This is a genomic window from Natronococcus roseus, assembly GCF_043677095.1.
Lineage (GTDB): Archaea > Halobacteriota > Halobacteria > Halobacteriales > Natrialbaceae > Natronococcus > Natronococcus roseus.
In genome coordinates this window covers 57,204-110,921 of sequence record NZ_JBHLJR010000007.1, presented here as the reverse complement: position 1 = coordinate 110,921, position 53,718 = coordinate 57,204, and the positions used below count along the sequence as shown (strand labels likewise).

At 64.9% G+C, this 53,718-nt stretch carries 58 protein-coding genes and 1 pseudogene (1 of these 59 cut by a window edge); 34 read left to right on the top strand and 25 right to left on the bottom strand.

Annotated elements, in window-relative coordinates; genetic code table 11:
* Positions 1-278, top strand: partial view of a nucleoside deaminase gene (locus ACFEMD_RS18985; protein ID WP_394742857.1) — the 3' portion only. It extends 193 nt beyond the left edge of the window; 278 of the gene's 471 nt are visible here — the last part of the coding sequence; the start codon falls outside the window, past its left edge; its stop codon occupies positions 276-278.
* 309 nt (positions 279-587) lie between these two features.
* Here ACFEMD_RS18985 and ACFEMD_RS18980 read toward each other — a convergent pair whose 3' ends face one another.
* Complete coding sequence (locus tag ACFEMD_RS18980) at positions 588-989, bottom strand: type II toxin-antitoxin system VapC family toxin (protein WP_394742856.1); 402 nt, start codon at positions 987-989, stop codon at positions 588-590.
* A 3-nt stretch (positions 990-992) separates the two neighbouring features.
* On the bottom strand, positions 993-1,259 hold the full coding sequence (locus ACFEMD_RS18975) for an AbrB/MazE/SpoVT family DNA-binding domain-containing protein (RefSeq protein ID WP_394742855.1): 267 nt from the start codon (positions 1,257-1,259) through the stop codon (positions 993-995).
* 242 nt (positions 1,260-1,501) lie between these two features.
* Here ACFEMD_RS18975 and ACFEMD_RS18970 point away from each other — a divergent pair, with 242 nt between their 5' ends.
* Positions 1,502-2,230, top strand: a complete 729-nt coding sequence (locus tag ACFEMD_RS18970; protein ID WP_394742967.1) for an SDR family NAD(P)-dependent oxidoreductase — start codon at positions 1,502-1,504, stop codon at positions 2,228-2,230.
* Between the two features lie 610 nt (positions 2,231-2,840).
* Here ACFEMD_RS18970 and ACFEMD_RS18965 read toward each other — a convergent pair.
* Positions 2,841-3,998 carry a pyridoxal phosphate-dependent aminotransferase gene (locus ACFEMD_RS18965; RefSeq protein WP_394742854.1) on the bottom strand — a complete coding sequence of 386 codons (1,158 nt, stop codon included), beginning with the start codon at positions 3,996-3,998 and terminating at the stop codon, positions 2,841-2,843.
* A 172-nt stretch (positions 3,999-4,170) separates the two neighbouring features.
* On the opposite strand from ACFEMD_RS18965, the gene ACFEMD_RS18960 reads away from it, so the two are divergent.
* Together ACFEMD_RS18960 and ACFEMD_RS18955 are read left to right on the top strand one after the other, a co-directional pair.
* Positions 4,171-4,761 (top strand): cupin domain-containing protein, encoded by a 591-nt coding sequence (locus ACFEMD_RS18960; RefSeq protein WP_394742853.1) that lies wholly within the window; start codon positions 4,171-4,173, stop codon positions 4,759-4,761.
* A 108-nt stretch (positions 4,762-4,869) separates the two neighbouring features.
* Entirely contained in the window at positions 4,870-5,145 is a 276-nt protein-coding gene (locus tag ACFEMD_RS18955; RefSeq protein ID WP_005557350.1) for a PadR family transcriptional regulator, read from the top strand.
* Between the two features lie 382 nt (positions 5,146-5,527).
* Here the strand turns inward: ACFEMD_RS18955 and ACFEMD_RS18950 are convergent, their stop codons facing one another.
* Complete coding sequence (locus tag ACFEMD_RS18950; protein ID WP_005557352.1) at positions 5,528-5,728, bottom strand: hypothetical protein; 201 nt, start codon at positions 5,726-5,728, stop codon at positions 5,528-5,530.
* Between the two features lie 179 nt (positions 5,729-5,907).
* Between ACFEMD_RS18950 and ACFEMD_RS18945 the strand changes: the two genes are divergently transcribed.
* From ACFEMD_RS18945 to ACFEMD_RS18925, 5 genes are all read left to right on the top strand, one after another.
* Positions 5,908-7,377: a short-chain fatty acid transporter gene (locus ACFEMD_RS18945; RefSeq protein ID WP_394742852.1), complete on the top strand. Its 1,470-nt coding sequence runs from the start codon at positions 5,908-5,910 to the stop codon at positions 7,375-7,377.
* Between the two features lie 129 nt (positions 7,378-7,506).
* Positions 7,507-7,656, top strand: a complete 150-nt coding sequence (locus tag ACFEMD_RS18940; RefSeq protein ID WP_394742851.1) for a DUF7560 family zinc ribbon protein — start codon at positions 7,507-7,509, stop codon at positions 7,654-7,656.
* Between the two features lie 212 nt (positions 7,657-7,868).
* Complete coding sequence (locus tag ACFEMD_RS18935; protein WP_394742850.1) at positions 7,869-8,201, top strand: hypothetical protein; 333 nt, start codon at positions 7,869-7,871, stop codon at positions 8,199-8,201.
* A gap of 404 nt (positions 8,202-8,605) precedes the next feature.
* Positions 8,606-8,881, top strand: a complete 276-nt coding sequence (locus tag ACFEMD_RS18930) for a helix-turn-helix transcriptional regulator (RefSeq protein WP_394742849.1) — start codon at positions 8,606-8,608, stop codon at positions 8,879-8,881.
* Between the two features lie 42 nt (positions 8,882-8,923).
* Entirely contained in the window at positions 8,924-9,172 is a 249-nt protein-coding gene (locus ACFEMD_RS18925) for a HalOD1 output domain-containing protein (RefSeq protein ID WP_394742848.1), read from the top strand.
* Positions 9,173-9,210: 38 nt separating this feature from the next.
* Here the strand turns inward: ACFEMD_RS18925 and ACFEMD_RS18920 are convergent, their stop codons facing one another.
* Together ACFEMD_RS18920 and ACFEMD_RS18915 are read right to left on the bottom strand one after the other, a co-directional pair.
* Positions 9,211-9,525, bottom strand: coding sequence for a hypothetical protein (locus ACFEMD_RS18920; protein ID WP_394742847.1), 315 nt, complete (start codon positions 9,523-9,525; stop codon positions 9,211-9,213).
* 91 nt (positions 9,526-9,616) lie between these two features.
* Positions 9,617-10,398: pseudogene (locus ACFEMD_RS18915) on the bottom strand (HpcH/HpaI aldolase family protein).
* 127 nt (positions 10,399-10,525) lie between these two features.
* Here ACFEMD_RS18915 and ACFEMD_RS18910 point away from each other — a divergent pair.
* Together ACFEMD_RS18910 and ACFEMD_RS18905 are read left to right on the top strand one after the other, a co-directional pair.
* Positions 10,526-10,726, top strand: coding sequence for a DUF7534 family protein (locus tag ACFEMD_RS18910; protein ID WP_394742846.1), 201 nt, complete (start codon positions 10,526-10,528; stop codon positions 10,724-10,726).
* 147 nt (positions 10,727-10,873) lie between these two features.
* A complete protein-coding gene (locus tag ACFEMD_RS18905) occupies positions 10,874-11,413 on the top strand; it encodes a TrmB family transcriptional regulator (RefSeq protein WP_394742845.1) in 540 nt (179 codons plus the stop codon).
* Between the two features lie 76 nt (positions 11,414-11,489).
* Here ACFEMD_RS18905 and ACFEMD_RS18900 read toward each other — a convergent pair whose 3' ends face one another.
* Positions 11,490-11,654, bottom strand: a complete 165-nt coding sequence (locus ACFEMD_RS18900; protein WP_394742844.1) for a hypothetical protein — start codon at positions 11,652-11,654, stop codon at positions 11,490-11,492.
* Positions 11,655-11,752: 98 nt separating this feature from the next.
* The gene (locus tag ACFEMD_RS18895; RefSeq protein ID WP_394742843.1) at positions 11,753-13,276 is read right to left on the bottom strand and encodes an MATE family efflux transporter; all 1,524 of its coding nucleotides are present in this window, start codon (positions 13,274-13,276) and stop codon (positions 11,753-11,755) included.
* Positions 13,277-13,497: 221 nt separating this feature from the next.
* Here ACFEMD_RS18895 and ACFEMD_RS18890 point away from each other — a divergent pair, with 221 nt between their 5' ends.
* Together ACFEMD_RS18890 and ACFEMD_RS18885 are read left to right on the top strand one after the other, a co-directional pair.
* Entirely contained in the window at positions 13,498-14,307 is an 810-nt protein-coding gene (locus tag ACFEMD_RS18890; RefSeq protein WP_394742966.1) for an ABC transporter permease, read from the top strand.
* Positions 14,308-14,360: 53 nt separating this feature from the next.
* The gene (locus ACFEMD_RS18885; protein WP_394742842.1) at positions 14,361-14,606 is read left to right on the top strand and encodes a DUF7861 family protein; all 246 of its coding nucleotides are present in this window, start codon (positions 14,361-14,363) and stop codon (positions 14,604-14,606) included.
* Between the two features lie 20 nt (positions 14,607-14,626).
* On the opposite strand, the gene ACFEMD_RS18880 is transcribed toward ACFEMD_RS18885, so the two are convergent.
* The 4 genes from ACFEMD_RS18880 to ACFEMD_RS18865 all read right to left on the bottom strand — a co-directional run bounded on the left by ACFEMD_RS18880 (position 14,627) and on the right by ACFEMD_RS18865 (position 18,109).
* The gene (locus tag ACFEMD_RS18880; protein WP_394742841.1) at positions 14,627-15,616 is read right to left on the bottom strand and encodes an asparaginase; all 990 of its coding nucleotides are present in this window, start codon (positions 15,614-15,616) and stop codon (positions 14,627-14,629) included.
* A gap of 48 nt (positions 15,617-15,664) precedes the next feature.
* Positions 15,665-16,195: an HNH endonuclease gene (locus tag ACFEMD_RS18875; protein ID WP_394742840.1), complete on the bottom strand. Its 531-nt coding sequence runs from the start codon at positions 16,193-16,195 to the stop codon at positions 15,665-15,667.
* A gap of 88 nt (positions 16,196-16,283) precedes the next feature.
* Entirely contained in the window at positions 16,284-17,534 is a 1,251-nt protein-coding gene (locus tag ACFEMD_RS18870; RefSeq protein ID WP_394742839.1) for a M24 family metallopeptidase, read from the bottom strand.
* Positions 17,531-18,109 (bottom strand): MaoC family dehydratase, encoded by a 579-nt coding sequence (locus tag ACFEMD_RS18865; RefSeq protein WP_394742838.1) that lies wholly within the window; start codon positions 18,107-18,109, stop codon positions 17,531-17,533. Before ACFEMD_RS18865 ends, ACFEMD_RS18870 begins: the two co-directional genes overlap by 4 nt.
* Positions 18,110-18,644: 535 nt before the next feature.
* Between ACFEMD_RS18865 and lrp the strand changes: the two genes are divergently transcribed.
* Positions 18,645-19,109, top strand: coding sequence for an HTH-type transcriptional regulator Lrp (lrp, locus tag ACFEMD_RS18860; protein ID WP_005557383.1), 465 nt, complete (start codon positions 18,645-18,647; stop codon positions 19,107-19,109).
* A 237-nt stretch (positions 19,110-19,346) separates the two neighbouring features.
* Here the strand turns inward: lrp and ACFEMD_RS18855 are convergent, their stop codons facing one another.
* Together ACFEMD_RS18855 and ACFEMD_RS18850 are read right to left on the bottom strand one after the other, a co-directional pair.
* On the bottom strand, positions 19,347-20,483 hold the full coding sequence (locus ACFEMD_RS18855) for a hypothetical protein (RefSeq protein WP_394742837.1): 1,137 nt from the start codon (positions 20,481-20,483) through the stop codon (positions 19,347-19,349).
* A gap of 97 nt (positions 20,484-20,580) precedes the next feature.
* On the bottom strand, positions 20,581-21,213 hold the full coding sequence (locus ACFEMD_RS18850) for a TetR/AcrR family transcriptional regulator (RefSeq protein WP_394742836.1): 633 nt from the start codon (positions 21,211-21,213) through the stop codon (positions 20,581-20,583).
* A 102-nt stretch (positions 21,214-21,315) separates the two neighbouring features.
* Here ACFEMD_RS18850 and ACFEMD_RS18845 point away from each other — a divergent pair, with 102 nt between their 5' ends.
* From ACFEMD_RS18845 to ACFEMD_RS18825, 5 genes are all read left to right on the top strand, one after another.
* Positions 21,316-22,674, top strand: a complete 1,359-nt coding sequence (locus tag ACFEMD_RS18845; protein ID WP_394742835.1) for an amidohydrolase family protein — start codon at positions 21,316-21,318, stop codon at positions 22,672-22,674.
* 23 nt (positions 22,675-22,697) lie between these two features.
* The gene (locus ACFEMD_RS18840) at positions 22,698-23,588 is read left to right on the top strand and encodes a fumarylacetoacetate hydrolase family protein (RefSeq protein WP_394742834.1); all 891 of its coding nucleotides are present in this window, start codon (positions 22,698-22,700) and stop codon (positions 23,586-23,588) included.
* Between the two features lie 463 nt (positions 23,589-24,051).
* The gene (gene gvpH / locus ACFEMD_RS18835; RefSeq protein WP_394742833.1) at positions 24,052-24,594 is read left to right on the top strand and encodes a gas vesicle protein GvpH; all 543 of its coding nucleotides are present in this window, start codon (positions 24,052-24,054) and stop codon (positions 24,592-24,594) included.
* A gap of 160 nt (positions 24,595-24,754) precedes the next feature.
* Entirely contained in the window at positions 24,755-24,994 is a 240-nt protein-coding gene (locus ACFEMD_RS18830) for a PRC-barrel domain containing protein (RefSeq protein WP_394742832.1), read from the top strand.
* A 21-nt stretch (positions 24,995-25,015) separates the two neighbouring features.
* On the top strand, positions 25,016-25,822 hold the full coding sequence (locus tag ACFEMD_RS18825) for a hypothetical protein (protein ID WP_394742831.1): 807 nt from the start codon (positions 25,016-25,018) through the stop codon (positions 25,820-25,822).
* A gap of 18 nt (positions 25,823-25,840) precedes the next feature.
* Here ACFEMD_RS18825 and ACFEMD_RS18820 read toward each other — a convergent pair whose 3' ends face one another.
* The gene (locus ACFEMD_RS18820; protein ID WP_394742830.1) at positions 25,841-26,842 is read right to left on the bottom strand and encodes a TatD family hydrolase; all 1,002 of its coding nucleotides are present in this window, start codon (positions 26,840-26,842) and stop codon (positions 25,841-25,843) included.
* 133 nt (positions 26,843-26,975) lie between these two features.
* On the opposite strand from ACFEMD_RS18820, the gene ACFEMD_RS18815 reads away from it, so the two are divergent.
* From ACFEMD_RS18815 to ACFEMD_RS18805, 3 genes are all read left to right on the top strand, one after another.
* Positions 26,976-28,022 (top strand): WD40/YVTN/BNR-like repeat-containing protein, encoded by a 1,047-nt coding sequence (locus ACFEMD_RS18815; RefSeq protein WP_394742829.1) that lies wholly within the window; start codon positions 26,976-26,978, stop codon positions 28,020-28,022.
* Between the two features lie 3 nt (positions 28,023-28,025).
* Positions 28,026-28,421 carry a DoxX family protein gene (locus ACFEMD_RS18810; protein WP_394742828.1) on the top strand — a complete coding sequence of 132 codons (396 nt, stop codon included), beginning with the start codon at positions 28,026-28,028 and terminating at the stop codon, positions 28,419-28,421.
* Positions 28,422-28,483: 62 nt separating this feature from the next.
* Complete coding sequence (locus ACFEMD_RS18805; protein ID WP_394742827.1) at positions 28,484-29,077, top strand: NADPH-dependent FMN reductase; 594 nt, start codon at positions 28,484-28,486, stop codon at positions 29,075-29,077.
* Positions 29,078-29,432: 355 nt separating this feature from the next.
* On the opposite strand, the gene ACFEMD_RS18800 is transcribed toward ACFEMD_RS18805, so the two are convergent.
* On the bottom strand, positions 29,433-29,711 hold the full coding sequence (locus ACFEMD_RS18800) for a DUF3006 family protein (protein ID WP_394742826.1): 279 nt from the start codon (positions 29,709-29,711) through the stop codon (positions 29,433-29,435).
* Positions 29,711-30,904 carry a ComEC/Rec2 family competence protein gene (locus tag ACFEMD_RS18795; RefSeq protein WP_394742965.1) on the bottom strand — a complete coding sequence of 398 codons (1,194 nt, stop codon included), beginning with the start codon at positions 30,902-30,904 and terminating at the stop codon, positions 29,711-29,713. The genes ACFEMD_RS18800 and ACFEMD_RS18795 overlap by 1 nt, the downstream gene beginning before the upstream one ends.
* A gap of 391 nt (positions 30,905-31,295) precedes the next feature.
* Between ACFEMD_RS18795 and ACFEMD_RS18790 the strand changes: the two genes are divergently transcribed.
* On the top strand, positions 31,296-31,649 hold the full coding sequence (locus tag ACFEMD_RS18790; RefSeq protein WP_394742825.1) for a hypothetical protein: 354 nt from the start codon (positions 31,296-31,298) through the stop codon (positions 31,647-31,649).
* A 32-nt stretch (positions 31,650-31,681) separates the two neighbouring features.
* On the opposite strand, the gene ACFEMD_RS18785 is transcribed toward ACFEMD_RS18790, so the two are convergent.
* Both ACFEMD_RS18785 and ACFEMD_RS18780 read right to left on the bottom strand, forming a co-directional pair.
* Entirely contained in the window at positions 31,682-32,683 is a 1,002-nt protein-coding gene (locus ACFEMD_RS18785; RefSeq protein ID WP_394742824.1) for a hypothetical protein, read from the bottom strand.
* A 9-nt stretch (positions 32,684-32,692) separates the two neighbouring features.
* Complete coding sequence (locus ACFEMD_RS18780; protein WP_394742823.1) at positions 32,693-32,887, bottom strand: DUF4177 domain-containing protein; 195 nt, start codon at positions 32,885-32,887, stop codon at positions 32,693-32,695.
* A 965-nt stretch (positions 32,888-33,852) separates the two neighbouring features.
* Here ACFEMD_RS18780 and ACFEMD_RS18775 point away from each other — a divergent pair.
* Positions 33,853-35,043, top strand: coding sequence for a thiolase family protein (locus ACFEMD_RS18775; protein ID WP_449560128.1), 1,191 nt, complete (start codon positions 33,853-33,855; stop codon positions 35,041-35,043).
* The gene (locus ACFEMD_RS18770; RefSeq protein ID WP_394742822.1) at positions 35,040-35,387 is read left to right on the top strand and encodes a Zn-ribbon domain-containing OB-fold protein; all 348 of its coding nucleotides are present in this window, start codon (positions 35,040-35,042) and stop codon (positions 35,385-35,387) included. Before ACFEMD_RS18775 ends, ACFEMD_RS18770 begins: the two co-directional genes overlap by 4 nt.
* Before the next feature lie 23 nt (positions 35,388-35,410).
* Here the strand turns inward: ACFEMD_RS18770 and ACFEMD_RS18765 are convergent, their stop codons facing one another.
* Positions 35,411-36,178: an IclR family transcriptional regulator gene (locus ACFEMD_RS18765; RefSeq protein WP_394742821.1), complete on the bottom strand. Its 768-nt coding sequence runs from the start codon at positions 36,176-36,178 to the stop codon at positions 35,411-35,413.
* A 516-nt stretch (positions 36,179-36,694) separates the two neighbouring features.
* Here ACFEMD_RS18765 and ACFEMD_RS18760 point away from each other — a divergent pair.
* The 3 genes from ACFEMD_RS18760 (at position 36,695) to ACFEMD_RS18750 (ending at position 41,041) form a co-directional block, all read left to right on the top strand.
* Positions 36,695-37,930, top strand: coding sequence for an MFS transporter (locus tag ACFEMD_RS18760; RefSeq protein WP_394742820.1), 1,236 nt, complete (start codon positions 36,695-36,697; stop codon positions 37,928-37,930).
* Positions 37,931-37,972: 42 nt separating this feature from the next.
* On the top strand, positions 37,973-39,223 hold the full coding sequence (locus ACFEMD_RS18755) for a CaiB/BaiF CoA transferase family protein (protein ID WP_394742819.1): 1,251 nt from the start codon (positions 37,973-37,975) through the stop codon (positions 39,221-39,223).
* A 207-nt stretch (positions 39,224-39,430) separates the two neighbouring features.
* Complete coding sequence (locus ACFEMD_RS18750) at positions 39,431-41,041, top strand: thiamine pyrophosphate-requiring protein (RefSeq protein WP_394742818.1); 1,611 nt, start codon at positions 39,431-39,433, stop codon at positions 41,039-41,041.
* A 72-nt stretch (positions 41,042-41,113) separates the two neighbouring features.
* Here ACFEMD_RS18750 and ACFEMD_RS18745 read toward each other — a convergent pair whose 3' ends face one another.
* From ACFEMD_RS18745 to ACFEMD_RS18735, 3 genes are read right to left on the bottom strand one after another with little or no spacing between them, the layout of a single operon-like run.
* A complete protein-coding gene (locus ACFEMD_RS18745) occupies positions 41,114-42,310 on the bottom strand; it encodes a CaiB/BaiF CoA transferase family protein (RefSeq protein WP_394742817.1) in 1,197 nt (398 codons plus the stop codon).
* Positions 42,307-43,092 carry an enoyl-CoA hydratase/isomerase family protein gene (locus ACFEMD_RS18740; protein WP_005557431.1) on the bottom strand — a complete coding sequence of 262 codons (786 nt, stop codon included), beginning with the start codon at positions 43,090-43,092 and terminating at the stop codon, positions 42,307-42,309. Before ACFEMD_RS18740 ends, ACFEMD_RS18745 begins: the two co-directional genes overlap by 4 nt.
* A gap of 59 nt (positions 43,093-43,151) precedes the next feature.
* Positions 43,152-43,580, bottom strand: a complete 429-nt coding sequence (locus tag ACFEMD_RS18735; RefSeq protein ID WP_394742816.1) for a universal stress protein — start codon at positions 43,578-43,580, stop codon at positions 43,152-43,154.
* 303 nt (positions 43,581-43,883) lie between these two features.
* Between ACFEMD_RS18735 and ACFEMD_RS18730 the strand changes: the two genes are divergently transcribed.
* The 6 genes from ACFEMD_RS18730 to ACFEMD_RS18705 all read left to right on the top strand — a co-directional run bounded on the left by ACFEMD_RS18730 (position 43,884) and on the right by ACFEMD_RS18705 (position 51,075).
* Positions 43,884-44,888, top strand: a complete 1,005-nt coding sequence (locus ACFEMD_RS18730) for a Bug family tripartite tricarboxylate transporter substrate binding protein (RefSeq protein ID WP_394742963.1) — start codon at positions 43,884-43,886, stop codon at positions 44,886-44,888.
* Between the two features lie 73 nt (positions 44,889-44,961).
* On the top strand, positions 44,962-45,567 hold the full coding sequence (locus ACFEMD_RS18725) for a hypothetical protein (protein ID WP_394742962.1): 606 nt from the start codon (positions 44,962-44,964) through the stop codon (positions 45,565-45,567).
* A complete protein-coding gene (locus ACFEMD_RS18720; RefSeq protein WP_394742815.1) occupies positions 45,568-47,067 on the top strand; it encodes a tripartite tricarboxylate transporter permease in 1,500 nt (499 codons plus the stop codon).
* 78 nt (positions 47,068-47,145) lie between these two features.
* Entirely contained in the window at positions 47,146-47,568 is a 423-nt protein-coding gene (locus tag ACFEMD_RS18715; RefSeq protein WP_394742814.1) for a cupin domain-containing protein, read from the top strand.
* Positions 47,569-47,628: 60 nt separating this feature from the next.
* A complete protein-coding gene (locus ACFEMD_RS18710) occupies positions 47,629-47,793 on the top strand; it encodes a hypothetical protein (protein WP_394742813.1) in 165 nt (54 codons plus the stop codon).
* Positions 47,794-48,108: 315 nt separating this feature from the next.
* On the top strand, positions 48,109-51,075 hold the full coding sequence (locus ACFEMD_RS18705; protein ID WP_394742812.1) for an FAD-linked oxidase C-terminal domain-containing protein: 2,967 nt from the start codon (positions 48,109-48,111) through the stop codon (positions 51,073-51,075).
* Position 51,076: 1 nt separating this feature from the next.
* On the opposite strand, the gene ACFEMD_RS18700 is transcribed toward ACFEMD_RS18705, so the two are convergent.
* Positions 51,077-51,838: an IclR family transcriptional regulator gene (locus tag ACFEMD_RS18700; RefSeq protein WP_394742811.1), complete on the bottom strand. Its 762-nt coding sequence runs from the start codon at positions 51,836-51,838 to the stop codon at positions 51,077-51,079.
* 530 nt (positions 51,839-52,368) lie between these two features.
* Entirely contained in the window at positions 52,369-53,679 is a 1,311-nt protein-coding gene (aceB, locus tag ACFEMD_RS18695) for a malate synthase AceB (protein ID WP_394742810.1), read from the bottom strand.
* Positions 53,680-53,718 lie beyond the last annotated feature (39 nt).

Sequence of the window (53,718 nt, the reverse complement as noted above, 5' to 3'; positions counted from 1 at the left end):
GCGCGTGTCGGGAACTCGAGCCCGAGGAGCGAGCCGAGACGGTCATGTACACCAGCACGGAGCCGTGTCCGATGTGCGCCGGCGGAATGATCCGTGCGGAGTTCGATCGGGTCGTCTACAGCGTCGGCGGCAACGAGATCGGCGAGTTCACCGGCCACGAGCCGCCGGTTCGCGCGGCGACGATTCTCGAGAACGGCACCGACGTCGTCGGTCCCGTGCTGAACGAGGAGGGTCGGCGGGTCCACGAGACCTTCGACTGGGGAGCGACGGGAGACTGACCGTCGACGGGGGGCGACGAGACTGACCGTCGACGGGGGGCGACGAGACTGACCGTTGATTTCGGTCGCCTTCCGATCCTATCCGGCGTCCGTTCACCCGTGATCGGTGTCTCTCTCCTTCGAAATCTGCTTAACGCTCTAATCTTGGTAAGGAATCTAAGATTCTCATATTAGGCCTTTACCTAAGTTAGTAAGATAACTTTGCCGCCAGTGCCGAAAACTCGCTACGCGACGATGCGTCCCTTCCATCTCCCCAAATATCCTCTTTCCGACGTATCGCGCGCCGGCATCCATTCCGTCTCGGGAGGCTCACCCGGAGGATTCGTGTTCCAACGGCGTACGGTCGAGGCCGACGGCGTCGTACTCCTGCTCGGTCGAAAGAACACCCCCATCGTGGGTCGTACCGAGCCCGGCGTGGAGTGCATCGAACGGGGTGAGATCGTACTCGTCGAGGAACGCCGCGGCGGCCAGAACCGCGTCCTCGTGTTCGGTCGGAACGATGGGAACCAGCTCGAGCAGGTTGGTGATCGCTCGCGGCGCATCGATCTCGTACTCGGCCGCTCCGCGGTCGTAGAACAACACCAGCACTTCGGCGTCCGCGAGCATCGAGGTGTGGACGTCCTCGCACTCTTCGAGGGCGCGGATTGCGGCCTCCTGAAACCAGTCGTCGTCGTTCACCAGCGCGGTGAGAAAGTCAGCTCCGACGGACACGGCTCATTCTTCGTCGCCCTGGGACCGATCTTCCGCTTCCGCCCGCACCTCTCGGGAGATTGCCTCGCGAGCGTCCGCTTTCAGTTCGTCGGCTTCCGTCTCCGCGAAGGCATCGCCAACAGCTGCTCGGAGACCGTCCAGCGGGTCCTCGTCGACGGGGAAGAGCGCGACGTGGCTCGGGAGTTCGACGATGCGATACTGGTCACCGAACCGCTCGCGGATATCCTTCGGGAGGTAGATCCGTCCCTGTTTGTCCGTCGATTTCGACATAGCGTACCCTTCCTCGTACGGGAAACGACAAAAAATTCCCGTAGTCATAGCAATTTCCCGTCCGTCTCGAGCCCTTTCCACCGTAACTGTCCGATCGATTCCGAACGCCCCTTTCACGAGCTCCGAACGACGAAACCGGACTCGACGAGTAGGCCGTGATGCTCGAGTTCGCCGACGTGATCACGGTTCCGCCCGCGGTGGCGGTCGGAACAGGCAAGTCGTCTCGATCGACAGTTCGAGGCGTGCCAGCCACAGTCGTCACCGGATCGTCCAGAGGTATCGGGAAGGCAACCGCGCTTCGGTTCGCCGACGACGGCTACGACGTCGCCGTCAACTACCGCTCGAGCGAGGACGCCGCCGAACGGGTCGCCGACGAGATCCGCGAGCGGGGTCAGGAAGCGATCGCCGTCGGAGCCGACGTCTCGGAGTCCGACGCTGCAGCCCGGCTGGTCGACGCCGCAGCCGACGCGTTCGGCGGGATCGACCACGTCGTCAACAACGCGGGGATCGACCAGCACGTCCGGACCGAAGATCTCGAGCCCGCGGACTTCGATCGGATCATGGACGTCAACGTCAACTCGGCGTTCAACGTCACGAAGGCAGCGCTTCCCTATCTCCGGGAGTCGGCCGACGAGCCGTCGGTGACGAACGTCTCCTCGATCCTCGCTCACACCGGCGCGGCGATCGAGTGCCATTACGCCTCCTCGAAGGGGGCGCTGCTCTCGCTGACCCGGAGCCACGCGTCGGATTTCGCGCCCGAGATTCGCGTGAACGCGGTCGCGCCTGGTCACGTCGAGACGGACATGACGAGCGACCGAACGCCCGAGGAAAAGCTCGAGGAGCTGGCGGCGATTCCCGTCGACCGGTACGGTCGGCCCGAGGACATCGCCGAGGCGGTCGCCTACCTCCGCGACGCCACGTTCGTCACGGGCGAGACCCTGAACGTCAACGGCGGCGAGCGAATGGGGTAGTACAGTAGCCGCTGCACGTCAGTGCGCACCCGAGCGCACGACGGCTGTGCGATCGGTGTGCAAACAGTTCAGCTGTTACTATAGCAGTAGTTGGTAGTACGATTCCATTATTCAGAATCTCGTGTGAAACTCGCGCTACGTATAGAGAACTACGTATCACGTCGGGCCATCCACTCGATCGACGGCGGCGCGCGCTGTCGTCCGGCCGAACGTCAGTGAGGACGGGCGACGATGCTGCGCGAGGGATGAGCGAGCGGAGCGCGGCGCTGTGCGCCGCGGCAATGCGAACGGCGGAAGCCGTGAGCAAAGCGAGCGAATCGGCTGGGGAGGGCGTGGCGATTCCCTGTGTTCGTGCGAGCAGCGTCTGCTTCTCTCAGTATTACCGCGAAAGCCCCTGCCGTTCTCGGGCGTTCTGACTCGCTGCGCGCTCCTTGCAGTCGCGTGCTTGCGTCGTCGGAACGCCCGAGAACGCCAGCCCCTTTCAGTCCCACCCCGCGGCAGTTGGTCGGTACTGGAGACTCGACGCCGGACGGTCCATACGTATTTGCACGTAACGAATCGACCAGTTCAGATTCACGGCCCATATTGAATAAAGAAATCGCACTACTATCTACTGGTAGCTCCGAAGCCCCTCCTCGAGCCGATCGAACCCCTCCTCGAGCCGATCCTCGGAGTTCGCGAAGGAGAGTCGGAGCCGCTCCGGCGCCGTCTCGCCGAACCCGGTTCCGGGGGCGAGCACGACGCCGTGTTCCCGCAGCAGGTACTTCGCGATCGAGAGGCTGTCGTCGTCGATACCGGGGTCGAGAAAGGCGTAGAACGCACCCTCCGGTCGGGGACAGGAGAGCCCGTCGATCTCGGCGACCCGATCGACGACGAGGTCCCGGCGTCGGCGAAACGCCCCGTGCATCTCCTCGAAGGGCTCCTGTGGTCCCGTGAGCGCGGCGATTGCGGCGTGCTGGGCGACACTCGAGGCGCAGGCGGTCGTCGACTCGCGGATCTTGACGACCTCGTCGATCAGGTGGTCGTCGCCCGCGAGCCAGCCCAGCCGCCAGCCGGTCATCGCGTAGGCCTTCGAGCAGGAGCCGACCGTCAGCACGTGTTCGGGGTGGTCGGTGTAGGACGCGATTCCCTCGGCCTCGCCGTCGTACGTAAGTCCGAGGTACACCTCGTCGGCGATCACGTAGGCGTCGTGGTCAGCGGCGGCCTCGACGACCGCCCGACACGCCTCGGGGTCGAACACGCGGCCGGTCGGGTTCGAGGGGGTCGTGAGCACGACCGCCCCGGTGTCGTCGCTCATCGCCTCGATCACGCGGTCGGCCTCGAGGGCGAACCCCGACGCGGCCGACAGCGGAACCTCGCGGAACGTTCCGTCGGCCAGCAGCGCCTGGGTCTCGTAGTTCGGCCAGGTCGGCCCGGGGACGAGGACCTCTTCGCCGGGCGAGACCGTCGCCAATACTGCGAGGTGAAGCGCCTCCATCCCGCCGGTGGTGACGACGATCTCGTCGGGCTCGTGCTCGACGCCGAACTCGCCGGAGAGCGTGTCGCTGATCGCCCGCCGGCACTCGGGAAGGCCCGCGTTGGACGTGTAGTGGGTCGCTCCTTCCCGGGCGGCGCGCGCCGCGGCGTCGATGACGTGTTCGGGGGTATCGAAGTCGGGTTCGCCGACCTCGAGGCGAACGAGGTCGCCGTCGTGTCGCTCCGCGAGATCGAACATGACGCGGATGCTCGAGCGCTCGGCCCGACGAACCCGCTCCGTTGGTGTCGGCATACCCCATACCACAGAGATCGACGGCAAAAGGGATCGGATGCCGGAAATCGCTGCGGGGTCCCATCTTCGCGAGCGACGACGTCGAGCGGTTGCGATCGCCGACTGCCGTCCGAGCATTTCCGGCCAAGTAATATGCGCATTGGTATCGTACCACCCATCGGGGTGTGATACGATGGAGATACCCGATCACGACGACCTGAGGACGCTCGAGACCAGCTTTGGCGAGCGGTTCACCCTTCAGGACACCGCGGCGGACACCGACGGGAAGCTGTTGCGGATCGAAACGACCCTCGTTCCCGGCGTGAAACGTCCGCTCCACAGCCACCCCGATCAACAGGAGCGGTTCGTCGTCCACGAGGGGACGCTCGGACTGGCCGTCGAGGACGAGGAGTTCGTGCTGGAACCGGGCGAGGAGACAACGGTCGCCGCCGGGACGCCGCACACGTTCTGGAACGCAGGCGACGGCGAGCTCCGCATGACGACCGAACACCGGCCGGCGCTGCGATTCGAGGAGTTCCTCCGGGCGATGGTCGCGCTCGACCGCGAGGGCGGGCTCGATGCCGAGGGGATGCCCGCCAACCCGCTCGTGGGTGCGGCGCTGCTCCACGGGTTCCGCCGCGAGATGCGGCCGGCGGACGTTCCGACCCCGGTTCGACGCGTGGCCGTTCCCGTCCTCGCGGCGGTCGCCAGCGTGTTCGGCTACGGCGTTCCCGACGACTCGCGGTCGGCCGCCGGAAGCGTCGCGTCGACGCGTTCCCCTTGACACCGCGTCGCCGGCCAAACCCGATCCGCGATCACTTTCATAGCCCGCGGACATACAACTCAAGGCGGGAAAGCTATCAAATACATATTCGTTGAATTCTCCGACGAGATGGACGACCTCACCGGGTTCCAGCGAGACCTCCTGTACGTGATCGCGGGTGCCGACCAACCCTCCGGCCAGGATATCAAATCGGAGATCGAACAGTACTACAGCGCCGAGATCAACCACGGCCGGCTGTACCCGAACCTCGACACCCTGGTCAACAAGGGGCTCGTCGAGAAGGGCGAACTCGATCGACGGACGAACTACTACGCGATCACCGACGACGGCGAGCGGACGATCCGCAACCGCCGGGAGTGGGAACAACAGTACGCCGATTCGTAGGGTCGTCGCTCCCGCGGCCCTCGGGTCCGACCTGGAGGGGCCCTCAGTCGCGGTTGCCGACGATACTTGGACGTAGCTTCCGCTGTGTCGACGCGAGGTACTCCACGGCTGTCGCTCGGTTAGTACCGAGGACGTCCGCGACCTCGACCGCGGTAGCGTCCCGCGGCCGCTGGAAGTACCATCTCGAGTTCGGTTTGCAACACCTCACCCTGTCGGTCGGCGAGGCGGTCCGATCGCCGTGACCGAACGTCGAACCGGATTCCGTCGTCTCCGGACGAACGATTCGTTCGGTGGAGCCCCCTCGCACCGGGAGCGAAGCTCCGTGAGCAGGGGTCGGATCGCCCTCGAGGGGCAACAGTACACGCCGCCACCGATCTGCCGATCACGCCGTCCACGTGTCGCTCCACTCCGACTGTGGGATCCTGACCCGGGTTTCGGCGTCGTCCTCGCCGACCGGCTTGACGACGACGGCGCTGACCTTCCCGACGGAGGACAGCTCCTTCTCGACGATTTCGTACTCGTTCCCGTCACCTCGAATGTCGCGGACGGTGTCGCCGACCTCGTACGAACTCAGGTCTTCCATGATTCCTGTTCGCACCTCTCCAAGGTAAGCGCATCGGCGGTCCGACCGTGTCGCGTCCGCATACGAATCGCCGACCGACGAACCGAGTGGCCGACGCGAATCGCCTGCGTACGTGTTAGCGGGCTAAACGGTATCCAAACCATATTATTTATCCTCGGAGTTGCGTACACGTAGCTTGTATGTCCGAAAGTAACACAGGGGGCTCCGCTATCGAGCGGTTCGGGTACGGGCTCTCGAGTATCGTCGAACGGTGGATGCCGAGTCCGTTCCTGTTCGCAATCTTGCTCACGTATCTCGTCTTCGCGGCCGGGCTCGCGTTGAATCAAACCGGGACGATCGAGCCGCCAAACGGCGGCGGAGCGGTCGGTCCGGTCGATATGATCGAGTTCTGGTTCGGCGGGTTCTGGGGCTTTCTCGACTTCTCGATGCAGATGGTCGTGATTCTGATGACCGGGTTCGTCCTCGCGTACCACCCGGCCGCCAACAGGCTCCTCGTCCGGCTCGCCAAACTCCCTAGCACTCCCGCACAGGCGGTCGTGCTCGTCGCCGGGTTCTCGATGGCCGTCGCCTGGCTTCACTGGGGGTTCAGCCTCATTCTGGGTGCGATCTTCGCCCGCGAGATGGGAAAGGTTGCACACGAGAAGGGGATCGACGTCCACTATCCGCTGCTGTGTGTCGCGGGGTACATGGGGCTGGGCCTGACCTGGCACTGGGGGTGGTCCGGATCCGCGCCGCTGTTGCTCACCGACGAGTCCGAAGTCGGCGAGGGGACGGCCTTCGCTATGGTTTCCGAGCCGGTTCCGGTGACGGAGACGATCCTCCACCCGTACACGATCACGCTGACGGTGCTCTCGATCCTCTTTGCGGTCTCCGTCCTCTACCTCATTACGCCGTCGGGCGACCGAGCTCGAGGTATCACCGAGTACATTCCGGAGGACGAACTCTACGAGACGAGTACCGACGGCGGCGAGGACGTCGTCGAACCGGAGGCGTCCGGGACCGACGAGACGGTTCCAGCCGAGCGACTGAACAACAGCCGCGTTCTCGGCGGACTCCTCGCGCTCACCGGCGTCGCGTACGTCGTCTGGGTACTCGTCACCGAGGGGATCGAACTGTGGGATCTCAACACGATCAACTTCGCGTTCCTGATGGCCGGAATACTGGTCTGGACGAACCCCTCCACGTACCGTGACAAGTTCGGCGAGGCGTCGTCGGCGGCCGCCGGCATCATCCTGCTGTTTCCCTTCTTCGCCGGGATTCAGGGAATGATGGCGGATTCGGGTCTCGCCGGTGCGCTCGCCGAACTCATCATCGGGCTCTCGACCCCCGAGACGTTCCCGATCTTCGCGTGGCTGGCGGCGGCGGTCCTCAACCTGTTCGTCCCCTCCGGCGGGGGCCAGTGGATCGTCATGGGTCCCTCGATTCTCGAGGCTGCCGACCAGCTCGGCGTCGAGTTCGGGCACGCGACGATGGCCTTTGCCGTCGGTGAGGCACACACGAACCTGCTGAACCCGTTCTGGGCGATCCCGCTGCTGGCCATCACTCGGATCAAGGCTCGAGAGATGTTCGGGTACGCGGCCGTGATGTTGCTCGCCCTGTTCCCGTTCCTGACGGTCGTCCTCTACCTCCTCCCGTACGGGATGTTCTGAGCGACCGCCGCGACCTTTTTTTTTGACCTGTCGATAAGGTGGGGATCAACCTCGGTCGACCGACGCGCGGGATCACTACCCACCGTACTGTGGATCGCCCGATATGTGCGCTCCTCCCCTCTTTCGAGTATGGGATCCGATCCGAATCGGTACGAGTTCGTGTGTCCGAGCTGGCGGGAGGACGTCGTCGATTCGATGGTGCAAGCGGAGCTTCTCGGCAGGGGGTGTCTCTTCTGCCGAGCCGACGTCACCGAGACGGATTTCGGCCCCGTCGACTGAACCTCCTGTCGGATGCGGGCCCCTCCCAGTCGGGTCACGAGCCACTCGATCTCTCTCGAGGATCGGGATCTGGTGGCTGACATCAGCGCGTCTCCGCTCGCCGCACCTCGAAACGAGGGCCGCGTCCCACCGATCGCCGCCGACCGGCCATCGAGTCGCGACGAGTCGCCGACCGGCAGTACAGCCAAGTCGCCGCCCGATCTACTTCCGGCATGGTCACCGACCCCACCCGCGACGAGATGTCGGACTCGGACGAGACGGAGACGCTCGACCTCGAGCGACCGGAGGCGATCCAGTTCGGCGTCACGCGCGGTGAGAACAACCTCGAGATCGGTCCGCCGCGGGATTACCCCGATCGGGCGGACCTCTCGGTTCGCCGGTCCGGCGACGACGTTATCCTGAGCGTCGACGCGATGGCGGGCGATCACGGCACGGGCCACGTCGACGCGACGCTGACCCCCGAGGAGGCTCGTCGCCTATCTGACCGCCTGGCCGAGACGGCTCGCCGGACGGCCGAAGACGACTCGAGGGGAGCGGGCGACTGACTCACAGCGGTGCCTCGGGTCGCCCTCGAAAGACCGTTCGCGGAGTTCTACTCGTCGACAGTTACGCCGTACTGTCGAGTGGTCGTCGCTAGCTGCTTCGCTTTCGAGGAAGCTGCCGACTACCGGAGCCGTCGGGACCCGGGTTTCAGGGAGGGCGATACCGATACCTGTGGACCCCGAACGGCCGAAATACGCGCCCCCTTTCGGTCGGGTAGTATCGGTGTTCGAGGGCCGACCGACGCAATCCGTCGGCGGTGTCAGCGGCGATGAGGACGCTACGAGGGCTGTCTCGTCGCGTTCGAGGGCAACGGTGTCACCGCCATCGCCGGGAGACAACGTTTACTGTCCCAAACAGTCTCTAAGACGCACATAACAATCTCCTCACCTGTAGACGTTCTCATAATATGGACGACCTCACGGGATTCCAGCGAGACCTCCTGTACGTCATCGCGGGTGCCGAACAACCGTCGGGCCAGGATATCAAAGCGGAGATCGAGCAGTACTACAGCGCCGACATCAACCACGGTCGGCTGTACCCGAACCTCGATACGGTCGTCAACAAGGACCTCGTCGAGAAGGGGCAACTCGACCGCCGAACGAACTACTACGAACTCACCGAGACCGGAGAGCGGGCGATCGAGGACCGTCTGGAGTGGGTCTCCCGGTACACCGAGGAATAATCAACCGAAAGTATTTACGAAATAATATGGTTCCGGAGAACGATGACTGAAACACTCACGAAGGCTGGTACCGAGATACATGAACGGATCGTCGTCGGGGTCGCGACGCTCGAGAACGTCGATCCGGTGGCGCTCCCACCGCTGTTCGACGCGGTCGATCCCGACGCGCTCGAGGGGATCTTCGCGGATCCCGAGAGCGAAGCGGTGCGGATCGGGACGGTCGAGTTCCCGTACGCCGGACGCACGATCCGCATCGAGTTCGACGACGAACCGGTCGTCAGAATCGACTGAGTTCGACCCCGAGCGGTGGAGACGTCAAAACCGCGCGCTCAATCGTAGCTCAGACTATCTAGCGTGTAGCGATCGACCGTGTGGTTTCGGTCGACGACGAGGACTGGACCGTCCGCTCCCTGCTCGAGTTCACACCCGAGATCGCCGAGATTCCCCGGATTGAGCGAGGCCGGTGGATCATCGAGCGTGAAGTTGAGGGTGCCGGTGTTTCCGCGGACCCGTTCGGGCTTTTTGGCGGCCGCGTGGATCCGGTTTCCGTTCTGTTTCACGTCGATCGTTCCGGTGAACTCCCAGGTATCGTCGTTGTACCGAATCTGCTCGCCGTCGAGTTCCCGAAGGTGTGCCTCGACCATGGGAGGACATGATCGGCGGCGACTATAGTCGTTGGGCCGAGAGCGGCGGCTCTCGGGATTCGTTCCCGCGAGGCCGTTTCGCTGCCTGGACTCAGTCCGAGCCGTCGTCAGCGGTCATCGTTTCGAACGTCTCGCGCGCGGCGTCGCTCCCCTCCGCGAGGTAACACAGGTCCGCGCCGGCGATCGCAAAGTCGACGCCGGCGTCGACCCAGCGCCGCATCTCCTCGTCGTCGGTCGCGAGCATCCCGACCGGTTTCCCGGCTCCGTGGGCAGCCTCCAGGATCGACTCGAGTGCCGACTGGAACCGTTCGTGGTCCCACCGGCCGAAGACGTCCAGCGACGCCGAGAGGTCGCCGTGGCCGACGATAATTGCGTCCACGCCGTCGACCGAGACGATCTCCGCGGCGTTCTCGACGCCGCGTGCGGTCTCAATCTGGACGATCGTCGTCAGCTCGTCGTTCGCGTGCTCGACGTACTCGCCGAACGCCCGCCCGTAGTCGGACGCTCGAGCGGGAGCCGCTCCGCGACTCCCCTCGGGCGGGTATCGCACGCGTCGACGACTCGCTGGGCCTCCTCGTCCGTCTCGATCCTCGGCACCAGCAGTCCGTCGACGCCGAGATCGAGCACCCGCTTGATCCGGGTTCGATCGTTCCCCGGAACGCGAACGATCGACGCGACCGCCTCGTCGAGCGCCTCGATCGCCCGGAGCGTGTTTGCGACGGTCTCGAGGCCGAGAGGTGTGTGTTCGGTGTCGATAACCACGAAATCGAACCCTCGAGCGCAGAGCTCCGCGACGGTCGGGTGGCCGATCGAGATCCAGTTTCCGACCGAGCGGTCGTCCCTCGCCAGCAACGACTGTGATCGATCCTCCATGCGACTCCGTCTCCTCGACAGTAGTTGAACGCGAGGGATGCGGAAACTCGACTCGAAGCCGTCCGGGGCTCGAACCGGATCCACGCCGACACAAAGGATATGGTGAAATACCAGTAGTGTTCCCGGTATGCACTCCAAAACGTTCTCGAAGTTCCTGTCGACGGCGTTGGTTCTGGCGATGCTCGCGGTTTCGATCGCGGCGATCGTCTCGCCGCCGGATCCGTTCACGCTCGTTCTGTACTCGGTACCGCTGTTACTACTCACCTCAGTGGCCGCCTACCTGGTCACGTACGGTCGGCGGAGTACGGTTCGTGGGAAGAGAGCGTGAATCACGGGTATCGACCCCGATCGCAGGGCCGCTAGCGGTGATCGCCCCTCTTCGCTTACGCTGGTCTCTCTTCGACTGTGGCCGCTCCGTCCGTGTTAGTGAACTGATAACCACAATCCGTATAACTGAACGACCGTTTGTGCAGGTATGGACGAAATCGATCTGAGTAACAGTCAGCGGCTGACGATAACGACGCTGATCAACGAGTATCAGGCGACCGGCGAACCGGTGAACGCCCGCGCCCTCGCGAACGAAACCGACCGAAACGCGGGCACGGTTCGGAATCAGATGCGGACGCTCACCTCGATCGGACTCGCCGAGGGGATCGCCGGTCCGAAGGGCGGGTACGAGCCGACCGACGCCGCCTACCAAATCCTCGGTCGCCAGCAGCTGGACGATACGGAAACCGTCACCCTCGCCAGCGAGTACGACCGCGTCGACGCGACGGTCGACGAGATCGATTTCACGAACGTCCACCACCCCGATCTCTGCCGGGCGCAGCTTCACTTCCAGCAGTCGGTCCGCGACCTCGAGGAGGGGGATCCGATCGTCGTCGGTCCCTCTCCGGTCTCGAGTCTGGTCGTTCTCGGTAAGATCACGGCCATCGAGGAGACGAACAACGTGGTGATCGTCGACGTCGAGGAGCTACAGGCACCGCTTCGGGACGACCCGTCGACGTCACTCTGATCGCCGACTCCTCGCGAGAACGCTCGCGGGAGTTGAGACGCCCTCCCTTCGTCGGGGTCCGTAGCGCTCGAGTCGCTCAGGGAACGTCGTACTCCACGCTGTCGTACTCCGCGACCTCGATGGAGCCACAGCACGAACAGGTCCACTCGTTCGCCTCGAGGACCGTGCCGCAGTTCCGACACTCGTAGACCACGGCAGCATCTCCCGAGAGACGCTTTTTTACTGCCGTGAGAACAGACATATATTCTGATACTCAGTGAAACGGTAAACGCTGCTGCTTTCAGCTGCCTGCTCGGTGCGTGACGATCCACCGTCGCCGAACGCTCGGCGACCGTCTCGTCAGTCGTCCTCCTCGAACCCACCGTTCGCGGTCGGCGGTCGCTCCTCGGCGCTCGGTTCGGACTCTCGATCCGAATCCGCCTCGACCACGCTGTCGGTCCACGTCCCCCGGAGGAGGTACAGCCCGGCCAGTACAACGATGACAATGTTCGTCAGCGCGTCCCCGATGAAGACGCCGGTCGCGCTCATCCCCAGCGGCTCGGCGAGGCCGTAGGCCAGCAGCGGGCGGAGCACGATGAAGCCGACGATCGCGAACCCCATCGCGGTTCGGGTGCTGCCGCTTCCGCGGAACGCTCCCTGGACGATGTAGAAGACGCCCAGGAAGACGAAGGAGAGCGAGACGATCCGCAGGTACTCGGCGCCGACGGCCGTCACCTCGGCCGCCCCCGAGCCGGTGATGAAGAAGCTGACGATCGGATCGGCGAGTACGTACACGAACCCGCTGAACAGGAGGAAACAGCCCGCGATGAGTCCGGCCGCGGCGTACACCCCGCGCTTGGCACGGTCGACCTGCTGGGCGCCGAGGTTCTGCCCGACGACGGTTTCGACGCCTCGAGCGAGCCCGAGCGCCGGCAGCACGACCATCGACGTGACGCGGGTGCCGATGCCGTAGCCGGCGACCGCCGTCGGGCCGGCCAGCGCGACGAGCGCGGTCAGGATCGTCACGCTGAACGCCTTGGTGCTGACCTCGACGCTCGCGGGAAGGCCGATCGTCACGAGCTGTTTGACGGTCTCGAGCTCCGGCCGGAAGTCGCCAGCCGAGAGTTCGATCCCGACCCGCCCCGAGAGCAACAGCCAGATGCCGATCCCGGCCGCCAGTCCCCGGGAGAGGATCGTTGCGAACGCCGCACCCTGGACGGCCCAGCCGTCGAACCCCGTAAGCGCGAACAGCTGCGACTCGAGCGCCTCGAGGCCGAACCAAGCGAAGACGACGTTGTCCTGAAAGCCCAGAATGAAGAAGGGGTCGATGGCGACGTTGAGCGCGACGCTGAACGTCATGAGATACAGCGGCGTGCGCGTGTCACCCCACCCCTGCAGCAGCGACTGGAAGACGAAGAAGGCGAAGATGAAGGGCATCCCGGCGAACTCCGTTCGGGTGTAGGTGCGGGCGTACTCGTACTCGAGGGTACCCGGCTCGGCGCCGATGAGCCGGAGCATCGTCGGCGTCAGCAGGAAGCCGACGATCCCGATCAGTACCGAGAGACCGAAGACGAACGTGACGGTCTGGCCGGCGACCCGGGCGATCCGCTCGACGTTGCCGGCGCCCTTGTTCTGGGCGACGAGGACGGTCCCCGCGACGTTGAAGCCGATCCCGAAGCTGATCACCAGGAAGATGATCGCCCACGAAAACGACAGCGCGGAGACGCCCGCCTGGCCGAGCCGGCCGACCCAGAACGTGTCGGCGAGGTTGTAGCCGACCATCAGCAGGTTGGTGATGACGATTGGAACCGAGAGGACGATCAACGGCCACACCAGCTTTCCGTTGATGACGTCGACTGACCGGTCCCGTCGTTCTCGGCTCATCTACTCACCGCTCCGGGGCGAGGGGGTGAAACGCTTTCTCCTTCGCCGTGATCGCTCGAGCGACGGTGTTGACCCGCTCCGGCCGGCCGAACGGGAGCTGGCGGGTGAGCGCGACTCGAATCGGGAGGCTGCCTCGGGCTTTTGTCGCTTTCCCGCCTCTAGGGCGTGTGACAGTGCGCGGCGGCGGTCGGTCTGCGAGTCGGGAGAGCGCAGGCACCGAGATCGACGAGACGGCCGGGGACTCCGTCACGGAAGGCCCGGTCGGACGGTCCGGTTCGGGGGCCGAGGCGGCCGAGACGCCGCGGAAGGCCGGCTCCCGCCACCTCGCGCGAGCCGTCCTCTCCCGGAAGTTTCTGCCCTTCGTTCGCTACCCCGCCAACGCGGTCGGGGGGATCATCGTCGCGCTGTTCTTCTTCGGCGTCCTCTTCTACGGCGGGCGGATGGTCGCCGGGCAGGCGCTCACCGACTCGATCGAGGGGATCGTCGTCGGCTACTTCCTGTGGACGCTCTCGGTCGGCGCCTACTCCTCGATCTCGAACGACATCGGGAGCGAGGTTCAGTGGGGCACCCTCGAGCGCCACGTGATGACGCCGTTCGGGTTCGCGCCCGTCGCGCTGTTGAAGGGCGTCGCGAAGATCGTTCGGACCGTCCTCACCTCGACGGTGATCCTGGCCGTGATGATCGTCGTTACCGGAACCACGCTCGAGTTGAACCTCCTGACGATCGTCGTCGTCGCGACGCTTACGATCGTCTCGGTGCTCGGTCTCGGCCTCGCGGCGGGCGGGATCACCGTCTTCTACAAACAGATCGGCAACTGGCTCAATCTCCTCCAGTTCGGGTTCGTCGTGTTGATCTCCGCGCCCGCGTTCGAGTTCGGCTGGATGCGCGTCCTCCCGCTCGCTCACGGCAGCGCCCTCCTCCAGCGCGCGATGGTCGACGGGATCCGGCTCTGGGAGTTCTCGCCGATCGACCTGGGGCTCCTCGCCGGGGTCGCGGTCGGCTACCTGGCCCTGGGGTACGTAGTATTCTAGTACGCGACCCGTCGAGCCAGACGACCCGGCGTCCTCGGCGACTACTAACGGGCATGAGTCGCGACAGAATCCGCGCGCGGAAACCGACGACCGACGTCGATCGGTGGACCGTCGGCACCGTCGAGCGAACCGACAGTCGGGACGGAAACGCCGTCTTCGAGGTGCGAAGCGACGAGGGCGAGTCGGTCGAACTCGTCGCCACGGCCGCTATCGGGAAGTTAGTGGAGAAGCGACTGGACCTCGAGGTCGGCGAGTCGCCGGTCGGCGCTCGAGTCTGGTACCGGAAACGCGGCGGTTGAGGCGGTCGGACGAACGAGCGCTACTCGGTCGTCGGGACACCGAGTTGTTCCTCGAACGTCCCTCGAACCGCCTCCCGATCGTCGTCGGCCGATAGCGCCAGCCCGAGCTTGATCCGGGCCTTCCAGGGCGGCAGGTCGCCGGCCGGGATCGTCCCGTGCTCGCGGACGGTCCGGCTGCCGCCCGGACCGCCGTAGCGGGCGCTCACCGCGCCGTCGAAACACCGCGTCGCGACGACAACGGGGACGCCCGCCTCGACAGCATCCTCGACGGCGTCGCCGATCGCGGGCGTCGTGTTCCCGATGCCGCTCGCCGCCAGGACGAGGCCGTCGACGTCGTCCTCGACGGCGCGCTCGAGCTGGCGGGCGTCGACGGCCAGCCCGCTGGGGATCATCTCGACTCGAGCGGTCAGCTCGGTCGCGGGCAGCGAGACCGACTCGCTTTGGGGGTCGCGACGCAGCGAGATTCCGTCGGCCGTGAGCTCCGCGACCGGTCCCGAGTCGGGCGAGGCGTACGCCTCGGGACGGCCGGCTCGGGCCTTCGTCACCCACCTGGCCGCGTGGACGAGGTTCCCGAACGCGATGTACGCCCCCTCGGTGAACCGCTCGTCGGCCGCGGTGCGGACCGCCTGCAGGAGGTTCGCGGGGCCGTCGGCGCCCGCCATGTCCGCGGGCCGCTGTGCGCCGGTGAAGACGACCGGGACGTCGGCGTCGCTCACCAGGTCGAGGTAGTACGACGACTCCTCCATCGTGTCGGTGCCGTGGGTGACGACGACGCCGTCGACGCCGTCCTCGTCGGCCCGCTCGACTGCACGGGCCAGCGACGCGACGTTCGACGCGGAGAGATGGAAACTGAGTTCGTCGCAGACGGATTCGACCTCGAGGGTCGCGACGTCCTCGAGTTCGGGGACGGCCGCGACGAGGTCGTTACCGTCCTTCGAGGGCGTGGCGCCGCCGTCGCCGTCAGTCGATGCGATCGTTCCGCCGGTGCTCAGGACGCGGACACGTGGCATACGAGGGTGTCTCGAGCGGAGCTACTTTGCTTGTCGCCTGCGGAGAGTTCAAAAGAACTTGTTGAACAGCCGCTTCCACGAGCGGTACTCCCGTCGCGCCGACTTGATCTCGTCGACGGCTTCCGCGAGCTCGCCGCCGGCGGTTTTCCCCCGCTCCTCGGGCGGGATCGCGGTCGGCGCGACCGCGTCCCTGTTGTGAACCGCGGTGTGACACGACTCGCACACGGTGATCAGATTCGAGAGTTCGTGGATACCCCCGCGGGACTTCGGGACGATATGGTGGGCGTGGAGTTCGACGTCGCCGTGGGGGCCGCCGCGGCGCCGACAGTTGGCACACTGGTAGTCGTCGCGCCGGTAGACCTCCTGTCGGCGCCGATCCCAGTCGTCGGGGTAGTCCCGCGTGGACTGTTTACTCACCGCCTCGAGCGAGCACTCCTCGTCGGCACCGGCCGGCGCGACACCGCTCTCGAGTTCCTCGTCGGCCGAGACGCCGTCGTACTCCAGATCCTCCCCGTCGGGGCCGCGGATCGAGATGTCGATCCCCAGCTCCTCGAGGTCGTCGTCGGGTTGTTCACTCATTGGACCGTCGTACTCTCACGTTCAGTGTCGGAACGTCTTTGTGATTACGGTCTGCAGCGCCGACAAGCCCTAAACAGCGAAAGTAGAGTTATATTTGGTTGGAGAGGTCGGAAATCGTCTCAGCTCGGGTCGGGTTTGGCTCGATCTCGCAGGGGTAGGCAGTCAGGTTCTCGTAGCCGTCGGCCGTCACGACGACGAGGTCCTCGAGTCGCACCCCGCCGCGGTCGGGGTCGTACACTCCCGGTTCGACGGTGACGACGTGGCCGGCCTCGAGCGGGTCCTCGCTCGAGAGCGACGGCGCCTCGTGGAGGCTGACGCCGACGCCGTGGCCGGTGCCGTGGGACATTCCGACGTCGACGTCGCCGGACTCGAACCCGTACTCGGCGAGCTTCCCGGTCGCCGCCTCGTGGACGTCAGCCGCGCGCGTCCCGGCCCCGCCGCGGAGCGCGTCGAACGCCGCGTCCCGGGCCTCGGCGACCGCGTCGTAGGATCGTCGTTCCCACTCGCCGACGTCGCCGACGACGTACGTTCGCGTCAGATCGGCGTAGTACCCCTGCGGGCCCCGCGGAGAGAGGTCGAGCAACACCGTCTCGCCCGGACCGATGCGATCGTCGCCGGTGAAGTGAAGGTCCGCACAGGTCGTTCCGGCGCCGATCACCGTGTTTCCCGCGTCACGAACTCCCGATCTCGCCAGGGTCGCGTTCACCTCGCGGCGCAGTCGTTCCGTCGTAAGGAGGTCGCCGTCCCAGCGGAGTTCGTCGAGTCGGGCTTCCTCGGCGTCCTCGGCGGTCTCGGGGGTTGCCGCCGCGAGCACTGCCTCCGCCCTGGCCATCCCCCGCTGGGCCGCCCGCTGGACGAACGCGTGTCGGTCCCGCTCGGCGCTCGTCTTGCGCGCCCGGCCGAGGTCGATCGGCTCGAGTACGACCTCGTCGACGCCGTCGGCGACAGTCCGCGTGACTCCGGCGGGCATCGAGGGGAGAGCGAGCACGCAGGCGTCCTCGAGCGGTGATGCCAGGCGGTCGCCGAGCACCTCGAGGGCCCGCTCGGCCGCGCTCGAGGCCGAAGATTCGCTGGCCGAAACGACCGAACCCGGAAACTCCCGCTCGGCTTGCTCGGCGAACAGTCGGGGCGCACACAGCACGGCGCGCCCGGCGACGTGGACGAACGCGTAGTCCCGATCGGGGCCGGCAAAGCGGGTCAGGTACCGCAGGTCGTCGTCGAACCGGTCGCCGACGTGGACGAAGGCGTCCGCTCCGGCGGCCGCGGTCGCGTCGGCCAGCCGCTCGAACGTCGCGTTCCCGTCCCGATTCGGCCTCGACGAGGGACGATTCCGGGTCACGGGTCCTCCGGCTGGGTGCCGATTCCCTCGGGCCACCCGGGCGGCTGCGCGGCGGACGGATCGGCGTGCTCCCGTTTGAGAACCATCGGCGTCCGCTCGAGCGAGAGCACCTTCGTTCCGTCCTGGTTGTACGCCCGGAGCTCGGTCGTGACGATGCCGACGTGGTCCCGGGAGTCGCTCTCGCGTTTCTCGAGCACCTCGCTCTCGGCGAAGATCGTATCGCCGTGGTAGACGGGGGCGTGGTGGCGGATCCGGTCGTAGCCGAGGTTGGCAGTCGCGTTCACTGAGACGTCGATTACGCTCATCCCGACGGCGAGGGCGATGACGAACGTGCCGTCGACGAGGCGCTCGTCGAACTCGGTCCCGGCTGCGTACGCCTCGTTGAAGTGCATCGGGTTGAGGTTCATCGTCACGTTGGTGAACCAGACGTTGTCGGTCTCGGTGACGGTCCGGCCGAAGGGGTGCTTGTAGACGTCGCCGACCGCGAAGTCCTCGTAGTAGCGGCCGTGCCAGCCGGCGACCACGCGTCGTTTCGGTTCGGGGGTTCTGTCCTGTGTGTCGGTGTCGTCGGTCATTCTTCGTGTCGAAGCTCGACCCTGGACGAGTTGTAACTCCCGGAAAGCGCCCGTGGTGCTGATCCCGACCGGCCAGCGGTGGAGCGTCTCGAGACAGCCGTCGGGCCACGACCGTCCCGAAACTGCTACAAGCATATAATACTAGCAATAGCTATTATTCAACTAAAACCGTAACGACTGTATTATACCGTCGCTTGCTCACACGTGCAGTGGTATCGACCCTGCACCCATGCACCCGGTCTTCCCCTCGGGGAAGTCCTTCTGTGACCGTTCCCACGTGACTAGTTGGCTGGCCTCGAGGGACCACCGTTAGCTTCGTCAGACGACTCGAGTTGCCGGTATCGGCGAATCGGAGCCGTAATACTGTGGATTTTCCCTCGCGATCCGACCGACGCGTCTCGGCTCGCCGATGCTCGTTGGCGAGTGCTTTCCCGAAAGAACAAATTGTAGCTTATAAACTCGGCTGAATCCTTTCCGGAATTCGCCGAATCAGTTTTCGTAACATCCTAGTATAAGGAGAAAAATAATCAAACTAATGACCTACGAACATCTGGACACCGATCTGGTGAACGAACTGCTCGGGAACGGCCGCGCCAGCCTCCGAAGCCTCGCCGAAGAGCTCGACGTCTCCGTGACGACGGTCTCGAACCACCTCTCGGACCTCGAGGACGAGGGCGTTATCGAGGGCTATACGCCGATCGTCGACTACGACGCCGCCGGCTACGACGTGACCGCAGTGATGCAGCTCAAAGCCGAGGGAAGCGCGCTCGCGGAGATCACGGAGACGCTCCGGGACCACCAGCAGATGATGTCCGTCTACGAGGTTACCGGAGACTACGACATCGTCGCAATCGGGAAGTTCAAAGATACCGACGACATGAACGACCAGATCAAGGCGCTGGTTACGGATCCCGACATCAAGCAGTCGAACACCAGCATCGTCCTCAACAAGGTCGCCGAGAACGAGCAGTTCGAACTCGAGGCGGACCGCGAGGACTGAGTCGACCTTCTTATTGACACCTGCCTCGAAGCGGCGAACGGAAGTCGGCTGCGTGGATCTTCTTCCCGTCGGAGTCGCGCACGGTGAAACGATGGGGAACGCCGCTGATTCGAGAATCGCCCCGGACGGAACGTCGACGGAACCGGTTCGAGCCGGCGGAAGCGACTCGAGACGTCGGTTCCGCAGGAGAACGGATCGTGACCGCCCGGGTTCCGTGGAGTTCCCCGACCGCTATCGCTACTCGTCGACGAGCCGCAGCCAGTCCCAGTCGACGCCGCTCGTCGAGCGGAACCCGATGCTCATCTCGTCGTCGATCCCGTCCGTCTCGCTCGTGTGTACCGATCCAAGCGTCGCCCCCTCGAGATCCTGAATCCGGAACTCGACGCCCTCGGAGCTGTCGAAAACGAACCGACAGTCGACGGTCTCGTCCGCCAGGTTCGGAACCGTCGAGTCCTCCTCGAGGATTTCGACGCCGTTGCCGGTCTCACGGCCGAGCCGGATCTCGCCGCTCGGATCGACGATGAGCCGCCAGCCGGGTGTCTGTGTCGACCAGACGTCCTCTTCCATTCCGACGAGAATCCAGGGTTGGGAGGCGCCCGACTCGGGACGCGCGAGCACCGAGACCTCGCGGCCGTCCTCGGGGTAGTTCGGGAGTCCCTGATCGGGGAACGAGCGGACGTTCGAGTCGCCGCCCTGTCGAAGCCCCTGACTCGAGTCCTCGTGCAGTGCCGCGCTCGAGGAGACGTCGGCGTCGCCGGTTCCGTCGAGCGTCCACGGACCCTCGAGGTCGTCGCCGTCGTACGCCTCGAAGTCGTCGATCGCCAGTTCGTCTGCGTCCTCGCTCTCGTCGTCCTCGTCGACGTCTCCAACCTCGAGTTCGTACGCGGCGGTCTCCTCGCAGTTGCTGAGCGAGAACGAGTAGACCTCCGCCTCCCCCGGCTCGGGGGCCGTCTCGTCGGCGTAGCGCGTACTCGAGAGCTCGCCACCGTCGTCGTCGTAGATCCGCGCCTCCATGTCGAGGGTCGGCTCCTCGTCGCCCTCGTTCTCGAGTTCGACGTGGATGTGACAGTAGTCCGACGGCGGTTCGTCCGCCCACGTGTAGGTGTGTCGCCGGGCCGAAAGCGATTCGCCCGCGTCCCCGGAGAGAGTTACGTCCCCCTCGATGGAGTCGTCCTCGTACACCTGCTCGTCGTCGGCGTCGTCGGTCGGTTCGTCGCTTTCGTTACCGGAGTCGTCGGTGCCGGAGTCGTCGCCGTCGGATTCGTTGGCGTCGGACTCGTCGCTCTGATCGGGAGACGCTTCGTCGTCGCCACAGCCGGCCAGCGCGATCGAGAGCGTCGCCCCGGCACCCCCGAGTAGCGTCCGTCGTCGCATACGCGTTTGTTATCCAACGGCGGAATAACAGTATCGAAAGACCGACGCTCGGTGCGTCGGTCGTGAAGCCGACGTCGTCGGCGCTGCGCCCGACGGATCAGGAGTACCGGTCGCCCTCCGCGTCGATGCACAGCGGGTCGAGGACGAGCTCGTGGATGGCCCGCCGCGCCTCCTCGGGAGCGTCGTCGTGACCGAGCGAGATCCGCCGTCCGCGCGCGGCGTGGATCGCGTCAGTGACGAGCTGGCCCATCCGCTCGGCGTCGACGTCGCGGAAGACGCCCTGCTCGATGCCGTCCTCGACGACCTCGACGATGCTGCCGCGGATCCGCTCGTAGTGCTCGTTGAAGATCTCCCGGTGTTGCTCGTCGTTCTGTGCGTAGGTGTACAGCTCGTGGTACACCTTCATCCGGTCCCAGTGGGTAAACTCCTCGAACTCGGGACCGAACAGACACTGATCGATCCGGGCCTCGAGCTCCGTCCGGGGGTCCGTGTCGCGGTCGACGTCGACACTTCCCTCGTACTGGTCGATGACGTACTCGAGAAACGAGGACAGGAGATCGTACTTCCCCTCGAAGTGGTAGTGGATCACCTGTCGGGTTAGCTCCATCTCGTCGCCGATGTGGCGCATCCTGAGATCCGCGTACCCGTGCTCGCGTAGCGCACGGAACGTCGCCTCCATGATCACCGCCTCGGTATCCTTGTCGGAGGCGCTCCCGCCGGACTCGCTCATACGTTCTCTCCGTTCGAGCGATATATAGTTCGATTGCTCCGGCGACCGGGAGTTTACCGGACGGTAAATTTTTGTCCTCGCGGTCAGTCTGTCAGACCGCGCATGGCAGATACACTCATCCGGAACGGGACGATCGTCTCGCTCGACCCCGAGATCGGCAACCTCGAGGAGGCCGACGTGCTGATCGAAGGCGGCGAGATCGTCGAGATCGGACGCGGGCTGAGCGCGTCGAACGCGGAGGAGATCGACGCGAGCGATCACATCGTCCTGCCGGGGTTCGTCGACTCGCACATCCACCTCGCACAGACCCAGGTACGCGGTATCGCTGGAGACTGGTCGCTCATGGGCGACTACTTCGATCACCTGCTCGGCAACATCGCCGGCCTCTACCAGCCCGAGGACATGTACCTCGGGGGCCTCTTCGGCGCCTTCGAGAAGCTCTACACGGGAACGACGACGGCCCTGGACTGGTCGTACCCCAACTCGCTCGAGCACGCCGAACGGGCCGTCGACGCGCTGCAGGACACCGGACTGCGCGCGGTGTACACCTACGGGCCGCCGGGCGACGACGCGGCGACGTGGTGGTTCGACAGCGACGTCACCCTTCCCGAACGGGAGATCCGCGAGTTCCACGACGAGAAGATCCGCGGTGACGACCTGCTCGATCTCGCGCTGGGGCTCCGGGGGCCGGACTTCTGTACCGACGAGGCCGCCCGCAGCGACCTGGAGCTGGCCCGCGAACTCGACGTTATCGCCACGCTTCACATGGGCGCTGCGTGCTGGCCCTCGTCGGTGTACGGCGACGACTACCAGGGCTTCGGCGCGATCGAGGACATGCTCGGACCGGACGTCAACGTCGCCCACGGGAACCACTTCGCCCAGGAGGATATCGACCACGCCGTCGAGCAGGGCGTCTCCTTTTCGGCGACGCCGGAGGTCGAGATGCAGATGGGCCACGGCATCCCCGTCACCGGAAAGGTCCTCGAGGCCGGCGGCCGGCCGGCATGGGGCGTCGACGTCTGCTCGGACATCAGCGGCGACATGGCGACGCAGATGCGGATCGGCCTGCAGGTCCAGCGGATGTTCGAGAACCAGGCGATCCTCGAGGGCGATTCGGAGGTCACCGAGGTACAGACCAGTGCCCGAGACACCCTCGAGATGGCCACCATCGAGGGCGCGCGAGCGCTCGGCATGGAGGACGAGATCGGTTCGCTTACGCCCGGGAAGCGGGCGGACATCGTGATGATCCGTACGGATGACTTCATGACGGCACCGTGTCACGACCCGGTCCAGACCGTCGTCTTCCAGTCCGATTCGTCCCACATCGACACCGTGCTCGTCGACGGCGAACCGGTCAAGCGCGACGGCGAACTGCACAACCCGCTCGTCGAGGCGGAGTTCGACCGCTTTGTCGCCTCCGGAGAACGGCTGCTCGACGAGGCCGGCGTCGACCTCGAGTAACCCTCCCCACGAATCCAACTACGATGCGACTTGGACAATACGCGACGGCGGACGAAGAACAGCCCTGGTGTGGCGCCAGAACCGACGACGAGACGGTCGTCAACCTCGTCGAGGCGGGTGCCGCCGCCGGCGTCGACCTGCCCCGACGGAGTACCGAACTGCTGGCCGGCTGGGAGTGGCGACGGAAGGCCGATCTGGCCGTCGAGCACGCCGCGGAGACGGGAGTCGGCGTCTACGAGCACGACGACCTGGTGCGACACGCTCCGGTAGGTGATCCACAGAAGGTGGTTTGTGTCGGGCTCAACTACCGGGACCACGCCGAGGAGGGCGACAACCCGATCCCGGACGAACCCGTGCTCTTCTCGAAGTTTCCGACGACCGTGACCGGCCCCGGGAGCACGATCAGCTGGGATCCCGATCTCACCGAGAAGGTCGACTACGAGGCCGAACTCGTCGTCGTCATCGGGGAGGAAGCTCGGCGCGTCGACGAGGAGGAGGCCCTCGAGCACGTCGCCGGTTACCTCGTCGGCAACGACGTCTCGGCGCGCGACCTCCAGCACGGCGACGGCCAGTGGGTTCGCGGGAAGAGCCTCGACGGCTTCGCCCCGATCGGACCCGAACTCGTCACGGCGGACGAGGTCGAGGACCCCCACGACCTCGAGATCCGGGCCGAGGTCAACGGCGAGCGCCTCCAGGAGTCGACCACCGCGAACCTCATCTTCGGGATCGACGAGCTGGTGTCGTTCTGCAGCCAGGCGTTCACGCTCGAGCCGGGCGATCTGATATTTACCGGTACGCCGCCCGGAGTCGGCGTCTACCGGGAACCACCGGTACTGCTCGAGGACGGGGACGAGGTGACGATCGGCGTCGAGGGACTCGGCGAACTGACGAACACCTGCGCGTTCGATAGCTAACGCCGGAGGGTAACACGGTTTCGGCAGTTCGTGCTGGCCGCGGAACTCGTGGAAGGGCAGGGCTGCGTATCAGTTCGGATCGAGCCACCGTCCCGTACGGTCGAAGCTGGTGCCGCCGCGGCGTCGTTCGAGCACGGGACTCGCGAGCGACCATCGGGAGCGGGCGGCTCCGTAGCGTAGATTTTCGCCGTTGAGTGGCCGCCAGTTTCACCACCCGTGTGAACCGGTGCGAGCGGCCGCGAGCAGGGCGCGGTGAGCAGTCCCGTGAACGATCCCTCGAGGATCGAGTTGTAGGGGTATGTGAACCGAGGACTGAGTTTCCCTCCCCGGGGCCAGTGCACCGCCTTCACCGCTCAGAAGGCAGCCTAAAAGAAAACGTAGCAACTGACGGGTACGGAGGCTTATCCCGATAGAGGCTATTACATAACGTACGAGATACTCGCGATACAGAGGTGACCCCCCTATGAGCAACAAGGACGAAAACGAGCGGGAGGACAGTGACCGAGATGCATCCGGACGCGATCGACAACGAACCGATCCGTCCCTTGCAAGCGCTATCGAGAGTTCCCTTCAAGCGGGATTGCGATCGCTATCGGAGGGGTTAGAGAACGTGGTCGGAGAAGAGGCGAAGCGTTCCTCGAGAGGACCGCCCGGATCACGCCCACCGGCTCAGAGAAGCCGGGTAAATCGAAAACAACACCGAGACGATTCGGAACGGAAACGAGCACGAAAATCCGAGTCCGCGGAGTGTTTGATCGACACTCGTCTCGACGACGGGGAGTTCGTCGTCGTCGCAGACCTTCCCGGAGCAACCAAAGGGGATCTCACGGCTGGAATCAATCCAGAGACGAACGAACTCGTCATCAAAAAGACGGGCACTACTGTCGGACGGGTGGAGCTTCCCTGGACCTCGTCGGAAATGCGAAACGCGTGGTTCAAGAACGGTATCCTCGAGGTCTACATCCGATCGTCCGACGCCGAACAGTCCGAGAAATCGCCTTCGTAGATGATCGTTTTCTCGCCCGTCTGCGTCTCCCAGTCCTCCGGTCGGCGAACGGACGGACCGGAACGACGAGTCGGATTTTGGAAAGGATGAGGACCGGAGGTTGAGTTCCCGGCACATGGAGGTGACAGCTCTTACTCGGTGCTCGCTGACGAACTGCCGTATGTGTGCTCGATTCACGGACGGCGACGAAGGCAAACGGGTCGTCAACGCCGAGGGTGACGAAATCGGCATCATCGAAACCGTCGAAAACGAGAGCGCCTCCGTCAACCCTGATCCGGGAGTTACGGACGCCATCAGATCGAAGCTCGGGTGGGGCGATTCCGACGAGGAGAGCTACGAGCTCGCCGAACGAAACGTCGAGACGGTTACGGACGATGAAGTGCGGTTAGACCGATTGTGAGCGTTCTGCACGGATCGATCCATGACCGACGAATACGATACTCGAGTGGCGGAGATTCTGGACGAAGCGAGCACCGAGAGTGAAACGTTGCTGGCGCCGGAGGCGACGACGGACGATGCCGGACGCGACCTTCTCGAAGTCGCACGGGAAGCCGACGAACTCGTCGCGTCCTCGGAGCCGACGGCGTTGCTCGAGGCCGCCGGCCTCGGGACGCTCCCGGACGGGTCGGAGGCCGAGTCCGTTTTCGAGGCGATCACGAGGGGCGATCCCGAACGCGTCGAGGATCTCCATCGACTGTTGCGCCTCGCGAAACTCGGCGACCGATCGGACGAGGACACGCTCGAGGATGCGACAGCCGGAGTTCGTGAGGCGATCCGTCGGGCGCAGTCCGAGACGGACGAGACGGAACCAGAGGACACCGACCAGGACGAACTCTCCGATCGGGAACCGACGACCGACGAAGAGCGCGAGGCGGAGGTCGAGGAGAGCAACGGCGAGGCCGCCGCCGATCTCGGAGATCGCCTTCGTGAGGCGATGAGCTCGCCGCTCGAGACGTTCGGCGACGAGATCGGCGACGTCCAGGACCGACTCGAGGAGGTGATGGCGAACGACACGGACGGCGAGGACGACGAGGACGAGGCGGAAGAAACCGACACCAGGGAGGCCGACGAAGGCGACGACGGACTCCTCGGACTAGGCGACGACGGGAGCGGCGGACTCGGCTCGAGCGGTTCGTCGCGTCTCTCGACGATGGCACCGCCGCCGTCCGAACGGGCGGACATGCACGCCGTCAAGCGCCACTCGACGATGCCGAAGCGAAACAGGTGACGATCCCCTCCTCGAGGATCACCGGCCGATGTCGAATACGTCGCGCGGATTCTCGAGCACTACCTGCCGAATCGCCGCCTCGTCGATCCCGTAGCGGTACAGCTCGAGGATGGCCCGCTTCAGCGCGAACGGATCGGTCCGCAGGACGTTCGCACAGTCCGTGTCGACCATGATCCGCTCGGGGCCGTACTCGTCGATCGCGTCGGCGACGTCCGCCGCGGTGACGCCGATCAGCCACGAGTGGCCGATGGTGTAGCTCAGGTAGCAGTCGGTCTCTTCCATGAGGTACTCCGTGTTGTTCTCGTCCGCGTGGGAGGCGACGACCTGGTCCTCGTCGAGACCGGCGTCTCGAGCCGCTTCGACGTCGATCTTCACCGCCTCGAGCGCCGGGTTCTCGGCGTCGATCACTGGCTCCTGTCCCAACCCCGGGTTCTTTTCGTAGCCCGGCGTCCCGATTCCCGAACGGTAGGATCGGCCCGAATCGCTCGAGGTGTTCGGCGTGTGGAGGAGCACCGGGAGGTCGTGGGCATCCGCGAGCTCCATCTGGGCCTGGACGATCGCGCGCTGTTCGTCGAGGTCCCAGCGACTGACGTGCTGGGAGGGGGTGACGCCGGTCTCGCCGACCGCGACGACCTCCTCGAGGGCGCAGTAGTCGGCCATCGCCTCGAGCGCCTCGTCGGGGTTCTCGATGCGGACACCCGTGTGGATCCCTAGCCCGAGGTTGGCCTCGAAGAAGTGGTTTCGCTCGATCGCCGCGCGGCGGTTGATCGCGTCGTCCCAGAGGTACCGGATGTCCTCGGCTCTGACCGGCTTGTACGGCGTCCAGTGGTAGCCCGAGGCGACCATCACCATCGACTCGCAGCCCGAGAGGGCGTACCGCTCGCGATCGTCCCACGAGAGCGTGTGGGCGTGGTTGTGGACGTCGATCCAGGGCAGGTTGAGGAGGTTGGTCGGCAGCTCCGGATAGTCGTCGATGTGCGCTGCGTCGGTCGGCCGTTTCGTCGGGTGTGTCGGTGGCATGGGTTCAGATCGAGTGGGCAAACGGTGCGGACGAGGCCGCTATAGCTGCAACGACTTCCCTATCGTCGGCGCGACCACTTAGCGTTTTACAGGCTGGTAAAACTTTATTATGTGTCGAAGTAACGTGACACACATGGCGCTGCTGATCGGGACGGACGACGGCCTCTACCGGGTCGCCGGGGTCCCCTTTGATCGGGACGGGGCAGAGCAGGTGCTCGACTGCGGGGTCGTCACGGCGGTCAGATCGTGGGACCACGCCGACGGCGTGTTCGTCGCGTCGTCGACGGGGGCGTACCGCTCGAGGGACGGCGGCCGGACCTGGGCGGACCTCGAGGTTCCCCTCGGCGACCGCTTCTGGCACGCCGGCGAGAGCGAGGTGTGGTCGATTCTCGCGACGGCCGACGGGGCGCTCTATGCGGGAACGAACGATCCCTACATCTACCGCTCGGTCGACGACGGCGAGACGTGGTCGGAGCTGAAGGGGTTTCGAGAACTCCCCTCCCGCGGTCACTGGGAGTCGCCGATCGATCCTCACTACGCGCGGCTGCGCGCGCTCGAGGCCGTCCCTGGTCGCCCGGAACGACTCATCGCTGGCGTCGAAGCCGGTGGGATCCACCTGAGCAACGATGGTGGTCAGATCTGGCTCGACCGCCGGGAGACGATCACCGACGACGTCCATCAGGTGCTGCCGATCTCGGAAGACGTCTGGCTCGCGACGACCGGATATCTGGACCACGACCTCGAGAACCTCGGTCTGGGTCACGCGGTCGGCGTCGGCGGCCTCTACCGGACGACGAACGCGGGCGACTCCTGGACCCGGATCGACGACGGCAACGACTTCTCGTACATCCGGCGGGTGTTCGTCCACGACGGACGGCTGTTCTTCTGTGGCGGCGAGGAGGCGCCGCCGGCCTGGGTCGACGACGAACACGAGGTCGCGCTGTTCGAGTCGACGAACTTCGGGCGGGACTTCGAACGGGTGCCGTTCCCCGGGGAACCCCACGAGGTCATCGAGACGTGGACCGTCCACGACGGCGACGTCCTCTGTGGTTCGGGACTGTTCGACGTCCCCGACCAACGAGACGACGTCGAGGGTCGGATCATGCGACGCGACGAAAGCGGGGCGTACGAGACGGTCGGCCGACTCGGAGCCAACGTCAGCCGAATGGAGGCGATCTGAGCGATGGCCGACTCGTCTCCACCCTCGAGATTGGGCCGACTGCTGTACGGGGCGACGCTCATGTACATGGCCGTCGACGGTTTCCAGAGCAACGAGAAGCGTGTCGAGATCGCCCGCGAGAAGGGCGTTCCCGTCCCCGATCTGCTCGTCCCGTTCGTTACCGGCATGCTGTTCGTCGCCAATCTGGGCATCGTCTGCTGGAAGTTTCCTCGAGCGTCCGCCGGCGCGGTGATCGTCTTCTTCCTCGGGACGACGCCGGGGATCCACGACTTCTGGACGATGGAGGGCGAAGAGCGCCAGGCGAACAAGATCAACTTCTGCAAGAACGTCGCCCTCCTCGGCGGCGCGGTCCTCCTGCTCGAGGCCGCGAACGACGACTCCGTCGCGACGAACGAGTAGCGGACCGATCGGGCCGCCGCGTGCGGGAGAGCGATTTTAACCCGTCCTCGCGAACGTGGCCTATGGACGAGAACACGGTCCGCGTCGTCGCAATCGCCGGCAGCCTCCGCGAGGAGAGCTACACCCGCCCAGCCCTGCGACACGCCTTAGACGCGGCCGAGGCCGCCGGTGCGAGCACCGAACTGGTCGACCTCCGGGAACTCGAGATCCCGCTGTTCGACGCCGACGACGACGAGGCCGGCGACGCGTCGGAACTCGCCCGGCGTGTTCGGGAGGCCGACGCCATCCTCCTGGGGACGCCGATGTACCACGGCTCGTACTCCTCGGTGCTGAAGACCGCGCTCGACTACTGCGGGTTCGACGAGTTCGAGAACAAGACCGTCGGGCTGCTCGCGGTCTCCGGCGGCAGTTTCCCAATCGGAGCGCTCGACCACCTGCGGGTCGTCTGCCGGGCGCTCGACGCCTGGGTGTTACCGCACCAGGCAGCGGTGCCGAACGCCCACAGTCGGTTCGAGGACCGAGAACTGATCGACGAGGACGTTCGCCAGCGCGTCGAGACGCTCGGAACGCGAGCGGTCCAGTTCGCCAACATCGAGCCCGATCCCGACTCGTTCGAGAGCCGGGAAAACGTCGGCGCCGACGAACGTGCCGGCTGACCACGAGGCGAGACGTCCCGTATCTGTCGAATTAACCGTTATAGACGTCGCACAAAGCATATACGCTCGAGCGGATTACCAGCGTTCGATGACCGAAACCGAGTACAAGTGTACCCGATGCAGTGCTGCGCTCGACTACAGAACGACGAAACACGTCGGCTGCCCGGAGTGTGGATCCATTCCGGCCCACAGCGCGGACTGAGTCGGGCAGACGGACGATCAACTACCGCCCCGTTCTCGAGAGCACCGACGCGAATCCTCTCGGGCCGGACTGGCTCGACGCTTCACAGCGAGTCGAAACTTCCCGTTTGTCCGCCTGCGACTCCGTCGTGAACCGCCCGACACCGGAGGGAAACTACTGCTCATCGAGTCGCTTCGAGAGCCGATCGAACTTCTCCTGAAGCCGCTCCCGTCGCTTTCGCTCGCGCTCGGGTCGGTACTCGAGGTCGACGAGCGCACCGTCGGAGACGTCGGCGTCGAACAGCGCCCCTTCGTGGCGACACTCCTCCGGGAGCGTCTCGAGGTCGAGATCCAGCTGGTCGACGACGTCGCCGTCCTCCTCTACGAGCACGACGGCCGTCGTCCCGTCGACGATGCGATCGACGACGCAGGTGAACGAGCCGTCGGCGGTCATTACCCGGACACACCGGCCGTAGCCGTATTAACCTGTGGTGTGGCGACGCGGGCCTGTTCGTCCGGTCGCTCTTCGATGAGGTCGGCCGCGTCCGTCGAGAACTCCCGTTCGGTCTCGACGCTTCCGTCGGTTCCGTCGGTCGTCACCACGACGTCGCCGTGGACGCCCGTCCAGTAGGTCTCGATCCCTCGCTCGGCGTACTCCTCGAGCACTTCCTCGTGTGGGTGGCCGTACTGGCTGTCGTAGCCGCTCGAGATGACGGCGATCTCCGGCTCGACCGCGTCCACGAACGGCTGGGTGGACGACGTCGACGAGCCGTGGTGGCCGGCCTGGTACGCGTCAGCCTCGAGGTCGTCGCCGTGGGCCTCGACCATCCGCCGTTCGGCGTCGGCCTCGGCGTCGCCGGTCGTCAGGTAGGCGAACTCGCCGAACTCGAACGCGATCGAGACGCTGTTGTAGTGGAGGTCGTCGTCGGATTCGCCTGCGGGCGGGTTCAGCGCGGTCGCTTCGATCCCGTCGATCGGCAGTTCGTCGCCCTCCTCGACCTCGAAGAGGTCGACGTCGTGTTCTTCGATCGCGTCGAGGTAGTTCTCGTAGGTCGCGGAGTCGTGGGCGACGCCCGAGTCGTAGGCGGCTCCGACGCCGTCACCGCCGGTTTCGAAGTGCTCGATCACGGCGGCGTGGCCGCCGATGTGATCTGCGTGTGCGTGGGTCGCCACGAGGTGATCGATCCGATCGACGTTCTGGGACTCGAGATAGGCGATGACGTCCGAGCCGTCCTGGCGCCAGTCGCCGGTGTCGATCAGCACCGTTTCGTCGTCGGGCGTGACCAGAAGCGTCGCGTCGGCCTGGCCGACGTCGATGTGGTGGATCTCGAGTTCGCCCTCGACATCGGTCGTCCGTTCGGTCTCCGGGTCGCCGTCCGTGCTAGCTGCTTCCGACTCGTCGCTCGAGCCGTCGTCGGTGCCTTCCGCTTCGGTACCGTCGTCATCGGCGTCCGCCTGCGCTGATCCCGGTTCGCTACCGGTTTCGTCCGCTGCACCGTCGTCGGACTCCACCTCGTCGTCCGCGTCGTTCGTCTCGTCGGCTTGCGTTCCGTCGTCCGCCTGGCCGTCGGTATCGGCGGCTTCGAGGTCCTCGGCATCGGCGTCGACCGCGGGTTCGTCGTCGGCGTCGAGCGGCGTGACCAGCATCCCGGTCAGAACCGCGACCACGACGAGGACGGCGAGGACCCCCGACGAGAGGGAACGATCGGTCCGTCCGACGATCGCCGCCCGCGTTCGCGGAACGATAAGCGCCGCAGCGCCGAGAAACAGGAGGGCGGCGAGCACGCCCTGCAGTATCGAGAGCGGTGAGAGTTCGATCGCGGAGAGCGCGGTGAGCGCAAAGAGCGCGACGAGCACGCCCAGCCCCCACTGGACGACCGATCTAACGGTGACCATACCGTTCAGTGACGAGGGAACATCGGATGGCTCTTTGGATTGCTCACACTTCGGACGAGGCTGATACTGTCCGCCAGTACGAACGTCGGATTCGTCGAAACTCGAGCGCACCCTTTTGTGTCGGCGGCCCGACCCCGACAGTATGACCGGAGGACTGGAACCGACCGAGGAGATCGACGGCTCCGTAACCGTTCGCCTGCTGGACGACGGCGACGAAACGAGGACGATCCGATGCGGGTCGTACTCCGACGCGATCGGCGTGGTGAAGGACCACCATCGGTCGGTGACGGCGGCGAAGATCGTCGACCGCGACGACAGCGTCGTCTTCACCTCCGCGGAGATGGACATCGAGGTCTGGGAAACCGCGTGGGAGGACGCGAAACGCGAGCTCTCCGTCGACGTCGACGAATCGGACTGTCCGTACGAGAACGGCGCTTGCTTCCCCGGTGACCGCTGCGTTCGGTGCCAGCTGTCGGACGCTCGAGGGGGAGACTGACGGCGAAGCGACCGAGATTTCGACGAACGATCTCAGTCCCCCCGAAGGACCAGCGGGCCCATCGCCGACGTTCGTTTCGCGATCGTCGCCAGACGAAGAATGTAGGAGACGAACAGCAGAAACGGCAGCACGCAGATCGTGTACGCGAGAGCGACGATCCACAGCAGGTGGTCGACGCCGAACAGCGATCCGATCATCGTCCCCTCGTCGACGAACAACAGCATCCCGCCGGCGACGACGAGCGCGAGGACGGCCAGATAGAGGATCCCCTGCGAGAGCTTGACGAGCGACCACTGGAAGTACAGCGTCTTGATGTACTCTCTCGCCGGCCCGTACATCGTCAGCGCCTCGAGCGTCCGGACGCCGGCTTCGCGCTGCTCGTCCGAGAGGCGGTCCTCGTGTTCGGCCAACAGCCAGCGAAGATCGTACATTTTCCGGTCGTAGTTGTAGTTCAGCGCCGAGTTCATCACGTCGTACGACCCGAAGTCGGCGCCCGCCAACCCCTCCCCGGCCACGGTCGCGTTCTCGAGGAGGTCGTCGACGTACTCTGCAGTCTGTGCGCGGAGGTCCTCGTCGTCGCTGCGTTGCACGGTCTGTTCGAATTGTCGAGCCCGATCGCTGGTCGCGTCGATGAGTTCCTTGAGGAACAGCGCCGGGTTCGCGGGACTCGGAAAGTCCAGTAGCTCGTCGGTGTTCTGGTAGAAGTCCATCGCGAGATCCATTCGCTTTCGCTGGCTCCCCAGCGGTCCGATCTCCTGGGAGAGGACCAGCTGGTTGATCGAGACCACGAGTGTCGTCCCGGTGATGAGGGCGCCGACCAGCGCCTGAAACGTCATCTTCACCCAGTCCTCCGAGGCGATCACCGCGCGGATCGACTGCGAACTCGAGACGCCCCAGAGCATCAACAGCGAAAAGATGCCCGCTGCCAGCATCCCGGTGAGGAGCCATCGGTTCGCGTTGAGGAGCACCCAGAGCTTGTAGCGATTCTCGGCGGCCCGCTCGCGCATCGTGTTAGCGGTCGTCAGATCCCTCATTGACGACGATCAGTCCTCGAGCCGCCGTTCGAAGAGCAGGAACTTCGTGCCGCCGCCGTCGTAGGAAACCGTCTCGACGAGCCGCCAGCCGTCCGCGCCCAGTTCGTTCAACCGATCCTCGGGGTTCGCGGATTCGCGCTTCGTCAACTCCGTCGGCGGCTCGATCGCCTTGTACTCCCAGTGCGCGCTCCGATCGCTGTTCATCCCGTATTAGAGTCGTTCCTCTCTTCTCACTCTTTCCCTTGCTGGCGGGTAGACGTTGCCCCTCGAGCGGATTACTCGAACACGCCCTCTCCGCCGTCCGCACCGGTCACATTCTTTTCGTCGTCCTCGCCACTACTGGCACTTTTGACGGTGTCGTCGTCGGGTTCGTTCCCGGTGTGGCCGAGCCGTTTTCTCCCCTCTCGTATCGGCGGCCGACTGCACTCGACACGGCTCGTCCGATGTCGTTGGAACTCGAACCGGTTAGATCCCATTACGAAAATATCTAAATTACTACATTAGGTATACAAATCCTGGCTATAATCCAGAATAGTCACAATACTAATTATCGTGCCAACTCGATCACAGACGAGTTCGAGCACGACCGTCCGTCCGCGGGTGTGGAACAGGGTCGATCGTTGTTTCACGTACAACGGGAACGAACTAACTCTGAAGGCGGTATAAGTCCATTTCAGCGATCCGGACACGAACCTAAAACACTTCGAGCAGGAATCCAGCGAAGGAGTGGCCACCGACGACCGGTCGGAACTGACTCGCGTGTAGCACGCCAGAGTATTGCCTATATTGAACAATTATACTTGCAGCGAAAAGTTAACAGCGATCGACAACTCCGGGAGGCTTTGGGAAAGAGCGGAACCCAGTATCGACGGGAACGACTTTCGGCCGATGCGAACAGTCCGCGAACGCAGGTTTGACCGCGGGGCCGCATCTGATCGTCCGCGAGGGACTGCTACGCTACTCGAGTCAGCGATCACGAGTCCAATCCCGACCGACTGAACGAGAAACTCGGCCGAACGGGTAGTGTACCGGAAACGGGGCCAGAAGCTGACGCTACTCTCGGGAGCCGAGCGCTACCGAATTCGGGACGATGGCGGGTTATTCGCCCCTTTTCGGGCGTTCGCAACGACATCTATAAGTCGATGTGGTTTGTTATCCCATGCAGCGAGATGGAAAGTCATAGCTCTCTGCCGGGTCGGCCAGAGGTATCACCGGCCAGCTTCGGGGTTCCTGGCGTCGGAATGACGGCGTTTACCGGTTCCGACGACCGATCGATCGCCGAGTTGCTGGAAACCGCCGCGGAGCGGGCGCTCGACGACGCCGACGTCGAACCTGACGCCGTCGACTCGGTCCACGTCGGGAACATGGCCGCGGAAGCGTTCAACAACACCTCCGGACTGGCGAACGCGTTGACCGCCAGTCTCGGCCTCAGCCGGGCGTCCGCACGTCGAATCGAAAACACCAGCGCGACCGGAGCGAGTGCGGTGCTCGACGCGGTCGACACCGTTCGGGCGGGACGGGCCGAGGTCGCACTCGCCGTCGGCGGCGAGAAGATGTCCGTCGCCGAGACGTCGGTCGCGACGGAGATCATCAGCCGGATCACGCACAGCCAGGAGTACGATCAGGGAATCACCCTCCCCTCGTTCGCGGGCCTCGCGGCCGCCCGGTACCTCGAGAGCTACGATGCGACCCGGCGCGACCTCGCACGGGTTGCGGTGAAGAACCACGCGAACGCCCGTCGGAACCCGTACGCGCAGTTCGAGAGCGACGTGACGGTCGCGGACGTCCTCGACTCGCCGAAGGTCGCGACGCCGCTTCGCCTGTACGACTGCTGTCCGACGACGGACGGAGCCGCCGCGGTCGTCGTCACGGCGGCGAGCGCCGACGTAACGGTCGAAGCCTGTGAGAGCGCCGTCGGGGTTCACGCCGTCGCGGATCGACGAAACCCGTTGCAGATCGAGAGCGCCGCGGCCGCCGGGCGAGCGGCCTACGACGCGGCGGGGACGGGTCCCGACGAGATCGATATCGCGTGCATCCATGACGCCTTCACCATCCTCGAGTGGCTCGAGATGGAGGAACTGGGGCTCGCCGAGCGGGGCGAGGCGTGGAAGCTGACCCGAGAGGGACGGACCGAGATCGACGGCGACGGCGGGCTGACGGTCAATCCGGGCGGCGGGCTGAAAGCCCGGGGCCACCCGCTGGGCGCCACGGGGATCTCCCAGCTCGTGGAACTCGTCTGGCAGCTTCGAGGCGACGTCCCGAACGATCGCGCGGTCGATTCGCCGCGGTACGGACTCGCCATCAACGTCGCCGGGTTCGGGAACAACAGCGTCTGTACGATCGTGGAGGCGAACGGATGACGCGCGTTCTCGAGTGTCCGGACTGCCGTCGTCGGACCTTCTACGAGAAACGCCGCTGTCTCGACTGCGGCGCCGACGGACTGCGGACTCGCGATTCGGGTGTCGGAACCGTGCAGGCGGTGACGGCGGTTCACGTCACACCCGACGGCGTCAGCGCCCCGAATCGGCTCGGTCTCGCCTCCTTCGACGGCGATGCAAGTATCATCGCCCGGCTCGAGGACGGTCTCGAGGCGGGCGACTCGGTCGTCCTCGAGACGCCGGACGGAGCGGGATCGCCCCCGCGGCTCGTTCCGGCCGAAACCGACCGGGATCGGGAGACACCGACGAGTTCGGGCAAACAGTGAGTGTACTGATCGACGACTGACAGCTAGATCGAGTGAGCGATGTGGAGTTCGAGTTCGTTGACCGCGCCGAGCACCCGTTCCGGAAGCTCGTCGGTGAGCTGTGCGCCCTTGACGCGGTGGGCGGGTCCGGAGACGCTCAGCGCACCGATCACCTCGTCGTCGGCGTCCGTCACCGCCGCGCCGACCGCGTGGACTCCTTCCGTCGTTTCCTGCCTGTTGAAGGCGTACCCTCGCTCTCGGATTCGTTCGCACTCCTCCTCGAGTTCCGCGCGCGTCGTGATGGTGTTCTCGCTCACGCCCTGTAACCCGTGTGTCGCGACGATCTCGTCGACGCGATCCGCCGGCATGTTCGCGAGGATCGCCTTTCCCGCGGCGCTCGTGTGAAGCGGGCCGCGCTTTCCGATGTGGGCGCCCGTCTGCACCGCGCTCTGGCCGACCTCGGTGTACAGGTAGACGCGTTCGCCGTGTTCTTCGACGAGAAACTGGGCGCGCTCTCCGGTCTCCGACGCCAGCACGTCGACCTTCTGCTTGATCATCGGGTAGGCGGTCGTCGTCCGCTGGGCGTGACCGCCGACGGTGAGGAACTGGAACCCGATCCGGTAGCGCCCGTCCGTACACACCACGTAGCTGTGCTCGCGGAGTGTGACGAGGTGACGATGCACGGTGCTCGGGGCGAGTCCGAGATGTTCGGATAGTTCGTGGATCGTCGCCTCCCCCAGCTCTCGGAGCGCGTCGATGATCCGTATGGAGGTCTCGGTCGTGCGCGCCCCCGATTTGGGTTTGTTTGCCATACCCGATCCTGGGAACCCAGGCATTATAAATTATGCTACTCCTTGCGGAGACGGGCCTCCATACCGGTCTCCCTCCAGATCCTATAGAACGGGATCGGCGATATTCGAACCGTGAACCGGGACTCCTGTTTCGGCCGTTTTCCGACAACAATCCCAATATATTATCATCCAAAACCGAGGCCGTCCCATGGAATTACATTCGTACCCTCGTAATGGTTCCTGTGGAGCCAGCAGTCGGACGTGTGATATGGCCTCATTCGCCATGTTTTGGTGTTCTTCGCGTATATCCCGGACTCTCGGATGCTACATTGGCGAACTGATACCAAAATAACTGTCCTCCCAGTCTCATACAGCTGTCTCGGGCCTCTTTTGGGCTCATCCGAATAACTGGGATAGATTACGCCAGCACGCCCCGCTCGAGAGCGAACGCGACAGGGAATCGGTTAAGTAGATCCGACACGCTTCGTTATGCCATGCCAGGTTCGTCCTCCCGCTGGAAGGAAGTGGTGAACGGCGATGGATGAGAACGATCGCTCGATTACGGGGTTTACGATGCTCGCACACGGCATCTTTCACACCTACGAGCTGAGTATCCCCATCTTCATCGTCATCTGGTTGGACGTCTTCGACGTCTCGCCGTTCGTCCTCGGAATCGTCGTCAGTATCGGTTACGGTCTCATCGGCGTCGGTGCGATCCCGAGCGGACTGCTCTCGGACACCTACGGCTCACGTCGGCTGATCGTCGCATCGGTGGTCGGGATGGGCGGCGGGTTCTTCCTCCTCGCGCTCGCGCCGAACGTCTACGTGTTGATGGTAGCCATCGTCATCTGGGGCGTCGCCGCGAGCGTCTACCACCCCGCCGGTCTGTCGCTGATCAGCCGCGGTGCGAAAAATCGCGGTACGGTGTTCGCCTACCACGGCGTCGGCGGCAACATCGGCACCGCGTTCGGCCCGCTGTTAACTGCCTCGCTGCTCCTCTTTTTCGACTGGCGGCTCGTCGTCGTCGCGCTCACCGTCCCGGCCGTGGCCGTCGTCGCGTTCGGCTCGCTGATCGAGTTCAACGAGAACGCTGCGACCGCGGCCGACGGCGGAACGGACGACGCCGACGACGGCGGGTCGTCGATGGACCTCCAGTCGATCGTCGACGACTCGAGGCTGCTGCTCACGACCGGGTTCCTGCTCACGTTCGCCGCGATCATGATCTACGGGATCTACTACCGTGGCCTGCTGACGTTCCTGCCCGACATGATCGGGGGACTGCCGCAGTTCGGCACCTACGAGATCTTCGGCCAGGAGGCCGAGCCCGCACAGTACATCTACACGGGGATCCTGATGATCGGCATCCTGGGACAGTACGTCGGCGGCCGGGTCACCGACCACGTTCGGACGGAGTACGCGTTCTTCTCGACGCTGTTCGCCCTCGGCGTGCTCGCGTTCGTTTTCATCCCCTCCGTCGGCTGGGGGCTCGCCCCGTTCCTACTCGTCTGTGCCGCGCTCGGCTTTTTCCTCTACGCGACGGCGCCGATCTACCAGGTGGTGATCGCCGAGTACGCGGCCGCCGACGTCCACGGCCTCTCCTACGGCTACGCCTACCTCGGGATGTTCGGCTTCGGCGCGGCGGGTGCCGCACTCGCCGGCTCACTGCTCACCTACGCGAGCGAGACCGTGCTCCTCGGAACACTCGGTGTACTCGCGCTCGTGGGTGCGGGGATCGTGATCACCCTGATCACGTTGTACGGTGAGGGCAGGTAACCAACGACAAGATTTAATACGGTATTCTCGCATGCTTGGTGTATGGTAGCCAGAGCTAGCCGTGGGATTCTCGACGATATCACCGTCGTCGACCTGACGACGTTCGTGACCGGCGGATTCGCGACGCTGATGCTCGCGAACCAGGGAGCGGAAGTCATCAAGGTCGAACGGCCGGAGGTCGGCGACGACAGCCGACACTCGGGACCGCCGTTTGTCGACATCTCCGACTACGAAGGCGAGGGACGGGCCGCGTCCGAACACGGCGAGTCGCCGTACTTCTGGACGGTCAACTACGATAAACGGAGTGTCGAACTGAACCTCAAATCCGAAGAGGGGTACCAGATCTGCCGGGAACTGATCGACGAGGCCGACGTCGTCGTCGAGAACTTCAGGCCGGGAACGGCCGAACGGCTCGGCCTCGGCTACGACGACCTCTCCGAGGATCATCCCGAACTCGTCTACTGTTCGATCTCCGCGTTCGGCGACTCGGGACCCTGGAGCGATCGCCCCGGCTACGACCTGCTCATCCAGGGGATGAGCGGCATGATGAGCGTCACCGGACCCGAGGGCGGCGACCCCGTCAAGGTCGGCCTCCCGCAGACGGATCTGATCACCGCGATGTGGTCCGCGTTCGGGATCGTCAACGCGCTCTACCGGCGCGAGCGGACCGGCGAGGGCGAACGCGTCGAACTCGGAATGCTCGACGCGGCGCTTCCGTGGCTGACCAAACAGGCCGGGAAGGCGTTCGTCGGCGACGAGCCGACCAGGATGGGGACGAAGGACCCGGTGCTCGCACCCTACCAGAGCTATCCGACCGCCGACGGCTACCTCAACGTCGCCTGCGGAAACCAGAAGCTGTGGGAACAGTTCTGTGCGGAGATCGACCGCGAGGACCTCGCGTCGGATCCCCGCTTCGAGTCCAACGCCGACAGGGTAGCGAACATGGACGCCCTCGAGGAGGAACTCGCCGAGACGCTCACCGAACGCTCGACCGACGAGTGGGTCGAACGCCTCGCCGACGACGCCGGTCTGCCGGTCGGACCGGTCTACAGCGTCGACGAGGCACTGGACAACGAGCAGGTCAACGCGCGCGGCGCGGTCGACAGCCTCTCCCACCCCGCCGCCGGCGAGATCCCGATCCTCGAGCACCCGTTGAACTACGCCGAGTCGGAAAGCGGGTTCGACGAGGCGCCGCCGCTGCTCGGCGAGGACACCGAGGACGTCGTCCGGGCGCTCGGGTACTCGGAGGCGGAGATAGAGGAACTCCGCCGAAAGGGAGCGCTGTCGGGCTGAACCGACTGCGAGAGAGGGCCAGCCCCCCGTGAGGAGCGGTGGCGCTGTCGGACCGGGAGACGTGCCAGCAGCCGGGTCCCGTTCCGACCGAGACCGCGGGTTCTTGGAGCGATAGCTCCGCATTCGGCCGAAACCGACCGCAGGCGTCGAAGGATTTATGATAGTGCTCGGGAGTAGGAGTAGGTAGCCCTACCCGGAGCAAACACTATGGATGTCAATCAAGCGATCGCGCGCACCCTGAAAGAGGAAGGAGTAGAGTATCTGTTCGGGTTTCCGAGCAACCCGCTCTTCGACACCGGTGCGGCCGAAGAGGAAGGGATTCGAACGATCATCACCAGGCAGGAACGGACCGCCGTTCACATGGCCGACGCCGTCGGTCGGCTGAGTTCCGGCGAGCGGGTCGGCGCGTTCGCGTGCCAGCACGGCCCCGGCACGGAGAACTCCTTCGGCGGCGTCGCCCAGGCCTACGGCGAGTCGGCGCCGATCGTCGCGATCCCCGCCGGCTACGACGAGGCCAAGACCGACGTCGATCCCAAGTTCAACTCGCTGGTCAACTACCAGCACGTCAGCAAGTCCTGCGAGCAGCTGACGAACCCCGATGCCGTCGGCGAGACGATGCGCCGCGCGTTCAGCGCGGCCCGGAACGGTCGTCCGCGTCCGGCCGTCGTCGAGGTTCCGAAGGACGTCTTCTACACCGACCTCTCGGAGGACTTCGAGTACCAGCCGACGTCGTCGAACCGGTCCGGCCCCGACCCGGACGGCGTCGACGAGATCGCGGACGTCCTGCTCGAGGCCGAGAACCCCGTTATCTTCGCCGGCCAGGGCGTCCACTACGCCGAGGCGTGGGACGAGCTACGGGAGCTGGCCGAGACGCTCGAGGCGCCCGTCGCAACGAGCCTCAACGGCAAGAGCGCGTTCCCGGAGGACCACCCGCTGTCGCTGGGCGCCGCCAGCAAGAGCGAACCGGGACAGCTCGCGCACTTCATGCGCGAGACGGACGTCCTCTTCGGCATCGGCTGTAGCTTCACCGAGACCGCCTACGGCGTTACGGTCCCCGACGGACCGACGGTTATCCACTCGACGCTCGACTCGACGGACATCGACAAGGACGTCGAGTCCGACTACTCGCTGGTCGGCGACGCCAAGCTGACCCTCGACGCGCTGGTCGATGCCGTCGATACACGGGTCGGTGACTCCCGCGACCGCTTCGACGACGTCGTCAGCGAGATCGAGGACGCACGCGAGGCGTGGCTCGACGAGTGGCGCCCGAAGCTCACGTCGGAGGAGACGCCGATCAACCCCTACCGCGTGATCCACGAGCTCACGGAGGTCCTCGACGCCGAGGAGACGATCATCACCCACGACGCGGGCAACCCGCGGGACTTCCTGGCGCCGTTCTGGGAGTCGACCGAGCCGCTGTCGTACATCGGTTGGGGGAAGACGACCCAGCTCGGCTACGGGCTCGGCCTCGCGATGGGCGCGAAGCTGCTCCACCCCGACAAGCACTGCATCAACCTCATGGGCGACGGCGCGATCGGCATGACCGGGCTGGACTTCGAGACGGCCGCCCGCGAGGACATCCCGATCCTGACGATCCACCTGAACAACTACGAGATGGCCTCCTACGACACGCCCTTCTCCGGGGACTTCGCCGACGTCGGGGAGGCACTGGGCGGCTACGGCGAGCGCGTCGAGGATCCCGACGAGGTCGGACCGGCCATCGAACGCGCCATCGAACAGACCGAGTCCGGCACGCCCGCGCTGCTCGAGATCATCACCTCGAAGGAGACCGAGCTCTCGCGGCCGGATCTCGAGTAAAACGGCACCGCCGAACGCTCTTCTCTCTGCTTTCGTCGCCGAGCTGCTGATCTGAAAGAACGGCCGAGCGCGTCAGTCGCCGAACGCGCCGCCCTCGCTCCACTGCTCGAGGGTCGTCTGGTCGCTCGCGATCTCATCGAACACCTCGTCGGTGTGCTCGCCGAGCCGCGGTGCCGGCGAGCGCACGACGGTGTCGTAGTCGGGATAGTTGATCGGGTGACCCGGAAGCAGACACTCGCCCCAGTCGGGATCGTCGTGGTCGACGACGAGGTTCCGGGCGCTCGTCTGCTCGTCCGCGACGACGTCGGCCACGTCGTTGATCGGGCCGCAGGGGAAGTTCGCGGCCGTCAGCTGTTCGAGCCAGTGCTCGGTGGACTCTTGCTCGAGGGACGCCTGGATCAGTTCCGTCACGCGCTCGGCGTCGTCCTGGCGGTCGTCGTTCGTCGGATACTCCCGGAGCTCCTCCTCGCCGATGAGATCGACGAAGTCGTCCCAGCGGTCGTCGCTGGGGACGCCGGTGACGATGGCGCCGTCGGCGGTCTCGAAGCGCTGGTAGGGAACGAGCGTCTGGTGGGTCACGCCCTGCGGGCCGGGAACGGAGCCGTCCATCGAGTACTCCGTGAGGTACTCGTTGAGCAGGGTGACGATCGAGTCGAACAGGCCGACGTCGAACTTCCCGACGAACGAGTCGGACTCCTCGAGGCGGTCGCGCTCGTACAGCCGCGCGAGGACGCCCATCGCGGCGAACATCCCCGTGGTGAGATCCCCGATTGCCTGGCCGATCTTGACGGGCTCGCCGCCCTCGGGGCCGGTGACGCTCATGATGCCGCCCTCGGCCTGAAGGATGAGATCGAGCCCCGGCTGCTTTCGCTTGGGACCGGTCTCGCCGTACCCCTTGATGCTCGCGTAGACGATTCCGGGATTGCGTTCGCTGATCTCGTCGTAGCCGATGCCGAGCTTGTCGGTGACGCCGTAGCCGAAGTTCTCGACGAAGACGTCGGCGCTGGCGATCAGCTCACGGGCGGCCTCCGTTCCAGCATCGGTCTTGAGATCGAGGGTAACCGAGCGTTTGTTTCGGTTGTTCGCCATGAAGTACCCCGACTTGCCGTCGGGACCGATCCCCTGGGACCGGGCCGGATCGCCAACGCCCGGTCGCTCGATCTTCACGACGTCGGCGCCCATGTCGGCGAGCAGCGCTCCGCAGAACGGTCCCGCGCGGTGACCGGTCATCTCGACGACCGACACGTCGGAAAGCGGTCCCCCGGTCATTGACCCTCGTTGAACTCGTCGACCAGCTCGCGGCGCTCGTCGGTGGCGAACTGCTCCCACCAGATCTCGGCCTCCTGTTCTCTCGCGCCCTCGAGGCTCCCCGCACGTACCGCGCCGTTGATCGCGCGTTTGGAGTTCTTGACCGCTTCGCGTCCGGTGTCCTGGACCGCCTCGACGATCCCGTCGACGGTCTCGTCTAACTCCTCGCGCGGGACGGCGTGGTTGATCAGTCCGATCCGTTCGGCCTCGTCGGCGTCGATCATTCCTGCGGTGTAGACGAGCTCCTTCGCTTTCGCCTCGCCGACGAGTTCGACGGCTCGCCAGGTCGAGCCCCCGGTGGGGATCTGACCGATGTTCGCCGTCGGCACGCCGAACTTCGCGTCGTCGACGGCGATCCGCAGGTCGCAGTACATCGCGAAGATCAGCCCGCCACCGACGCAGTAGCCGTTGATCTTCGCGATCACCGGCGCGTGGCAGTCGTAGGGCTTCTGGTACATCTCGTAGAACAGCTCCTGACGGTCCCGCTGGAGCGGATCGTGCTCGTCGGCGGTTCCAGCGTACTGGGAGATGTCCGCGCCCGCGGAGAACGCGTCCTCGCCCTCGCCAGTGATCACGACGACGTCGATGTCGCGGTTCAGCTGGATCTCGTCGAACGCGCGGCTGAGGTCGAGCATGACCTCGTTGTTGAGCGCGTTGTAAACCTCGGGGCGGTGAAACTCGATCGTCGCCACTCCGTCGTCGACGTCGAGGGTGATGCTTTCGTAGGCGCTGTAGCTAACCATACCTCCCCGTTAGTGGGTCTCTCGCAAAAAATTTTGTATTACGGCGTCGGTCCTCCGACTCACTCGGCTCGAAGCGAGACGACCGGCGTCGAGGCGTTCAGCAGGATCGACTGAGCGACGCTCCCGAACAGCGCCTTCCCGACCGGCGAGCGGTTGCGCCCCGCGACGACCAGGTAGCTCGCTCCCTCCCCGTCGGCGTAGCTGGCGACTTCGTCCGCCGGATCTCCGAGGAGTCCGACCGGGATCGCCTCGACGCCGGCGTCCTCGATCGCCTCCGCAGCGATCTCTTCGGCGATCTCGACGACGTCCGCTACCGGTACCGTCTCCCCCGTCTCGCTGACGTTCGTCCGCTCGAGCGAGACGAACTCGTCGCGGGTAAGCACGTGGACGACCTCGACCGGTTCGCCGAACGCCTCGCCGAGTTGATGTGCTTCGGTGATGATGGCGCCGGCCCTGTCGGAACGATCGATCGCTGCAACGACGGTCATGGATCCGACGACGGCCTCCACCCATAAATCAGTTACTCGCCGGGCTGGAGTGGCTCGTAGCCACGATCAGCCGGCCCATTTATTATTAGATCTAACATTATCGGACTTCATTTTTCACTATGTGTGGACCAAGCCCCAACACAAGAGAAAGCTTTATGTCTGTACTGTTTGATCATGGTAGTGTGACCCTGACTCACGGAGTCGTGTAACGCATTCCAGGGTCTGTGGTCGATACGTATGTCCGAAAAACCAACTCAACGACGTTTGACGGTGGAGGCAACGACCAGGCGAGGGTTCCTCGGAATCGCTGGTGCGGGTGCGGCGGTATCGATGGCTGGCTGTCTGCAGGACGACGACCCCGACGCGGGAGACGACGAGGACTGGGAGCCCGCCGAAACGATCCGATACATCGTGCCGTACGACGAGGGCGGTGGCACCGACGTCTACGCTCGCGGGATCGTCGAATCGCTTACCGACGCGATGGATCAGGACATCCAGGTCGACAACGTTCCCGGCGGCGGCGGTCTGAACGGGTTCGGGGAACTGTACGGCTCCGACCCGGACGGACACACGATTGCGGGGAGCGCAACCCCGCTCGAGGTGCCGCCACAGATGCTGGACGACCCCGGCTTCGACCAGCGCGAACTGGAGGGAATCGCGAACATCGGCCGCTCGACGTGGTGTCTGATCGTCAACGAGGAGTACGAGGACGAGGTCGAGACGTTCGAGGACGTCCGCGAAATGCACAACTCCGGCGAGTGGGACTCGATCGGTATCCAGGAGCCCGGCAGTCCACAGGACATCATGACCCTGCTGGCGAAACACGGTGAGGGGTACGCCGAGGAGTACGACTGGCAGTGGGAGGATCGGGTCCAGTACACGGGTACCGGCCCAATCGCCGAGGCGGTAACCTCCGGCGAGGTTCCCTGCGGGATCGGAACCGACGCAGGGACGGAACCGGACGTCTCCGCGGGTGGCGTCTACCCGGTCTGTACGTTCTGGAGCGAGGGGACGGAGGTGTACCCCGACATTCCGTCGGTGACCGACGAGGGGTATCCGGAGATGGACTTCATCGCCGGTGTGACCCGTGGCCTGTACGCGCCACCCGAAACGCCGGAGGGGACGATCGAGGAACTCTCCGCACGAGTCGAAGAGGCAACCGAAGACGAGCGCTACGAGGAGTGGTCCGACGAGACCGGGAATCCGATCTTCTACGAAGGTCCCGAGGAGGCGAACGCGGCGATCGACGACGCGTTCGAGGAGATGGAGGAGCTAGAGATCGTCGATCTGATCGAAGAGCACTCGTAACTACCCCCGCCGTTGTTATATTATAATGAGCAATTCAGAGTCAATTAAGAGGAAAGTAACGCCGGAGCGAATAATGCTCGTTACGTTCCTCGTCGTGAGCGCGGTGTTTATTATCGAGCCGGTGATCGAGAGCTACCCGGACGACGCTCGCGTGTTCCCCCAGCTAACCGCGTCGGCCGTTTTTATCGGCTCGCTGCTCCTGTTGCTGCAGAACTACCTTCCTGGTCCCCTCCAGAAGTTCGTCGCCGAGAGTGTCAGCATCACCACCTCAGACTCGTCAGAGGTGATCGATCAGGTCGATCAGGTCGATGAGGACGATGAACCGCTCGAGGCGGTCGATGAGCCGGAGGAGGAGTACAAAAAGGACACACTCGGTGCGAAGTACGGATACGAAGTGAACGAGACGGTGTTTATGGTCTCGACGGCGATTCTGTACTTCGTTGTCGGATGGGCCGCCGGTTTCCTCTTTATTACGCCGCTGTACATCCTCGGGTACACCCTCTGGTTCCGGGTTAATCCGGTCGTCAGTGTCGGACTGGCTATTGGGGGGACCGCCGTCATCTACCTGTTCATGACGTATCTCGTGTTACCGTTCGACCAGGGGCACGTCTTCGACTTCAGTCCGCTCGTGCCGATGCTGTTCGACGGCGCACCGATACTACTGAGAGGTGGACTGTAGATGGCGGTCGACGCCTTCTTCGAGGGCTTATCGATCGCAACGACGCCCGAGATGCTCGTCTGGCTGACGCTCGGGTTGCTCCTCGGGATCGTTCTCGGCGCCCTCCCGGGTATCGGTTCGCCGGTCGGGATGGCGATCGTGTTGCCACTGACGCTGCCCCTCGACGCGACGGCGGCGATCATCCTGCTGGTCGCGATCTACAGCGGCGCGATGTTCGGCGGCTCGATCGCGGCGATCCTGATCAACGCGCCCGGGACCGAGTCAGCCGCGGCGACGACGCTGGACGGGTATCCGATGTCACAGAACGGGTTGGCGAAAAACGCACTCGCCATCGCGACGACGGCATCGGCGCTGAACGGCTTTCTCGCCGCGCTCGCACTGATCCTCCTCTCGCCGATCCTGATCGAGGTCGTGTTGGCGTTCGGCTCGCCGGAGTACTTCCTGCTGGCGATCCTCGGGATCTCCCTGATCACGATCGTCACCCAGGGGTCGATCGTGAAGGGACTGGTTGCCGGCGCGCTCGGGTTCATGATTTCGACCATCGGGACCGCGATCCTCAGTCCGCGTCCGCGGTACACGTTCGGCCAGTTCGGACTCTACGAGGGGATCGACTTCGTCGCGGCGCTGATCGGGATGTTCGCGTTCGCCGAGATGATGAAACTCGCCGCCCGCAAAAAGATCTCGGAGGGCGATGTCGAACTCGCCGGCAGCGTTCGCGACGGGATCACGACCGTATTCAAGTATCCGGTTACGACCCTCAAGTCGGGATTGATCGGAATGGGCATCGGGATGGTTCCCGGCTCCGGAGCGACGACGTCGACGTTCGTCGCCTACGCGGAGGAGGCTCGTTCCTCCACCAAGGACGGGAGATTCGGCGAGGGTGATCCTCGCGGGGTCATCGCACCGGAGGCCGCAAACAACCCGACAGTCAGCGGATCGCTCATTCCGACGCTGTCGTTCGGGATCCCGGGCAGCGGATCGACTGCGGTCCTGCTCGGGGGTATCCTCATGCACGGACTTCAGCCGGGTCCAGTTCTCTTCGGCGAACAGCTCCAGATCACGTACGCGCTGTTCATCTCGCTGTTCCTCGGCAACGTCCTCATCCTTGCGGTCGGATTGACGCTGATCCCGTACGCGAGCAAGATCACCGAACTCGACACCACGCTGATCATTCCGATGGTCGTCGTGCTCTCGTACGCCGGCGCGTACACCCTGAACCAGAACTGGTGGGACGTCGGCGCCGTCATCGTGCTCGGCGTTCTGGGCTTTTACATGGTCCGGAACAACTACTCGATCATCGCGTTCGTGCTCGGGATCGTGCTCGGTCCGATCGCCGAGGAGAACTTCTTCCGGTCGCTGCAGATCTCGGGCGGCGAGTACACGATCTTCTTCGATCCGATCAACCGGCCGCTGTCGTTCCTGCTGACGCTCGCCATCTTCCTGATCCTGTTCGGTCCCTTCCTGAAGGGGCGGGTCAAGCGGCTCGTCAGCAGGAACTGACACTCGGATCCCTTCTCGAAGCGAGCGGCGAACAACCGCTATCACAACGGCTAAGTACCGACGTGCGACCGGTATCGTATGGAAGACGGTTGGCAACACGTCACACTCGAGGAGCTCGAGACCAATCCCGACAAGCCGGGACGCCGGTGGGAGGCCTCGCCGGCGCTCGGAATCGACGCGTTCAACTTCAACGTCGCCGTGCTCGAGTCGGGCGAGCGACTCTCGCAGAATCACTTCCACTACCACGAGAATCAGAAGGAGCTGTTCTACGTCGTCTCCGGGTCTTGCCGCGCCGAAACGACCCGGGAGACCCTGACGCTCGAGACCGACGATATCGTCGCGTTCGACGAGGGGAAGGCGGGCGCCCACCTCGTCTACAACCCGTTCGAGGAGCCGTGTAAGCTCGCCGCGATCGGGTGGCCCCAGGACGGGCGGTATCCGGTCCACCAGCTCGAGACCGCGGACGAAGCGACGGACGGCTCCGTCGGGGACGACGAGTAGGGGTACTGGGGAGTCGACATCACCACCGAGTTTAATACTCGAGTGCCCGTATCGATGGCTATGCCGCGACTCCAGCGGGGACTCGTACTGGGCGGAATCATGCTCAACGCGTCGGCGTTCGTCTACTCCCTGTACACCCGTTCGGTGCTGTACGCGACGGTGTTTCTCGTCGTCACCGCGTATCTCCTCGTCGTCTACCGGGCGAACGACGGGTACGCCGATTGAAACGACTCCCGGAAGTCCGCGTGGGAACGGTGCGCTGGAGTGGTGCGATCCACGAACACGACTATGCTCGCAGCCGAGTGGCACAACAGTTATGTGAGTTCCCTCGACTAGCAGTTACCACACACGAAACATGCAAGCGATTAGCAAACGACCGGTGACTGCTCCCCGTTTCCCGACCGACCGGTTCGCGGTGTGGCGAGCAGTCCGACCGTTCGCCGACGGCCGGACCGGCGAGTAGACGCCCCTCGTCGCCTTCCCGGGCCGATTTCGGCATCGCTTGCAACAGAAACCGCTTCGACCAACACCAGATATCCAATGGCTACACACGACAGACCGATCGACGGAGACCCGGCGACGGATCGTCGCGCGGAGTACGACTACCAGAACGACACGACCGAACGAATCGATCTCGTCGACGCACTCGAGCAGCGGGTCGACGGCGACGTCCGCTTCGACGAGTACTCCCGCGAGCTGTACGCGACGGACGCGAGCGCCTACGAGATGCTCCCGATCGGCGTCGTCTACCCGACCGGGACCGACGACGTCGCCGCGGTGATGGGCTACTGCGCGGACCACGAGATCCCGGTGCTCCCCCGAGGTGGCGGCACGAGCCTCGCCGGACAGACCGTCAACGAGGCCGTCGTCCTCGATTTCACCCGCTACATGAACGCGGTAACCGACACCGATCCGGACGCCAGGCGGGCTCGAGCCCAGGCGGGGATTACGGTCGGCGAACTCAACCGGACCCTCGAGCTCCACGGACTCAAGTTCGCTCCGGATCCGTCGACCGCCGATCGGAGCGCCCTCGGGGGCGCGATCGGGAACAACACGACCGGGGCGCACTCGCTGAAGTACGGCAAGACCGACGCCTACGTCGAGGAGGTAGAGGTCGTCCTCGCCGACGGCTCCGTCGAACGGTTCGGCGAGATCGACCTCGAGGAACTGCGCGAGCGGGCCGACCCCGACGGGGAGCTCCTCGAGCGGATCTACGCCGAAGTCGCTCGGATCGTCGACGAGGAGAGCGACGCGGTCGAGGACGCCTACCCGACGCTCAAGCGGAACGTCTCCGGGTACAACCTGGATATGCTCGTCGAGGAGGCCAAGAGCGGAACCGTCAACCTCGCGAGGCTGCTGGTCGGCAGCGAGGGAACCCTGGGGATCGTCACGGAGGCGGAGGTCTCCCTCGAGACGATCCCGAACACGACCTCGGTCGCGGTGCTTTGCTACCGCAGCCTGCTCGACGCGATGGACGACGTCGGGGATATCCTCGAGCACGACCCTGCGGCAGTCGAGGTGTTGGACGACGTGTTGCTCGATCTGGCACGAAACACCGAGGAGTTCGCCGACGTCGTCGGTATCCTCCCCGAGGGGACCAGCTCGTTCCTGCTGGTCGAGTTCTACGCCGACGACGAGGAGGAGGGCCGCGAACTGGTCGAGGCGCTGATCGACGACCGCGAGGGCGAGATCGCGTTCGACGCGTTGACGGCCTACGACGAGAAACAGCAGTCCCGGCTCTGGAAGATGCGAAAGGCCTCGACGCCAATCTTGCTCTCGCGGACCGGCGACGAGAAACACATCGCCTTCATCGAGGACATCGCGATCCCGCCGGAGCACCTCACGGAGTACGTCGCCGACTTCCAGGAGGTCATGGAGGAAAATGGGACGTTCGGCAGCTTCTACGCCCACGCCGGGCCGGGCTGTATGCACGTCAGACCGCTCGTTAATACCAAAACCGCTGACGGAGTCGACACGATGGAGGCGATCGCCGACGGCGCGACGGACCTCGCGGTGAAGTACGGCGGCAGCGTTTCCGGCGAGCACGGCGACGGTCGCGCCCGCACGCAGTGGAACCGGAAGCTGTACGGCGATCACATTTGGAACGTCTTCCGCGACCTGAAGACCGCGTTCGATCCCGACTGGCTGCTCAACCCCGGCTCGGTCTGTGGCGACCACGACATGACCGAGAACCTCCGGTTCGGCCCCGACAGCGAGTTCGAGGCCGGCTTCGAGCCCGCCCTCAACTGGGAGAACGAGAACGGGTTCCAGGGGATGGTCGAACTCTGCCACGGCTGTGGCGGCTGTCGGACCAGCCAGGAAGGAACCGGGGGCGTGATGTGTCCGACCTACCGGGCGGCAGACGAGGAGATCACGAGCACCCGCGGCCGGGCGAACATGCTTCGCCAGGCGATGACCGGCGAGCTCGAGCCCGACGAGGCGTTCTCCGACGAGTTCGTCACCGAGGTGATGGACCTCTGTATCGGTTGCAAGGGGTGTGCGAAGGACTGTCCGAGCGAGGTCGACATGGCGAAGCTCAAAGTCGAGGTCGAACACGAGTACCACCAGCGAAACGGCGCCTCGATCCGCGAGCGCATGTTCGCGAACATCGACACGCTCTCGAAACTCGGCAGCGCCACCGCACCGCTGTCGAACTACATGACGAAGCTGCCGGGCGCCCGGACAGTGATGGAGAAAACCGTCGGAATCGCCCGGGAGCGATCCCTGCCGACGTTCCACCGGGAGACATTCACCGACTGGTTCGAGAGCCGGGAATCGACCGTGGATCCGGAGACGGCTGACCACAAGGTCCTGTTGTTCCCGGACGTCACCACGGAGTACAACAACCCCGAGATCGGCAAGGCCGCGGTTCGGCTCCTCGAGGCCGCCGGCGTCTACGTCGATCTCCCCTCGGGAACCACCAGCAGCGGCCGTCCCGCCTACTCGAAGGGCTTTCTCGAGACGGCCCGCGAACAGGCCGAGCAGAACGTCAACGCCCTGATTCCGAGGGTGCGAAACGGCTGGGACGTCGTCGTCTGCGAGCCCAGCGACGCGGTCATGTTCCAGTCGGACTACCCGGATCTGGTCACCGGCCACGACGTGACCGACGTCGCCGAAAGCGCCTACGGCGTCTGCGAGTACCTCGACGTCCACCGACTCGACGACCGCCTCGAGTTCGGCCCCGTTGACGAACGTCTGACCTACCACGGCCACTGCCACCAGAAGGCGACGAAGAAGGACCACCACGCCGTCGGCGTGCTCCGACGGGCGGGGTACGGCGTCGACCCCCTTGACAGTAGCTGCTGTGGGATGGCCGGCTCCTTCGGCTACGAGGCCGAGCACTACTCGATGAGCCGCGCGATCGGCACGCAGCTGTTCGGCCAGATCGACGAGAGCGACGGCGACGGCGTCGTCGCTCCGGGGGCGTCCTGTAGAACTCAGATCGGCGATGAGTACGAGAAGAAACCGCCCCACCCGATCGCGAAACTCGAGGCGTCGCTCGCGTAAGCTACACCTTGTACTTGTTCAGCTCGATGACGTTCGCGGTGCGACGGAGCTGCTCGACGAACTCGTTTTCCTCCCAGTCGTCGTCGATGCGGGCCGTCGGTGCCGAGATGCTGATCGCGCCGATGACCTCGGCGTCGAACCGGATCGGCGCGGCGATACAGCGAAGCCCCTCGAGTCGTTCCTCATCGTCGACGGCAAATCCTCGTTCCCGTGTTCGCTCGAGCGCGTCGTAGAGCTCGTCCCGGCTCGTGATCGTCTTCGGCGTGACCGACGGGAGGCCGTGGCGGTCGATGATCTCCTCGACCCGCTGGTCGGGGAGATGCGAGAGGATCGCCTTGCCGAACGCCGAGCTGTGCATGGGGTGACGACAGCCGACGTAGGTGTCGAGGTCGACGGCCCGCTCGCCCTTCGCGCGACAGAGGTAGACCCCCTCACCGCCCTCCTCGACGACGAAGTGGACCAGCTCCCCGGACTCCTCGGCCAGCGCCTCGACCTGCGGTTCGGCGACCCTGTAGACGTCCATCTCGCTGCGGAGCTGACCGCCGATGTCCAGAAAGCGCAGACTCAGCTCGTAGGTGTTCCCGTTCTTGACGACGAACCCGTGCTCCTCGAGCGTGCTGAGGTGGTTGTGGATCGCGCTCTTACCCATGCTCAGCTCGTCCGCGAGCGTCGTGATCCGCGCGCCCCCGCGGCGGTTGAGCTCGTCGATGAGCGTCAGCGACTTCTCGGTCGTCCGGACGGGGTGTTTGGCCCGTTTTTCCATACGCGAAGCCAGTTAGCGGAGACCAATAAAGGTTGGTCTCTCATAGAGAACACCGCGATCCTCGAGTACTGGCCCTCCAAGTGGGGAATCGACGATTACGGTCGCCGACCGAAACAGCTTGTCTCAGCGGAAGTGGCTGCAAACGTCGTCTGACGTCCGAAGGCGACGCTCGGCACTACGCGCTAGAATTGCGGTTTACACGGAAGAAGAGTTCTCACATCGAGAACGGTTGCTCGTCGTAGTCACGACCGTCCATCGTCGGTCTCGAGCCAGACTGACGTCTCGAAGCGGCGGAACCGCCCGTCCGCGAGGGCGGGTTAGTGCGACGGGTATCGCCCGTCGAACGGTGCCGTCGGATGCTCGCTGCCGTCACCGCCCGCGGGCACGAACTGCGGACGCCTCGGCCGTGCTCGAGAGCGCTCGCCGCCGCGGAGGGAGCCGGGACGAGCCGACAGGGTGGGAGTTGGGAGCTGTCTCCTCGAGCAGGAGATCAAAAAACGAGACGATTCGTCCGAGGTACCGAACCCCGACTATCCGACGACGACCGCGCGCTCGACGAGGTCCTCGCCGTAGAGCTCCTCGAGGTCCTCGTGCTGGTCCGGACGGTTCTCGTAGACGTCCTGGAACAGCGTGATCGGTGTCTGGGCCGCCTGGTAGGTTGCCTCGTCCCACATGCGGTCGTTGCTGACCTCGACCTCGACGCCGTCGATGACGAGCGTCCCCGATCGTTCCATCGCGATGGCACCCTTGCCGGCCTCCTTGGCCGCCTCGAACTCCTCCATCGAGTCGACGATGTCGTCCAGGCTCGGAATGTAGGAGGTCATGTCGAGCAGCTCCTGGGAGAGCTCCTCGCCGTCGAGCTCGAGCTCGTCGCCGCCGACGCGGAGCGTGTACTGGTCGTCGCCCGTCTCCTCGAGTTCGACCTCGTTACCGCTGTAGACGTGGCGTCCGTCCTCCTCGTCGAGCTCGATCGTGCGATCGTTGACCTCGAGCTGCCAGCTGCCGTTCTTCGGCGGGAGCGGCGACTTGTTGGCCTCGACGACCTGGCCGGGGGTGAGCGACCAGATGCCGAGCATCCCCTTCGCCTGGTTGTCGGTCATGCGCTCGCGGTAGCCCTCGACGTCGCGGATGTCGTCGTAGGGACCGTCGACCGCGATCAGGCCGGCCGCGCTCGCGCCGCGGGAGGTGTTGTGTCGCAGCTCCGGCCACGGGGGGAGCTCGCCGGTCGGCGTGATCGCGCGCATGCTCTTCGTGTAGTCGACCTCGCCGTCGACCAGCATGAACAGGCGCTCGAGGTTGTTCGACGGCTTGCCCATCTCCTCGCGGAGGTCGCCCATCGCCAGCTCGGACTCGCCGCTCTCGACGATGACCGACATGGCCAGGCTCCCTTCCTCGAGGTCGTACTCGTTCTCGACGATGGTGAGGAACTCGTCGGCCTTCTTCCAGTCGTCGATGTCGCCGACCTCGGGAATCACGAAGCCGTCGAGGTGTTCGATGGCGCCGTTTTCGGGATCGGCCAGCTTCATGATCTGCTGGAGGCCCTGGTATCGCGTTCCGGGACTCTCACGGTGCCAGACGACGCGGGGGTGGATCTCGCCGGGGAAGTCGGCGCCGTGCTCCGAGATCACGTCGATCATGTTGTCGACGCCCTCGGGTCGCATCGACGGCGCGGTCGCGTCCTCGTTGTCCGGCACCCAGACGTCGGGTGCCTGCATGCCGCGAAGCTGGACGGCGCTCTGGAGCATCTTCGCGGAGTCGTCCTCTCCTTCGACGGCAGTTGGGGTAGTAAAGAACGTTCGCACGAACTTCCGGTCGTGTAGACGGTCGGTATGCGTACTCATGAATCCATCTGGCTCTATTGCGTTCTAATATTAAAATCG

Excerpts from the sequence above, each read along its gene's own strand:
- ACFEMD_RS18825 (WP_394742831.1), top strand. The coding sequence starts at position 25,016 with ATGACCGACGAATACGATACTCGAGTGGCGGAGATTCTGGACGAAGCG.
- ACFEMD_RS18815 (WP_394742829.1), top strand. The coding sequence starts at position 26,976 with ATGGCGCTGCTGATCGGGACGGACGACGGCCTCTACCGGGTCGCCGGG.
- gvpH (WP_394742833.1), top strand. The coding sequence starts at position 24,052 with ATGAGCAACAAGGACGAAAACGAGCGGGAGGACAGTGACCGAGATGCA.
- ACFEMD_RS18700 (WP_394742811.1), bottom strand. The coding sequence starts at position 51,838 with ATGGAAAAACGGGCCAAACACCCCGTCCGGACGACCGAGAAGTCGCTG.
- ACFEMD_RS18975 (WP_394742855.1), bottom strand. The coding sequence starts at position 1,259 with ATGTCGAAATCGACGGACAAACAGGGACGGATCTACCTCCCGAAGGAT.
- ACFEMD_RS18950 (WP_005557352.1), bottom strand. The coding sequence starts at position 5,728 with ATGGAAGACCTGAGTTCGTACGAGGTCGGCGACACCGTCCGCGACATT.
- ACFEMD_RS18810 (WP_394742828.1), top strand. The coding sequence starts at position 28,026 with ATGGCCGACTCGTCTCCACCCTCGAGATTGGGCCGACTGCTGTACGGG.
- ACFEMD_RS18800 (WP_394742826.1), bottom strand. The coding sequence starts at position 29,711 with ATGACCGCCGACGGCTCGTTCACCTGCGTCGTCGATCGCATCGTCGAC.
- ACFEMD_RS18850 (WP_394742836.1), bottom strand. The coding sequence starts at position 21,213 with ATGAGCGAGTCCGGCGGGAGCGCCTCCGACAAGGATACCGAGGCGGTG.
- ACFEMD_RS18805 (WP_394742827.1), top strand. The coding sequence starts at position 28,484 with ATGGACGAGAACACGGTCCGCGTCGTCGCAATCGCCGGCAGCCTCCGC.
- ACFEMD_RS18940 (WP_394742851.1), top strand. The coding sequence starts at position 7,507 with ATGGGATCCGATCCGAATCGGTACGAGTTCGTGTGTCCGAGCTGGCGG.
- ACFEMD_RS18735 (WP_394742816.1), bottom strand. The coding sequence starts at position 43,580 with ATGACCGTCGTTGCAGCGATCGATCGTTCCGACAGGGCCGGCGCCATC.
- ACFEMD_RS18745 (WP_394742817.1), bottom strand. The coding sequence starts at position 42,310 with ATGACCGGGGGACCGCTTTCCGACGTGTCGGTCGTCGAGATGACCGGT.
- ACFEMD_RS18855 (WP_394742837.1), bottom strand. The coding sequence starts at position 20,483 with ATGCGACGACGGACGCTACTCGGGGGTGCCGGGGCGACGCTCTCGATC.
- ACFEMD_RS18930 (WP_394742849.1), top strand. The coding sequence starts at position 8,606 with ATGGACGACCTCACGGGATTCCAGCGAGACCTCCTGTACGTCATCGCG.
- ACFEMD_RS18900 (WP_394742844.1), bottom strand. The coding sequence starts at position 11,654 with ATGTCTGTTCTCACGGCAGTAAAAAAGCGTCTCTCGGGAGATGCTGCC.
- ACFEMD_RS18705 (WP_394742812.1), top strand. The coding sequence starts at position 48,109 with ATGGCTACACACGACAGACCGATCGACGGAGACCCGGCGACGGATCGT.
- ACFEMD_RS18770 (WP_394742822.1), top strand. The coding sequence starts at position 35,040 with ATGACGCGCGTTCTCGAGTGTCCGGACTGCCGTCGTCGGACCTTCTAC.
- ACFEMD_RS18875 (WP_394742840.1), bottom strand. The coding sequence starts at position 16,195 with ATGAGTGAACAACCCGACGACGACCTCGAGGAGCTGGGGATCGACATC.
- ACFEMD_RS18760 (WP_394742820.1), top strand. The coding sequence starts at position 36,695 with ATGGATGAGAACGATCGCTCGATTACGGGGTTTACGATGCTCGCACAC.
- ACFEMD_RS18750 (WP_394742818.1), top strand. The coding sequence starts at position 39,431 with ATGGATGTCAATCAAGCGATCGCGCGCACCCTGAAAGAGGAAGGAGTA.
- aceB (WP_394742810.1), bottom strand. The coding sequence starts at position 53,679 with ATGAGTACGCATACCGACCGTCTACACGACCGGAAGTTCGTGCGAACG.
- ACFEMD_RS18830 (WP_394742832.1), top strand. The coding sequence starts at position 24,755 with ATGTGTGCTCGATTCACGGACGGCGACGAAGGCAAACGGGTCGTCAAC.
- ACFEMD_RS18925 (WP_394742848.1), top strand. The coding sequence starts at position 8,924 with ATGACTGAAACACTCACGAAGGCTGGTACCGAGATACATGAACGGATC.
- ACFEMD_RS18790 (WP_394742825.1), top strand. The coding sequence starts at position 31,296 with ATGACCGGAGGACTGGAACCGACCGAGGAGATCGACGGCTCCGTAACC.
- ACFEMD_RS18765 (WP_394742821.1), bottom strand. The coding sequence starts at position 36,178 with ATGGCAAACAAACCCAAATCGGGGGCGCGCACGACCGAGACCTCCATA.
- ACFEMD_RS18725 (WP_394742962.1), top strand. The coding sequence starts at position 44,962 with ATGCTCGTTACGTTCCTCGTCGTGAGCGCGGTGTTTATTATCGAGCCG.
- ACFEMD_RS18755 (WP_394742819.1), top strand. The coding sequence starts at position 37,973 with ATGGTAGCCAGAGCTAGCCGTGGGATTCTCGACGATATCACCGTCGTC.
- ACFEMD_RS18895 (WP_394742843.1), bottom strand. The coding sequence starts at position 13,276 with ATGAGCCGAGAACGACGGGACCGGTCAGTCGACGTCATCAACGGAAAG.
- ACFEMD_RS18945 (WP_394742852.1), top strand. The coding sequence starts at position 5,908 with ATGTCCGAAAGTAACACAGGGGGCTCCGCTATCGAGCGGTTCGGGTAC.
- ACFEMD_RS18775 (WP_449560128.1), top strand. The coding sequence starts at position 33,853 with ATGGAAAGTCATAGCTCTCTGCCGGGTCGGCCAGAGGTATCACCGGCC.
- ACFEMD_RS18905 (WP_394742845.1), top strand. The coding sequence starts at position 10,874 with ATGGACGAAATCGATCTGAGTAACAGTCAGCGGCTGACGATAACGACG.
- ACFEMD_RS18710 (WP_394742813.1), top strand. The coding sequence starts at position 47,629 with ATGCCGCGACTCCAGCGGGGACTCGTACTGGGCGGAATCATGCTCAAC.
- ACFEMD_RS18955 (WP_005557350.1), top strand. The coding sequence starts at position 4,870 with ATGGACGACCTCACCGGGTTCCAGCGAGACCTCCTGTACGTGATCGCG.
- ACFEMD_RS18865 (WP_394742838.1), bottom strand. The coding sequence starts at position 18,109 with ATGACCGACGACACCGACACACAGGACAGAACCCCCGAACCGAAACGA.
- ACFEMD_RS18935 (WP_394742850.1), top strand. The coding sequence starts at position 7,869 with ATGGTCACCGACCCCACCCGCGACGAGATGTCGGACTCGGACGAGACG.
- ACFEMD_RS18960 (WP_394742853.1), top strand. The coding sequence starts at position 4,171 with ATGGAGATACCCGATCACGACGACCTGAGGACGCTCGAGACCAGCTTT.
- ACFEMD_RS18820 (WP_394742830.1), bottom strand. The coding sequence starts at position 26,842 with ATGCCACCGACACACCCGACGAAACGGCCGACCGACGCAGCGCACATC.
- ACFEMD_RS18715 (WP_394742814.1), top strand. The coding sequence starts at position 47,146 with ATGGAAGACGGTTGGCAACACGTCACACTCGAGGAGCTCGAGACCAAT.
- ACFEMD_RS18880 (WP_394742841.1), bottom strand. The coding sequence starts at position 15,616 with ATGCCACGTGTCCGCGTCCTGAGCACCGGCGGAACGATCGCATCGACT.
- ACFEMD_RS18845 (WP_394742835.1), top strand. The coding sequence starts at position 21,316 with ATGGCAGATACACTCATCCGGAACGGGACGATCGTCTCGCTCGACCCC.
- lrp (WP_005557383.1), top strand. The coding sequence starts at position 18,645 with ATGACCTACGAACATCTGGACACCGATCTGGTGAACGAACTGCTCGGG.
- ACFEMD_RS18920 (WP_394742847.1), bottom strand. The coding sequence starts at position 9,525 with ATGGTCGAGGCACACCTTCGGGAACTCGACGGCGAGCAGATTCGGTAC.
- ACFEMD_RS18785 (WP_394742824.1), bottom strand. The coding sequence starts at position 32,683 with ATGAGGGATCTGACGACCGCTAACACGATGCGCGAGCGGGCCGCCGAG.
- ACFEMD_RS18720 (WP_394742815.1), top strand. The coding sequence starts at position 45,568 with ATGGCGGTCGACGCCTTCTTCGAGGGCTTATCGATCGCAACGACGCCC.
- ACFEMD_RS18795 (WP_394742965.1), bottom strand. The coding sequence starts at position 30,904 with ATGCTGGTCACGCCGCTCGACGCCGACGACGAACCCGCGGTCGACGCC.
- ACFEMD_RS18740 (WP_005557431.1), bottom strand. The coding sequence starts at position 43,092 with ATGGTTAGCTACAGCGCCTACGAAAGCATCACCCTCGACGTCGACGAC.
- ACFEMD_RS18885 (WP_394742842.1), top strand. The coding sequence starts at position 14,361 with ATGAGTCGCGACAGAATCCGCGCGCGGAAACCGACGACCGACGTCGAT.
- ACFEMD_RS18780 (WP_394742823.1), bottom strand. The coding sequence starts at position 32,887 with ATGAACAGCGATCGGAGCGCGCACTGGGAGTACAAGGCGATCGAGCCG.
- ACFEMD_RS18840 (WP_394742834.1), top strand. The coding sequence starts at position 22,698 with ATGCGACTTGGACAATACGCGACGGCGGACGAAGAACAGCCCTGGTGT.
- ACFEMD_RS18910 (WP_394742846.1), top strand. The coding sequence starts at position 10,526 with ATGCACTCCAAAACGTTCTCGAAGTTCCTGTCGACGGCGTTGGTTCTG.
- ACFEMD_RS18965 (WP_394742854.1), bottom strand. The coding sequence starts at position 3,998 with ATGCCGACACCAACGGAGCGGGTTCGTCGGGCCGAGCGCTCGAGCATC.